The 55,550-nt window shown below is 58.6% G+C and carries 59 protein-coding genes (2 of these 59 cut by a window edge); 32 read left to right on the plus strand and 27 right to left on the minus strand.

Going from position 1 to position 55,550, the window contains the following annotated elements:
* The 6 genes from livJ to ftsY all read right to left on the minus strand — a co-directional run.
* On the minus strand, nt 1–536 hold the 5' end (the start) of the coding sequence (gene livJ / locus HV355_RS09775; protein ID WP_139157911.1) for a branched chain amino acid ABC transporter substrate-binding protein LivJ. 565 nt of this gene lie to the left of the window's left edge; only the first 536 of its 1,101 coding nucleotides appear in the window; its start codon is at nt 534–536; the stop codon falls past the left edge of the window.
* 197 nt (nt 537–733) lie between these two features.
* On the minus strand, nt 734–1,999 hold the full coding sequence (locus HV355_RS09780) for a 4-aminobutyrate--2-oxoglutarate transaminase (RefSeq protein ID WP_182401714.1): 1,266 nt from the start codon (nt 1,997–1,999) through the stop codon (nt 734–736).
* Nucleotides 2,000–2,135: 136 nt separating this feature from the next.
* The gene (rpoH, locus tag HV355_RS09785; protein ID WP_010436497.1) at nt 2,136–2,993 is read right to left on the minus strand and encodes an RNA polymerase sigma factor RpoH; all 858 of its coding nucleotides are present in this window, start codon (nt 2,991–2,993) and stop codon (nt 2,136–2,138) included.
* Nucleotides 2,994–3,244: 251 nt separating this feature from the next.
* Nucleotides 3,245–4,300, minus strand: coding sequence for a permease-like cell division protein FtsX (gene ftsX, locus HV355_RS09790; protein WP_108417694.1), 1,056 nt, complete (start codon nt 4,298–4,300; stop codon nt 3,245–3,247).
* Entirely contained in the window at nt 4,287–4,958 is a 672-nt protein-coding gene (gene ftsE, locus HV355_RS09795) for a cell division ATP-binding protein FtsE (protein ID WP_008500091.1), read from the minus strand. The genes ftsX and ftsE overlap by 14 nt, the downstream gene beginning before the upstream one ends.
* Before the next feature lie 2 nt (nt 4,959–4,960).
* Nucleotides 4,961–6,421 carry a signal recognition particle-docking protein FtsY gene (ftsY, locus tag HV355_RS09800; RefSeq protein WP_182401716.1) on the minus strand — a complete coding sequence of 487 codons (1,461 nt, stop codon included), beginning with the start codon at nt 6,419–6,421 and terminating at the stop codon, nt 4,961–4,963.
* Between the two features lie 127 nt (nt 6,422–6,548).
* Here ftsY and rsmD point away from each other — a divergent pair, with 127 nt between their 5' ends.
* Both rsmD and HV355_RS09810 read left to right on the plus strand, forming a co-directional pair.
* Entirely contained in the window at nt 6,549–7,151 is a 603-nt protein-coding gene (rsmD, locus tag HV355_RS09805) for a 16S rRNA (guanine(966)-N(2))-methyltransferase (RefSeq protein ID WP_182401718.1), read from the plus strand.
* Nucleotides 7,135–7,416: a DUF1145 family protein gene (locus tag HV355_RS09810; protein WP_010436509.1), complete on the plus strand. Its 282-nt coding sequence runs from the start codon at nt 7,135–7,137 to the stop codon at nt 7,414–7,416. Before rsmD ends, HV355_RS09810 begins: the two co-directional genes overlap by 17 nt.
* Nucleotides 7,417–7,498: 82 nt before the next feature.
* On the opposite strand, the gene HV355_RS09815 is transcribed toward HV355_RS09810, so the two are convergent.
* On the minus strand, nt 7,499–7,858 hold the full coding sequence (locus HV355_RS09815; RefSeq protein WP_182401720.1) for a DUF2500 domain-containing protein: 360 nt from the start codon (nt 7,856–7,858) through the stop codon (nt 7,499–7,501).
* Nucleotides 7,859–7,987: 129 nt separating this feature from the next.
* On the opposite strand from HV355_RS09815, the gene HV355_RS09820 reads away from it, so the two are divergent.
* Nucleotides 7,988–8,614, plus strand: coding sequence for a lysoplasmalogenase (locus HV355_RS09820; protein WP_120159425.1), 627 nt, complete (start codon nt 7,988–7,990; stop codon nt 8,612–8,614).
* A 76-nt stretch (nt 8,615–8,690) separates the two neighbouring features.
* Nucleotides 8,691–10,862: a Zn(II)/Cd(II)/Pb(II) translocating P-type ATPase ZntA gene (gene zntA, locus HV355_RS09825; protein WP_182401721.1), complete on the plus strand. Its 2,172-nt coding sequence runs from the start codon at nt 8,691–8,693 to the stop codon at nt 10,860–10,862.
* A 93-nt stretch (nt 10,863–10,955) separates the two neighbouring features.
* On the opposite strand, the gene HV355_RS09830 is transcribed toward zntA, so the two are convergent.
* The 4 genes from HV355_RS09830 to tusA all read right to left on the minus strand — a co-directional run bounded on the left by HV355_RS09830 (nt 10,956) and on the right by tusA (nt 14,180).
* Nucleotides 10,956–12,242, minus strand: coding sequence for a TRAP transporter large permease (locus HV355_RS09830; protein WP_126816083.1), 1,287 nt, complete (start codon nt 12,240–12,242; stop codon nt 10,956–10,958).
* A 10-nt stretch (nt 12,243–12,252) separates the two neighbouring features.
* The gene (locus HV355_RS09835) at nt 12,253–12,762 is read right to left on the minus strand and encodes a TRAP transporter small permease (protein WP_089598663.1); all 510 of its coding nucleotides are present in this window, start codon (nt 12,760–12,762) and stop codon (nt 12,253–12,255) included.
* 12 nt (nt 12,763–12,774) lie between these two features.
* A complete protein-coding gene (locus tag HV355_RS09840; protein ID WP_148401169.1) occupies nt 12,775–13,746 on the minus strand; it encodes a TRAP transporter substrate-binding protein in 972 nt (323 codons plus the stop codon).
* A 191-nt stretch (nt 13,747–13,937) separates the two neighbouring features.
* Nucleotides 13,938–14,180: a sulfurtransferase TusA gene (tusA, locus tag HV355_RS09845; protein WP_108417690.1), complete on the minus strand. Its 243-nt coding sequence runs from the start codon at nt 14,178–14,180 to the stop codon at nt 13,938–13,940.
* Nucleotides 14,181–14,347: 167 nt separating this feature from the next.
* Here tusA and HV355_RS09850 point away from each other — a divergent pair, with 167 nt between their 5' ends.
* Nucleotides 14,348–15,013 carry a 7-cyano-7-deazaguanine/7-aminomethyl-7-deazaguanine transporter gene (locus HV355_RS09850; protein WP_042713321.1) on the plus strand — a complete coding sequence of 222 codons (666 nt, stop codon included), beginning with the start codon at nt 14,348–14,350 and terminating at the stop codon, nt 15,011–15,013.
* A gap of 72 nt (nt 15,014–15,085) precedes the next feature.
* Nucleotides 15,086–15,643: a DcrB family lipoprotein gene (locus HV355_RS09855; protein ID WP_120159422.1), complete on the plus strand. Its 558-nt coding sequence runs from the start codon at nt 15,086–15,088 to the stop codon at nt 15,641–15,643.
* A gap of 4 nt (nt 15,644–15,647) precedes the next feature.
* Here the strand turns inward: HV355_RS09855 and HV355_RS09860 are convergent, their stop codons facing one another.
* A complete protein-coding gene (locus tag HV355_RS09860) occupies nt 15,648–16,865 on the minus strand; it encodes an MFS transporter (protein WP_100167332.1) in 1,218 nt (405 codons plus the stop codon).
* A 142-nt stretch (nt 16,866–17,007) separates the two neighbouring features.
* On the opposite strand from HV355_RS09860, the gene HV355_RS09865 reads away from it, so the two are divergent.
* From HV355_RS09865 to acpT, 18 genes are all read left to right on the plus strand, one after another.
* On the plus strand, nt 17,008–18,057 hold the full coding sequence (locus tag HV355_RS09865; RefSeq protein WP_042717282.1) for an AI-2E family transporter: 1,050 nt from the start codon (nt 17,008–17,010) through the stop codon (nt 18,055–18,057).
* Between the two features lie 125 nt (nt 18,058–18,182).
* Nucleotides 18,183–18,905 carry a beta-ketoacyl synthase chain length factor gene (locus HV355_RS09870; protein ID WP_042717281.1) on the plus strand — a complete coding sequence of 241 codons (723 nt, stop codon included), beginning with the start codon at nt 18,183–18,185 and terminating at the stop codon, nt 18,903–18,905.
* Entirely contained in the window at nt 18,902–19,717 is an 816-nt protein-coding gene (locus HV355_RS09875; RefSeq protein ID WP_172701544.1) for a lysophospholipid acyltransferase family protein, read from the plus strand. Before HV355_RS09870 ends, HV355_RS09875 begins: the two co-directional genes overlap by 4 nt.
* On the plus strand, nt 19,698–19,955 hold the full coding sequence (locus HV355_RS09880; protein WP_182401723.1) for a phosphopantetheine-binding protein: 258 nt from the start codon (nt 19,698–19,700) through the stop codon (nt 19,953–19,955). The genes HV355_RS09875 and HV355_RS09880 overlap by 20 nt, the downstream gene beginning before the upstream one ends.
* A 13-nt stretch (nt 19,956–19,968) precedes the next feature.
* Nucleotides 19,969–20,220 carry an acyl carrier protein gene (locus HV355_RS09885; protein WP_010436547.1) on the plus strand — a complete coding sequence of 84 codons (252 nt, stop codon included), beginning with the start codon at nt 19,969–19,971 and terminating at the stop codon, nt 20,218–20,220.
* Complete coding sequence (locus HV355_RS09890) at nt 20,192–20,791, plus strand: hypothetical protein (protein ID WP_148401167.1); 600 nt, start codon at nt 20,192–20,194, stop codon at nt 20,789–20,791. The genes HV355_RS09885 and HV355_RS09890 overlap by 29 nt, the downstream gene beginning before the upstream one ends.
* The gene (locus HV355_RS09895; RefSeq protein WP_182401725.1) at nt 20,784–22,133 is read left to right on the plus strand and encodes an AMP-binding protein; all 1,350 of its coding nucleotides are present in this window, start codon (nt 20,784–20,786) and stop codon (nt 22,131–22,133) included. Before HV355_RS09890 ends, HV355_RS09895 begins: the two co-directional genes overlap by 8 nt.
* The gene (locus HV355_RS09900; RefSeq protein ID WP_182401727.1) at nt 22,120–22,473 is read left to right on the plus strand and encodes a hydroxymyristoyl-ACP dehydratase; all 354 of its coding nucleotides are present in this window, start codon (nt 22,120–22,122) and stop codon (nt 22,471–22,473) included. Before HV355_RS09895 ends, HV355_RS09900 begins: the two co-directional genes overlap by 14 nt.
* A complete protein-coding gene (locus tag HV355_RS09905) occupies nt 22,464–24,155 on the plus strand; it encodes a glycosyltransferase family 2 protein (protein ID WP_182401729.1) in 1,692 nt (563 codons plus the stop codon). Before HV355_RS09900 ends, HV355_RS09905 begins: the two co-directional genes overlap by 10 nt.
* Nucleotides 24,156–24,158: 3 nt before the next feature.
* Nucleotides 24,159–24,581: a thioesterase family protein gene (locus HV355_RS09910; RefSeq protein ID WP_010436558.1), complete on the plus strand. Its 423-nt coding sequence runs from the start codon at nt 24,159–24,161 to the stop codon at nt 24,579–24,581.
* On the plus strand, nt 24,578–25,183 hold the full coding sequence (locus HV355_RS09915) for an outer membrane lipoprotein carrier protein LolA (RefSeq protein ID WP_182401733.1): 606 nt from the start codon (nt 24,578–24,580) through the stop codon (nt 25,181–25,183). The genes HV355_RS09910 and HV355_RS09915 overlap by 4 nt, the downstream gene beginning before the upstream one ends.
* Nucleotides 25,152–27,473 carry an MMPL family transporter gene (locus tag HV355_RS09920; RefSeq protein ID WP_182401735.1) on the plus strand — a complete coding sequence of 774 codons (2,322 nt, stop codon included), beginning with the start codon at nt 25,152–25,154 and terminating at the stop codon, nt 27,471–27,473. Before HV355_RS09915 ends, HV355_RS09920 begins: the two co-directional genes overlap by 32 nt.
* Nucleotides 27,470–28,048 (plus strand): DUF3261 domain-containing protein, encoded by a 579-nt coding sequence (locus HV355_RS09925; protein ID WP_100167324.1) that lies wholly within the window; start codon nt 27,470–27,472, stop codon nt 28,046–28,048. Before HV355_RS09920 ends, HV355_RS09925 begins: the two co-directional genes overlap by 4 nt.
* Before the next feature lies 1 nt (nt 28,049).
* A complete protein-coding gene (locus tag HV355_RS09930; RefSeq protein WP_182401737.1) occupies nt 28,050–29,216 on the plus strand; it encodes a beta-ketoacyl-[acyl-carrier-protein] synthase family protein in 1,167 nt (388 codons plus the stop codon).
* A complete protein-coding gene (locus HV355_RS09935) occupies nt 29,216–29,689 on the plus strand; it encodes a 3-hydroxy-fatty acyl-ACP dehydratase (protein WP_120159411.1) in 474 nt (157 codons plus the stop codon). Before HV355_RS09930 ends, HV355_RS09935 begins: the two co-directional genes overlap by 1 nt.
* Nucleotides 29,683–30,414 (plus strand): 3-ketoacyl-ACP reductase FabG2, encoded by a 732-nt coding sequence (locus tag HV355_RS09940; protein WP_182401800.1) that lies wholly within the window; start codon nt 29,683–29,685, stop codon nt 30,412–30,414. Before HV355_RS09935 ends, HV355_RS09940 begins: the two co-directional genes overlap by 7 nt.
* Nucleotides 30,411–31,640, plus strand: coding sequence for a beta-ketoacyl-ACP synthase (locus HV355_RS09945; protein ID WP_182401739.1), 1,230 nt, complete (start codon nt 30,411–30,413; stop codon nt 31,638–31,640). The genes HV355_RS09940 and HV355_RS09945 overlap by 4 nt, the downstream gene beginning before the upstream one ends.
* Nucleotides 31,641–31,642: 2 nt before the next feature.
* Nucleotides 31,643–32,236 (plus strand): 4'-phosphopantetheinyl transferase AcpT, encoded by a 594-nt coding sequence (gene acpT / locus HV355_RS09950; RefSeq protein ID WP_010436580.1) that lies wholly within the window; start codon nt 31,643–31,645, stop codon nt 32,234–32,236.
* Here the strand turns inward: acpT and arnF are convergent.
* The 8 genes from arnF to HV355_RS09990 all read right to left on the minus strand — a co-directional run bounded on the left by arnF (nt 32,187) and on the right by HV355_RS09990 (nt 40,395).
* A complete protein-coding gene (arnF, locus tag HV355_RS09955) occupies nt 32,187–32,591 on the minus strand; it encodes a 4-amino-4-deoxy-L-arabinose-phosphoundecaprenol flippase subunit ArnF (RefSeq protein ID WP_182401741.1) in 405 nt (134 codons plus the stop codon). The genes acpT and arnF overlap by 50 nt on opposite strands.
* The gene (gene arnE, locus HV355_RS09960; RefSeq protein ID WP_108417676.1) at nt 32,588–32,914 is read right to left on the minus strand and encodes a 4-amino-4-deoxy-L-arabinose-phosphoundecaprenol flippase subunit ArnE; all 327 of its coding nucleotides are present in this window, start codon (nt 32,912–32,914) and stop codon (nt 32,588–32,590) included. The genes arnF and arnE overlap by 4 nt, the downstream gene beginning before the upstream one ends.
* Nucleotides 32,911–34,566, minus strand: coding sequence for a lipid IV(A) 4-amino-4-deoxy-L-arabinosyltransferase (gene arnT, locus HV355_RS09965; RefSeq protein ID WP_182401743.1), 1,656 nt, complete (start codon nt 34,564–34,566; stop codon nt 32,911–32,913). Before arnT ends, arnE begins: the two co-directional genes overlap by 4 nt.
* Nucleotides 34,563–35,465 carry a 4-deoxy-4-formamido-L-arabinose-phosphoundecaprenol deformylase gene (arnD, locus tag HV355_RS09970; RefSeq protein WP_182401744.1) on the minus strand — a complete coding sequence of 301 codons (903 nt, stop codon included), beginning with the start codon at nt 35,463–35,465 and terminating at the stop codon, nt 34,563–34,565. Before arnD ends, arnT begins: the two co-directional genes overlap by 4 nt.
* Entirely contained in the window at nt 35,462–37,444 is a 1,983-nt protein-coding gene (gene arnA / locus HV355_RS09975; RefSeq protein ID WP_010436592.1) for a bifunctional UDP-4-amino-4-deoxy-L-arabinose formyltransferase/UDP-glucuronic acid oxidase ArnA, read from the minus strand. Before arnA ends, arnD begins: the two co-directional genes overlap by 4 nt.
* Nucleotides 37,441–38,424, minus strand: a complete 984-nt coding sequence (gene arnC / locus HV355_RS09980) for an undecaprenyl-phosphate 4-deoxy-4-formamido-L-arabinose transferase (RefSeq protein WP_010436594.1) — start codon at nt 38,422–38,424, stop codon at nt 37,441–37,443. The genes arnA and arnC overlap by 4 nt, the downstream gene beginning before the upstream one ends.
* 1 nt (nt 38,425) lies before the next feature.
* Nucleotides 38,426–39,565 (minus strand): UDP-4-amino-4-deoxy-L-arabinose aminotransferase, encoded by a 1,140-nt coding sequence (gene arnB / locus HV355_RS09985; protein ID WP_182401746.1) that lies wholly within the window; start codon nt 39,563–39,565, stop codon nt 38,426–38,428.
* Nucleotides 39,566–39,888: 323 nt separating this feature from the next.
* A complete protein-coding gene (locus HV355_RS09990) occupies nt 39,889–40,395 on the minus strand; it encodes a phenolic acid decarboxylase (RefSeq protein WP_108417671.1) in 507 nt (168 codons plus the stop codon).
* A 99-nt stretch (nt 40,396–40,494) separates the two neighbouring features.
* Between HV355_RS09990 and HV355_RS09995 the strand changes: the two genes are divergently transcribed.
* A complete protein-coding gene (locus HV355_RS09995) occupies nt 40,495–41,376 on the plus strand; it encodes a LysR family transcriptional regulator (RefSeq protein ID WP_042717239.1) in 882 nt (293 codons plus the stop codon).
* 32 nt (nt 41,377–41,408) lie between these two features.
* The gene (locus HV355_RS10000) at nt 41,409–42,203 is read left to right on the plus strand and encodes an SDR family NAD(P)-dependent oxidoreductase (protein WP_182401748.1); all 795 of its coding nucleotides are present in this window, start codon (nt 41,409–41,411) and stop codon (nt 42,201–42,203) included.
* A 4-nt stretch (nt 42,204–42,207) separates the two neighbouring features.
* On the opposite strand, the gene HV355_RS10005 is transcribed toward HV355_RS10000, so the two are convergent.
* Nucleotides 42,208–42,735 carry an NlpC/P60 family protein gene (locus HV355_RS10005; RefSeq protein WP_182401750.1) on the minus strand — a complete coding sequence of 176 codons (528 nt, stop codon included), beginning with the start codon at nt 42,733–42,735 and terminating at the stop codon, nt 42,208–42,210.
* A gap of 237 nt (nt 42,736–42,972) precedes the next feature.
* On the opposite strand from HV355_RS10005, the gene HV355_RS10010 reads away from it, so the two are divergent.
* On the plus strand, nt 42,973–43,635 hold the full coding sequence (locus HV355_RS10010; RefSeq protein WP_089598690.1) for an HAD family hydrolase: 663 nt from the start codon (nt 42,973–42,975) through the stop codon (nt 43,633–43,635).
* 60 nt (nt 43,636–43,695) lie between these two features.
* Here the strand turns inward: HV355_RS10010 and HV355_RS10015 are convergent, their stop codons facing one another.
* Nucleotides 43,696–44,721 (minus strand): TerC/Alx family metal homeostasis membrane protein, encoded by a 1,026-nt coding sequence (locus HV355_RS10015; RefSeq protein WP_182401753.1) that lies wholly within the window; start codon nt 44,719–44,721, stop codon nt 43,696–43,698.
* A gap of 329 nt (nt 44,722–45,050) precedes the next feature.
* Between HV355_RS10015 and HV355_RS10020 the strand changes: the two genes are divergently transcribed.
* Nucleotides 45,051–46,385, plus strand: coding sequence for an MFS transporter (locus tag HV355_RS10020; RefSeq protein WP_148401146.1), 1,335 nt, complete (start codon nt 45,051–45,053; stop codon nt 46,383–46,385).
* 35 nt (nt 46,386–46,420) lie between these two features.
* Here HV355_RS10020 and HV355_RS10025 read toward each other — a convergent pair whose 3' ends face one another.
* Nucleotides 46,421–47,158 carry an IclR family transcriptional regulator gene (locus HV355_RS10025; protein ID WP_010436618.1) on the minus strand — a complete coding sequence of 246 codons (738 nt, stop codon included), beginning with the start codon at nt 47,156–47,158 and terminating at the stop codon, nt 46,421–46,423.
* Between the two features lie 169 nt (nt 47,159–47,327).
* Here HV355_RS10025 and HV355_RS10030 point away from each other — a divergent pair, with 169 nt between their 5' ends.
* A complete protein-coding gene (locus tag HV355_RS10030; protein WP_108417665.1) occupies nt 47,328–48,020 on the plus strand; it encodes a methyltransferase in 693 nt (230 codons plus the stop codon).
* On the plus strand, nt 48,020–48,973 hold the full coding sequence (locus tag HV355_RS10035) for an NAD(P)-dependent oxidoreductase (RefSeq protein ID WP_126816104.1): 954 nt from the start codon (nt 48,020–48,022) through the stop codon (nt 48,971–48,973). Before HV355_RS10030 ends, HV355_RS10035 begins: the two co-directional genes overlap by 1 nt.
* A gap of 32 nt (nt 48,974–49,005) precedes the next feature.
* Here HV355_RS10035 and HV355_RS10040 read toward each other — a convergent pair whose 3' ends face one another.
* Entirely contained in the window at nt 49,006–50,202 is a 1,197-nt protein-coding gene (locus HV355_RS10040; protein WP_120159399.1) for an NAD(P)/FAD-dependent oxidoreductase, read from the minus strand.
* A 228-nt stretch (nt 50,203–50,430) separates the two neighbouring features.
* Between HV355_RS10040 and pitA the strand changes: the two genes are divergently transcribed.
* Nucleotides 50,431–51,930 (plus strand): inorganic phosphate transporter PitA, encoded by a 1,500-nt coding sequence (gene pitA / locus HV355_RS10045; RefSeq protein WP_042717227.1) that lies wholly within the window; start codon nt 50,431–50,433, stop codon nt 51,928–51,930.
* A 54-nt stretch (nt 51,931–51,984) separates the two neighbouring features.
* On the opposite strand, the gene uspB is transcribed toward pitA, so the two are convergent.
* Nucleotides 51,985–52,320: a universal stress protein UspB gene (uspB, locus tag HV355_RS10050; RefSeq protein WP_003861224.1), complete on the minus strand. Its 336-nt coding sequence runs from the start codon at nt 52,318–52,320 to the stop codon at nt 51,985–51,987.
* 283 nt (nt 52,321–52,603) lie between these two features.
* On the opposite strand from uspB, the gene uspA reads away from it, so the two are divergent.
* On the plus strand, nt 52,604–53,041 hold the full coding sequence (gene uspA / locus HV355_RS10055; RefSeq protein WP_003861223.1) for a universal stress protein UspA: 438 nt from the start codon (nt 52,604–52,606) through the stop codon (nt 53,039–53,041).
* Nucleotides 53,042–53,137: 96 nt separating this feature from the next.
* Here the strand turns inward: uspA and rsmJ are convergent, their stop codons facing one another.
* Nucleotides 53,138–53,890 (minus strand): 16S rRNA (guanine(1516)-N(2))-methyltransferase RsmJ, encoded by a 753-nt coding sequence (gene rsmJ, locus HV355_RS10060; RefSeq protein WP_126816106.1) that lies wholly within the window; start codon nt 53,888–53,890, stop codon nt 53,138–53,140.
* Between the two features lie 7 nt (nt 53,891–53,897).
* Nucleotides 53,898–55,550 carry the 3' portion of an oligopeptidase A gene (prlC, locus tag HV355_RS10065; RefSeq protein ID WP_182401755.1) on the minus strand. The gene runs 390 nt beyond the window's last position, so the window shows 1,653 of its 2,043 coding nt (coding positions 391–2,043); its start codon lies off the right edge, out of view; its stop codon occupies nt 53,898–53,900.

Here is a 55,550-nt window from a genome sequence, read left to right on the forward strand (position 1 = left end):
GAACGCGCCAGACCTTCACCGTACTGCTGCTTGTCGTGAACGATAGCGATGCGCTTCGGCTTCACTTTTTCAACGATGTATTTCGCTGCGGTTGGGCCCTGGTCAGAGTCCAGGCCGGTGGTGCGCAGGGTCAGCTTGTAGCCGCGCGAGGTCAGTTCCGGCGCGGTTGCAGCCGGGGTGATCATCAGAATGCCTTCGTCTTCGTAGATGTCAGACGCTGGCTGAGTAGAGGAAGAGCACAGGTGACCGATAACGTATTTGATCCCGTCGTTCACCACTTTGTTCGCCACCGCGACCGCTTGTTTCGGGTCACAGGCATCATCATATTTTACGATCTGCAGTTTTTCGCCCTTGATGCCGCCCTTAGCATTAATGTCTGCAACCGCCTGTTCTGCGCCCGTAAATTCCTGGTCGCCGTACTGAGCTACCGGACCGGACATCGCGCCAACCACAGCAACTTTGATATCTGCCTGTGCCATGGTGCTGAATGCCAACGCGATACATCCTGCCAGTAACGCTTTACCCTTCATGTTCATCCTGAGATTCCCCATTATTATGGTTATTACGATTGTTGTGATGTTGTTGTGCAGCGCTTTATGTCAGTTATAGGTGTGCTGTTCGCGCTTTTTCAGCATACTCTGCTAAAACATACCCGATTTTTATGATTTTGGAATAGCTAATTTGAAATGTATCTATGCTATGCCCGGCACCGTTTTGCGCCGGGCATTTGGCTTTATCGTGTCAGCGAGGCGGAAATAATATCCAGCGCCTGTCGGAACTGCGCTTCGGGGATCGTGAGCGGATAGAGGAAGCGAATCACGTTGCCGTACACGCCGCAGCTCAGGAGCAGCAGCCCTTCGTTCAACGCGCGTTCTTGCACCTGTCGGGTGAATTCCGGCGAGGGTTGCCCGGATTGCGGATCGTTGAACTCCACCGCCACCATAGAGCCTTGCGCACGAATGTCGGCAATATACGGGCAGCCATCCTTCGCTTTATTTAGCACCTCTACCAGATGGTGGCCAAGGTGGGCCGCGCGGGTGCAGAGATCTTCATCGTCAATCACGTCCAGCACCGCATGGGCCGCGGCAATCGCCAGCGGGTTACCCGCGTAGGTGCCGCCCAGCCCGCCGGGCGCGGGGGCGTCCATCACCTCCGCCCGACCAGAGACCGCCGAAAGCGGCATCCCGCCCGCCAGGCTTTTTGCCATGGTGATAAGGTCCGGCTTCACACAGTGGTTTTCCATCGAGAACAGCTTGCCGGTGCGGGCGAAGCCAGTTTGGACTTCGTCGGCAATCAGCAAAATCCCGTGGGTATCGCACAGGGCACGCAGCGCCTGCATAAAATCGGCGGGCGCGACATTGAACCCGCCCTCACCCTGAACCGGTTCGAGGATAATGGCCGCCACCTGGTCTGGCGCGATATCCGCTTTGAAAATGCGCTCCAGGCTTTTTAACGCTTCCGCCGTGCTGATGCCGTGCAGATCGTTAGGGAACTGTGCGTGGTACACCGAGCCAGGGAACGGGCCGAAGCCCAGCTTGTAGGGTGCGACCTTGCCGGTCAGCGCCATGGTCATAAAGGTGCGGCCATGGAAGGCGCCGCCAAAGGTGATAAGGCCGGGGCGTTTGGTGTACGCGCGGGCAATTTTGACCGCGTTTTCAACCGCTTCTGCGCCCGTTGAGAAGAAGGCGGTTTTGGCGGGTCCGTCAATCGGCACGCGCTGGTTGATGCGTTCGGCAAGCGCCACATAGCCCTCATACGGCACAATCTGGTAGGCCGTGTGGGTGAAGGCGTGGAGTTGTTTTTCGATGGCGGCAATGACTTTTGGATGGCGATGGCCGGTATTCAGCACCGCGATCCCGGCGGCGAAGTCTATGTACTCATTGCCTTCCACGTCCCACACAGTGGCGTTTTCAGCTTTATCGGCATAGAAGTTACACATCACGCCGATGCCGCGCGGCGTCGCCTGTAAACGCCGGTCGTTGAGTTCGTTATTTTTCACCCTGTCCCCCTGAGAAAGTCGCCTGCTTAGCGCATCAGTAAGTGTTTGCCAGGGGGAGGGAATTCGCCAGAGCGGGCGCTAAAAAAACAAAACCCCCGGACTCGCATCCAGGGGTTATCGGTGTACTTCGCTTAGATTACGCTTCGATAGCAGCGCGAAGTTTTTTCATGGCGTTCTTTTCAAGCTGACGGACACGTTCCGCGGAAACGCCGTAGCGGTCGGCCAGCTCCTGCAGCGTGGACTTGTTGTCTTCGTCCAGCCAGCGGGCGCGGATGATATCCTGGCTACGCTCGTCGAGACCTTCCATCGCGAAGGTCAGCTTGTTCGCCGCCTGGTCTTCCCAGTTGTCCTCTTCAATGCCGTCGGCAAAGTTAGAAGTTTTATCCTGCAGATACAGGACCGGGGCCATCGGCTGGCTGTCAGAGGCGTCGTCGTCGGAGGACATGTCAAAGGTCATGTCCTGCGCGGCCATGCGGGATTCCATCTCACGGACGTCTTTGCTGGATACGCCCAGCTCGCGCGCCACCATTTCGACTTCATCCTGGTTGAACCAGCCCAGACGCTGCTTGGTTTTACGCAGGTTGAAGAACAGTTTGCGCTGCGCTTTTGTCGTGGCGACCTTCACAATACGCCAGTTACGCAGGACGTATTCGTGAATTTCTGCTTTGATCCAGTGCACGGCGAAGGAGACCAGTCGCACACCCACTTCCGGGTTGAAGCGACGTACAGCCTTCATCAGGCCGATGTTACCTTCCTGAATCAAGTCCGCCTGCGGCAGGCCGTAGCCCGAGTAGTTACGAGCAACGTGAACAACAAAGCGCAGGTGAGACAGGATCAGCGTCTTAGCTGCTTCCAGATCGCCCTGGTAATGCAGCTTTTCAGCAAGCTCCTTTTCTTCCTCGGCCGTTAACATCGGCCAGGTGTTCGCAGCCCGGATGTAAGATTCCAGGTTACCAACAGGGGCTAAAGCTAAAGTTTGCATTTCTTTGGTCATTCATTCCTCTCAATGTTTCTTCTGGTCCAGGCTGTCCCCATCAGGCAACAACCATGCCAAAGCGTTTGAGCAGCGAGATTAGCATTCACACTTTTATCAGACCGTGATTTTATCCACAAGTTCCAGGTGCAACAGTGAATAAATTACGCACAAAATGTGACATGAAGATGATAACAGGGGAAGAGACAACAGGGACGCTTTCCCTGCAGAGCGAACATCTCGGTGCAGGGAAAGATTATATCACGCTTTTATTAGTCGGGAGTAAAGTGGCGTAAATGTTGAACCGTCGCCAGCCATGCAGCTACCCAGCCGATCATGGAGCACACCAGCAGCAACAGCAGGCACTCATCGAACCCTAAGCCACTGATATCAAACTTGGTTCCGAAAACCTGCGCCACTTCAGTCACGGCAGACGAAAGCCGCATCACCAAAATTTCTGACAATATCAGTGAAAGAAATGCGCCGGAAAAACCGAGCAGCGCGCCGCCGTAGAGGAACGGACGGAGGATGAAACCATCCGTTGCGCCAATCAGTTTCTGCACGTTGATGGTATCACGGCGGGCGAAGATGCTCAGACGCACGCTGTTACCGATGACGAGGAACACCGCCGCCACCATCAGAACGCCTATCATCGCCGACACACGCCCCACCAGCCCGGTCAGGGCAGCAAGACGGGCGAACCAGCTGTCGTCCATGCGCACTTCATCAATCCCGTTGATACGGGTGATGCGGTCGCGCAGGGTGTTAAGCGAATCGGTACCCTGGAAATCGAGTTTCGGGATCACCACCGCCACGGCGGGCAGCGGGTTCTCTTCCAGCATATCCAGCGCGCCGCCAAAGCCTGACCAGTTGCGGAACTCGCCCAGCGCTTCATCGCGCGAGAGATAGTTAACCTTCTCCACGCCCTGTTCGGCCTGGATTTGCCCGACCACCTGCGCCGCCGCGTTATCGTCGAGCGCTTTATCCAGATAAACGGTGATCTGCGGCGACGGATAATACTGCGACGCTGCCTGGTTAACGTTCTTATAGACCATGTAGCAGACGCTTGGCAGCGTCAGGGAGATAGCGATCACCATCACCGTCAGGAACGTCGCCAGCGGCTTGCTTTTCAGATCCTGCAATGCCCCCTGGAAGGCATAACGCACCTGCTCGTTGAACACGTTGGTCTTGCGGGAAGCCGGTTTTGGCGCCGCTTTCTGGCGCTTTGGCGTATTACGATTGCCGTCACCGCCGCCCTGCGGCTTACGGAAACGGTCAAACCGGTTTCCGAACTGCCGAATCTGGTTCATTGCATCACGCTTGTTCACCGTGGCCTCCGTGCAAATGCCCGTCGCTCAGGGTCAGCATGCGGTACGAACGACGGGAAATGAGCCCAATGTCGTGCGTCGCCATCAATACCGTAACCCCTACGCGGTTGAATTCCTCAAACAGACGCAAAATCCCTTCGGACAGGGCATCGTCCAGGTTACCGGTTGGTTCATCCGCCAGCAGTACGGCAGGCTTGTTCACCACCGCACGGGCGATGCCCACGCGCTGCTGCTCACCGCCGGACAGCTGGATCGGGAAGTTCTTCGCTTTGTCCAGCAGCCCGACCTTATCCAGCGCCGCAGAGACGCGACGGCGGATATCGTCATAGCTGGCGCCGGCAATAATCAGCGGGATAGCGACGTTATCAAAAACGGTGCGATCCATCAGCAGGTGGTGATCCTGGAAAATCATGCCGATCTGACGACGCAGGAACGGCACTTCGCGGTTTTTCAGGCGGCTAATTTCGTGGCCGCTGAAAAAGATTTTCCCGGCGCTGGGCCGTTCGATCCCACAGATAAGCTTGAGCAGGGTACTTTTCCCCGCGCCGGAATGGCCGGTCAGGAATGCCATCTCGCCTGGCTGCAGATGGAACGTTACCCCCTGCAGCGCTTGTCTCCCACCGAGATAGGCCTTGCTGACGTGTTCAAAGCGAATCATTGTTAGTCCTCTCGGGCAAATAATGCCTCAATAAAGTCGTCCGCCTTAAACGGACGCAAATCCTCAATACGCTCGCCCACACCGATGTAACGGATAGGAATACCGAACTGGTCGGCCACGGAGAAGATCACCCCGCCTTTGGCGGTGCCGTCCAGCTTGGTCAGCGCGATCCCCGTCAGTCCTACCGCTTCATGGAACAGCTTCGCCTGACTGATGGCGTTCTGTCCGGTGCTGGCGTCAATGGTCAGCATAATTTCATGCGGTGCGTCTTCGTCCAGCTTCTTCATGACGCGGACGATTTTCTTCAACTCTTCCATCAGGTGCGATTTGTTCTGCAAACGCCCTGCGGTATCGGCAATCAGCACGTCCACGTTACGCGCCTTCGCCGCCTGGATGGCGTCGAAGATCACGGATGCGGAATCCGCGCCGGTATGCTGGGCAATCACCGGAATGTTGTTGCGCTGGCCCCAGACCTGCAGCTGCTCAACCGCCGCTGCACGGAAGGTATCGCCCGCCGCCAGCATCACCGATTTGCCCTGCTGCTCGAACTGACGCGCCAGCTTGCCGATGGTGGTGGTTTTACCTACGCCGTTCACGCCCACCATCAGAATAACAAATGGCGTTTTGCCTTCAATATTAAGCGGTTCGTCAACTTTTGCGAGAATTTCGCCCATCTCGTCTTTCAGCAGGCCGTACAGCGCTTCGGCATCACGCAGCTGTTTGCGGCTCGCCCCTTCGGTCAGGTTGGCGATGATCTTACGGGTGGTTTCCACGCCGACGTCCGCAATCAGCAGCTGTTCTTCCAGCTCCTCAAAGAGATCGTCGTCGATCTTCTTGCCGCGGAACAGACTGATAAATCCGGAACCTAAATTTTCTTTGGTTTTGAGCAGGCTGCGCTTCAGGCGCGCGAAGAAACCTTCTTTGGTCGGTTTTTCCTGCTCCTGAACGATCTCTTCTTCGGCTTGCTCTTCTACCGGCACAACGATGACCGCTTCTTCCGCGGCTTCCGCCGCCAGCGCCTGGGCTTCCAGCTCTTCGTCGGTCAGTTCTGGCTCGAGCGCCGCTTCTTCTTCCACCGCTTCAACAATTTCAACGGTTTCCGCTTCGGCCTGCCACTCTTCAGCAGATACCTCTTCGGCTTTTACCTCTTCCGGCAGCGGCAGCTCTTCGTGCTCAATAACGGCCTGCGGCGCGTGGGTAATGTCTTCGACGACAACCGGCTCTGGCTTCTCGCTTTCCTGAACCTGTTCAGTGACCTCAACCACCTCTTCAGCAAAGGATTCAATCTCTTCTTTGCTGTGCGCCGTTTCTTCCGCTTCGACAACCGCGGCGGTTTCTACAGGCGTTTCAGGCTGCGACTGCTCTTCAACTACCTGTTGTTCTTCGGTTTTCTGTTCTGTTTCTTGCTCTTTTTCACCGAAGCCCAGCCAGGAAAAGAAGCCACGTTTTTTTTGTTTTGCCATCTGCGACTACACTCCTCGCGGCGCTATATACATGTAAGCTAAAAAAATGATGAAATAGTCTAACACTTTACTTAATTGACATCACCGCCCGCAATCGCAGGCCAATTGTTAACAGAGCTTTCCTGAGATGAAGAAACCCAACCGCGCCCCGGCCGGTCAAATTCGTATTATCGGCGGTCAGTGGCGAGGCCGGAAATTACCGGTGCCGGACAGCCCCGGTTTACGCCCCACTACCGACCGCGTGCGCGAGACGCTGTTTAACTGGCTCGCCCCGTCAATGGTAGACGCCCGCTGCCTGGACTGCTTCGCCGGAAGCGGCGCATTAGGGCTGGAAGCGCTGTCGCGCTATGCCGCCAGCGCCACGCTGCTGGAGATGGAGCGCGGCGTGGCGCAGACGCTGCAGCAAAATCTGGCGACGCTGAAGGCGAGCAACGCCAAAGTGGTCAACACCAACACGCTGAGCTTCCTCGCGCAACAGGGCACACCGCATAACGTGGTGTTTGTCGACCCGCCGTTCCGCAAGGGGCTGCTGGAAGAGACGTTATCTTTGCTGGAGCAAAACGGCTGGCTGGCGGATGACGCGCTAATCTATATAGAAAGCGAAGTGGAGAACGGTTTGCCGCCGGTGCCCGCGCACTGGGATCTGCACCGCGAAAAGGTCGCCGGTCAGGTTGCTTATCGTCTGTATCACCGTCAGGCACAAGGAGGATCCGATGCCGGTACTGATTAACCTGGGACGTTTGCTGATGCTGGGCGTCTGGGCGTTTTTGATTCTGAATCTGGTGCATCCTTTCCCGCGCCCGATGAACATTTTCGTTAACGTGGCGCTGATTTTCACGTCGTTTATGCACGCCCTGCAGATGGTAATGCTGAAAAACGGTCTGCCGAAAGACGGCCCGCAGATGACCGGATGGCAGCAGCTGCGCGTGTTTATTTTCGGCGTGTTTGAGCTGCTGGTGTGGATGAAGAAGTTTAAGGCGCAGGTGAAGAAGTAAGGTGCGTTTAGTCGCCCGGTGGCGCTTCGCTTACCGGACCTACCAAACCCCGTAGGCCGGGCAAACGCCGTGCCGCCCGGCATTACCGCTCCGATTCAAACCCTTCAAACCGCGATCCTTTATAACTCAACGTCCCTTTCTCCCCCACCGTCAGCTGATGGTACTGCTGCGCCTCCAGGCGGAAGGTCACCTCCAGCCCGCCCGTTTCCGGCTTAAAGCTCGCTTCATAGCGCATGCTGGTTCCAGCTGGCGTCACCTGCTGCTGGCGCGAGCGGCGGTCGTTGAGCGGTTTCTCACGCTTGTTCGTCACCACCACACGCTTTTGCATCAGCGGCGCGGCGTCGTTATCCGCCTTCTCGCGGCGCTGCTGCACGAAACGGAACGAGGCTGCAATGACGATAATCGCCACCACGATAATGAAAAAAAGCGGCATCTTGCTCATTGATAAATCCCATCAGATTTTGCGGAATTCAGGATACCTTGCCTTCCCCGTCATTGCCAAACGCCCGCCCGCGTCACTACACTGGATCAGAAACTGATTATTCAGCCTCAACAGATACAGGGAGTTAATATGCTTTGGTCATTTATCGCCGTCTGTTTGTCCGCATGGCTTTTTGTCGATGCGTCGTATCGTGGCCCTGCCTGGCAGCGCTGGCTGTTCAAACCCGTCACGCTGCTGCTCCTGCTGCTGCTGGCCTGGCAAGCGCCGATGTTTAACGCCGTCAGCTATCTGGTCCTCGCCGGGCTGTGTGCGTCCCTGATAGGCGATGCGCTGACTCTGCTCCCCCGTCAGCGCCTGCTCTATGCCGTCGGCGCGTTCTTCCTGTCGCATCTGCTTTACACCATCTACTTTGCCAGCCAGATGACGCTCTCCTTCTTCTGGCCGCTGCCGCTGGTGCTGCTGGTGATTGGCGCGCTGCTGATTGCGGTGATTTGGTCGCGTCTGGAAGAGATGCGTTTGCCGGTCTGTACCTTTATCGCCATGACGCTGGTGATGGTATGGCTTGCAGGCGAGCTGTGGTTCTTCCGTCCGACGTCTCAGGCAATGTCAGCGTTCTTCGGCGCGGCGCTGTTGCTGATCGGGAATGTCGTCTGGCTGGGCAGCCACTATCGCCGTCGCTTCCGCGCGGATAACGCGATTGCCGCCGCCTGCTACTTTGCCGGGCACTTCCTGATCGTGCGTTCGCTGTATATTTAAATAAGTCTTGACTCTGGAGTCGACTCCAGAGTGTATGCTGCGGTTAATGAGAAAATTATCATTACCGGAGACTGCCATGTCGACTCCAGAAACACCGAAAAAAGTTCCACAATTCTCGGCACTTAAGCTCAGCCCGGTTCCGCCGAAAGACGACTGCTGCTGCGAAGGCGCGTGCGAAACGCAAACTGAAATGCTGCCTGAAAGCGGCAACCGCTACAGCTGGGTCGTCAACGGCATGGACTGCGCGGCCTGCGCGCGCAAAGTGGAAAACGCGGTGATGCAAGTGCCGGGCGTGAGTCACGTTCAGGTGCTGTTCGCCACCGAAAAACTGCTGGTCAGCGCCGAAAGCGACGTCAGCAAACAGGTGGAAGCCGCCGTCAGCAAGGCGGGCTATACACTGCGTAGCGAAACGGCCCCCGTCGAAAAAACCTCCTCCCTAAAAGAAAACCTGCCGCTCATTACCCTCGTCATCATGATGGCCCTGAGCTGGGGGCTGGAGCAGATTAACCACCCGTTCGGCAATCTGGCGTTTATCGCCACCACGCTGGTCGGGCTGTTCCCGATTGCCCGCCAGGCGCTGCGCCTGATGAAAAGCGGCAGCTGGTTTGCCATCGAAACGCTGATGAGCGTGGCGGCCATCGGCGCGCTGTTCATCGGCGCGACGGCGGAAGCGGCGATGGTGCTGCTGCTGTTCTTAATCGGCGAACGGCTTGAAGGCTGGGCGGCGAGCCGGGCGCGTAAAGGGGTCAGCGCGCTGATGGCGCTGAAGCCTGAAACCGCCACACGGGTAAATAACGGCAATCGTGAAACGGCGGCGATTAATACCCTGCGTCCCGGAGACGTGATTGAAGTCGCCGCGGGCGGTCGTCTACCCGCCGATGGTGCGCTGGTTACCGCCACCGCCAGCTTCGACGAGAGCGCCCTGACCGGGGAATCCATTCCGGTAGAACGCGCGGCAGGTGAAAAAGTGCCTGCTGGCGCCACCAGCGTCGACCGTCTGGTGCAGCTGACGGTCCTTTCCGAACCGGGCGACAGCGCCATCGACCGCATCCTCAGGCTGATAGAAGAAGCCGAGGAGCGCCGCGCGCCCGTCGAGCGTTTCATCGACCGTTTTAGCCGGATTTATACCCCTGCCATCATGCTGGTTGCCCTGCTGGTGACTATCGTGCCGCCGCTGTTCTTCGGCGCACCGTGGGAGGGCTGGATCTATAAAGGGCTGACGCTGCTGCTGATCGGCTGCCCGTGCGCGCTGGTGATCTCCACGCCTGCGGCGATTACCTCCGGGCTGGCAGCGGCGGCACGTCGCGGGGCGCTGATTAAGGGCGGCGCGGCGCTGGAGCAGCTGAGCCAGGTTCAGCATATCGCGTTCGATAAAACCGGCACGCTGACCGTCGGCAAGCCGCAGGTCACCGGCGTGTATACGCAGGATATCGGTGAAGATGAACTGCTTACGCTGGCCGCCGCCGTTGAGCAGGGTTCCACTCACCCGCTGGCGCAGGCGATTGTGCGTGAAGCGCAGTCGCGCGGGCTGGCAATTCCGACGGCAACGGCACAGCGGGCGCTGGTCGGGTCGGGGATTGAGGCCACCGTTGACGGTAAAAAGGTGCTGATTGTCGCGGCGGGCAAGTCCTCTAACCCAGAGGCTGAGGCGTTAGAACAGACCGGACAAACTGTCGTGACCCTCATGCAGGACGGCGTCGCGAAAGGGATGCTGGCGCTGCGCGACACCCTGCGCGATGATGCCAAAGAGGCCGTGGCGGCGCTGCATCAGCTTGGCGTACAGGGCGTGATCCTGACCGGCGATAATCCGCGCGCGGCGGCGGCAATTGCCGGTGAGCTGGGGCTGGAATTCAAGGCCGGATTGCTGCCCGCGGATAAAGTCAGCGCGGTCACGGAACTGAACGCTCACGCGCCGCTGGCGATGGTCGGTGACGGCATTAACGATGCGCCTGCGATGAAGGCGGCAACCATCGGCATTGCGATGGGCAGCGGCACCGACGTGGCGCTGGAGACGGCGGATGCGGCGCTGACCCACAACCGCCTGACCGGGCTGGCGCAGATGATTAGCCTGGCGCGGGCGACGCGCGCCAACATCCGCCAGAACATTGGGATTGCGCTGGGGCTGAAGGGGATATTCCTCGTCACCACCCTGCTCGGTATGACCGGCCTGTGGCTGGCGGTGCTGGCGGATACGGGGGCTACGGTGCTGGTGACGGCAAACGCGCTGCGGCTTCTGCGCCGTCGGTAAAAACGCCCGGTGGCGGCTGCGCCTTACCGGGCCTACAACATCTCCGAACCATAGGCCGGGTAAGGCGCAGCCGCCACCCGGCAAAAAACGGCGTCACTGCATCCCTAACATCCTCGGCAGCCATAACGAAATCGCCGGGATGTACGTCACCATCCCCAGCACCACCAGCAGCATGCCGTAAAACGGCAGCATCGCCCGCACAACGTGCTCGATCTTCTGCTTGCTCACCGCGCTCGCCACGAACAGCACCGACCCAACCGGCGGGGTGATCAGCCCGATCCCCAGGTTCACCATCATGATCATCCCGAAATGCACCGGGTCGATCCCCAGCGAATTGGTCACCGGCAGCAGCACCGGGGTCAGGATCAGGATGATCGGCGCCATGTCCATCAGCGTGCCAATCAGCAGCAGCATGACGTTGAGGTACATCAGGATCACGTACTTGTTATCGGAGAGCGACGTAAAGAACTCGGTGATGCGGGTCGGGAGCTGCATGTAGGTCATCACCGCGCCAAAGGCCGCCGCAAAACCAATCAAAATCATCACGATGGTGACGGTTTTCACCGTCCGGCACAGCAGCTTCGGCAGTTCGCTCCACTTATAATCGCGGTAGATGAACATGGTGACGAAGAACGCCCACAGGCAGGCCACGGCGGCGGATTCGGTTGCCGTGAAGATCCCGGACAATATCCCGCCGAGGATGATCACGACCGTCATCAGCCCCCACAGGGCATCGAGCAATATCTTCAGCGCCTGCTTAAACGGGATTTTCTCGCCTTTCGGGTAGCCGCGCTTATGGGCGAAGCCGAGGCAGAGGATCATCAGACATAATCCTAACAGCAGCCCCGGCAGCACGCCCGCGATAAACAGCGTGGCAATAGAAACCGTCCCGCCCGCGGCCAGCGAGTAAATGACCGAGTTGTGGCTGGGCGGGATCAGAATCGCCTGCACGGAACCGCTGGCCGTTACCGCCGCCGCATATTCCCGCGGGTAGCCCTTCTTCTCCATCTCCGGGATCATCACGCTGCCGATAGAGGCCGTATCCGCCACCGACGAGCCGGAAATCGCGCCGAAGAACGTTGAGGCGACAATGTTCACCAGCGACAGCCCGCCGCGAATAAAGCCGACAAACACGTAGGCGAAATTCACCAGCCGTCGGGCAATGCCCCCTTCCGCCATGATCGCCCCGGCAAGGATAAAGAACGGGATCGCCAGCAGGGTAAACTTGTTCACCCCGCTGGTGATCTGGATCATCAGCGCCTCCAGCGGCAGATCGATCCACAACGCCCCCGCCACGGCGCTTAAGCCCACGGCAAAGGCTACCGGCATCCCCAGCGCCAGCAGAATGGCGAGGGTGAATAACAAAACGAATGCATCCATTGTTCACCCCTTAACTGTGGTTGCCGATAAGCACGACGGGACGGTTTTCCTGCGAGCCAAACAGCAGGCGTTCAATCACAAACAGGATCAGAATGGCCGACCCGACCGGCAGCGGCAGATAGCTTTCGCCAGAGGTCAGGAGCGGGAACTCCGCGACGGGCTGTTCCCAGAGGTCGACGCACAGCCAGAGGCTGTACCAGAACATCAGGGCGGAGATCAGCAGCATCAGCAGGTCGACCACGCGGGCGCAGAGGTTTTTCAGCATGTCGGGCAGACGGTCGGTGAGCATGTTGACCGCGATGTGCGACCCAGCGCGATACCCTACCGCTGCGCCAATAAAGGTAAAGGTCACCATGCAGATAATGGCGATCGGCTCCGGCCAGGATTCTCCGCGGTTAAGCACGTAGCGCGAGAAGATGCCAATCGGGATCACGATCGTCATCACCAGCAGCGAGATGCCCGCCACGGTCATGGCGAGCAGGTACAGACGGTCCATCCACTTCAGGTAGAGTTCGGACATACGTACTCCGTTTTACTGGACGTCAGCGATGGCTTTCATCAGATCCTGATGCTTGTCGCCATACTGGGCGCGCACCGGCTCTGTGGCTTTGATAAACACCGTTTTGTCGATGTCGTGGAACTGCACCCCACCCGCCTTCATTTTCGCCAGCGCCTGGTCGTTATAGGCCTGCCAGAGCTTGCGCTGCTCGAACTGCGCTTCGCGGGCCAGCGTCAGGACCTTTTGCTGCTCGTCGGCGCTGAGCTTGTCCCATTTCACTTTTGAGTAGAGGAGCATTTCCGGGGTGATAAAGTGGCCGCTGAGGGTGTAGTTTTTGGCGACCGGCATGTAGTTGTGGGCGATAAAGGTTGGCGGGTTGTTCTCCGCGCCGTCGATCACCCCGGTCTGCATGCCGCTGTAGACTTCGCTCACGCCCATCGCGACCGAGTTTGCCCCCATATCCTTCAGCGTGGCGAGCGCCACCGGGCTACCCTGCACGCGGATTTTTTTCCCTTTCAGATCTTCCGGTTTAACGATCGGCTCTTTGGTGATCAGGTTACGGGTGCCGGAATCCATCCAGCCGAGGAACACCAGCTTCGATTTCGGGTTCGCGGTCAGCTTGTCGCCAATCTGCTTGCCGATATCGCCGTCGATCACCTTGTGCATGTGGTCCTCATCGCGGAAGACGTACGGCAGCGTGAAGACTTCGATATCCGGCAGGATGGCGGCAACCGGCGCCATCGAGACGCGGATCATGTCGATGGCCCCCATCTGCGCCTGCTCAATCATCTGCTTTTCATCCCCGAGCACGCCGCCGGGGAAGACTTTGATCTCCAGCTTGCCGTCGGTTTGCTGCTTGAGTTTTTCACCCATGTGCTGAACCGCCACCACGTTCGGGTAGCCTTCGGGGTGTACATCGGCAGCTTTGATGGTTTGAGCAGAAGCGGTGCAGGCAAAAGCAGACAGACACAGCGCGGCCAGTAACGGCTTGAGGGTCGTTTTCATCGGGTCAACTCCAGGGTAGTGAGATAAGCGTTAAAACGGCGTTTTATTTTTATACGCTTAAAAATTAGACTACGGCTGGAAAAGCGGAGGTGAAGCGCCTCACAAAAGCGCGAAAATTTGAAACGATGGTTTAGAAAGGTTTTCTCCCTCTCCCCGTGGGAGAGGGGCGGGGTGAGGGCATCTTGCCGCACTTACCCCTTACGAATCACATACCGATACGGCAGCGCGTCCGTTTCCTGCGCCACCAGCTCGTGCTCCATAAAGGTACAAAAGCCGGGGATGTCTCGGGTAGTGGCCGGATCGTCAGCGATGATCAGCAGCGTTTCGCCGGTCTGCATAGTGCGCACGGTTTTGCGCACCATCATTACCGGCTCCGGGCAGCGGAGGCCCTGGGCGTCAAGGGTGTGGTCTGGGCTGGAAAACAGGTCGGTCATGGTCTTCTCGATCAAAATAAAACGGCTGTAGTTTACGCCCAGTTGCCACCAATGCAAACCAGGTTAACGGTTGCGTGAAAATTAGCCATTGCAAAGTCCCGTCAAAGCAGTATCATGCGGCGGTTTTTATTGGGTTCCCTCACCCCAACGTATAAAAAGGTCACAATATGACGCCGTTTTCTCAATCACAGCGCGTAAAAGCGTTGTTCTGGCTTTCGCTTTTTCATCTGCTGGTGATCACCTCCAGCAACTATCTGGTGCAGCTCCCGATCTCCATTTTTGGTTTCCATACCACCTGGGGCGCGTTCAGTTTTCCGTTTATTTTCCTCGCCACCGATCTGACCGTGCGAATCTTTGGCGCACCGCTGGCGCGTCGCATTATTTTCGCGGTGATGCTCCCGGCGCTGTTCGTGTCGTATGTGATCTCTTCCCTGTTCTACATGGGAAGCTGGCAGGGCTTTGAGGCGCTGACGCACTTCAACCTCTTTGTCGCCCGTATCGCCGCCGCCAGCTTTATGGCCTACGCGCTGGGGCAGATCCTTGACGTTCACGTGTTTAACCGCCTGCGTCAAAATCACCGCTGGTGGATGGCTCCGACGGCCTCCACGCTGTTCGGAAACGTGAGCGATACGCTGGCCTTCTTCTTCATCGCCTTCTGGCGTAGCCCGGATGCGTTCATGGCCGAACACTGGATGGAAATCGCCCTGGTGGACTACTGCTTCAAGGTGCTTATCAGTATTGTATTCTTCCTGCCGATGTACGGCGTGCTGCTGAATATGCTGCTGAAAAGGCTGGCAGATAAATCTGAAATCACCGCATTACAGGCAGGTTAAAGGTTCGCTTTATCAGTTGTGATAAGATGAGCGAATGAGCCGCTATGGCCGTTTATCGAAAGGAAGAAGTCAATGCGCAATCTGGTTAAATATGTCGGGATTGGCCTGCTGGTTGTTGGCCTTGCAGCCTGTGATAACAGCGACACCAAAACGCCTGCACAGGGCGCGTCCGCAGAGAGTAACGCGACCGGGCAGCCGGTAAGCCTGCTGGACGGTAAACTCAGTTTCTCTCTGCCAGCGGATATGACCGATCAGAGCGGCAAGCTGGGTACCCAGGCGAACAACATGCACGTGTATTCCGACGCAACCGGTCAGAAAGCGGTCATTGTGATTGTGGGTGACGACACTACTGAAGCGCTGAGCGTGTTGTCCAAACGTCTGGAAGATCAGCAGCGCAGCCGCGACCCGCAGCTGCAGGTGGTGACCAATAAGTCTATCGAACTCAAAGGCCACACGCTGCAACAGCTGGACAGCATTATCTCTGCGAAAGGCCAGACCGCTTACTCTTCCGTGGTACTGGGTAAAGTTGATAACAAACTGCTGACCCTGCAAATCACGCTGCCTGCGGAAGACCAGCAGAAAGCGCAGACTACCGCAGAAAACATCATTAACACCCTCGTGATTCAGTAATCTTTCACGAGGATGACGTGGCCTCCGGTGCGTGCACCGGGGGCCATTTTTTTAGCCGCCACGTCAGCATCAGCGCCAACACCACTAAACCTGCCGCCGCCAGATAGATAACAGGCACGCCAGCCCAGGCCATCACCAGCCCTGCCAGCGGCCCGGTGATCCCCAGCGACATATCCATAAATACCGTATAGGTGGCGAGCGCGGCCCCCTGATTTTGCTGCGGCACGGCCTTCACCGCCACCACGCCCAGCGCCGGGAAGACCAGCGAGAAGCCCGCCCCCGCAAGAAAGACGCCGATTTTCGCCATCCACGGCGCAGTGGCGATCCCGGTCAGCAGCAGCCCGACGATTTCGACCGCAAAGCAGATCATCGCCACGTTCAGCCCGCCCAGACGGTTAATGCCGTTCGGGAAGAGCAGACGCGCGCCGACAAACGCACAGCTAAACAGGGTTAAGGCAAAGGCCGCGCCGTCCCAGCCTTTGGCGTCGTAAAACAGGGTGATGAAGGTGGCGATCACCCCAAAGCCGGTGGTCGCCAGCGCCAGTGCCATCCCGTATGGCCAGACGCGCCCCAGCACCGCGCGAAACGGCAGCGGCTTGCCCTTGCTGGCCTTCACTTTCGGGCGCGGCAGCGCCAGCAGGATCGCCAGCAGCGCAACCGCCATAATGGTGAGGGACAGGCCGTACAGACCGCCCCAGGCGTAACACACCACCCCAAGCGGCGCGCCAATCGCCATGGCGCCGTAGGTGACAATCCCGTTCCAGGAGATCACCCGCCCGATGTGCGATGCGCCGACGACGCCCACGCCCCAGAGCGTGGAACCCGTACCTGCCAGGCTTTGCCCGATACCCAGAATCACGCGGCCCAGACACAGCAGCACCAGACTGACCAGCGGCCACTGGCTGGCGGTGGCCGCCAGAAAGTACCCCAGCCCGCTCAGAAAGCAGCCACACAGCCCCACGACAACAATGCTCTTCGGTCCAAACAGATCGGCGTAACGTCCCGCATGGGGGCGGCTTATCAACGTCGCAAAGTATTGCAGGCTAATGACCAGCCCCGCCCAGAAGGCGCTAAAGCCCATCACGTCGTGAACGTAGCCCGGCAGGATCGCCAGCGGCAGGCCAATCGTCAGATAGCTGGCGAAGTTAAAAATCACAACAGAAACAATGCGCAGATTGAGGCGCACTCCGCTCAGTGCCGGTTCGGCGGAAGGTTCGGGCATGGGTTTAACCTGGATTTTTGCAACAGTGTTTCACTATTACCATGAAGAGAGATGAAAATCAGCAGTGACTTTCAGAGTAACACCCCAGACGAAGGGGATCCGGCGCACTACAATAAACAAGCCCCCCGAAAAAGGAATTCGTATGACAGCCAGCCCGCCCGATAAAGCAGGACTTCACATTTTGTTAAAACTCGCCTGTCTGGTCGTGATCCTGGCAGGTATCCATGCTGCGGCTGATATCATCGTTCAGCTGTTACTGGCGCTCTTTTTTGCCATTGTGCTCAACCCGCTGGTGACCTGGTTTTTACGCCGCGGCGTCAGCCGCCCGGTGGCGATTACTATCGTCGTCATCGTCATGCTGATCGTTCTGACGGCGCTGTTTGGCGTGCTGGCTGCCTCCCTGAGTGAATTCTCCACCATGCTGCCGCAATACAACAAAGCCCTCACCCGCAAGCTGGTTGATTTGCAGGAGATGATGCCGTTTATCAACCTGCATATTTCGCCAGAACGGATGCTGCGCCGGATGGATTCAGAGAAGGTGATGACCTACGCCACCACGCTGATGACCGGCCTTTCCGGTGCGATGGCCAGCATTCTGCTGCTGGTGATGACGGTGGTGTTTATGCTGTTCGAAGTCCGCCACGTGCCCTATAAACTGCGCTTTGCGCTGAACAATCCGCAAATTCACATTGCCGGTTTGCACCGCGCATTAAAGGGCGTCACCAAATATCTGGCGCTGAAAACGTTATTAAGCCTGTGGACCGGGATCATCGTCTGGCTGGGGCTGATGCTAATGGGCGTGCAGTTCGCGCTGATGTGGGGCGTGCTGGCGTTTCTGTTAAACTACGTGCCCAACATTGGCGCGGTGCTCTCCGCCGTGCCGCCCATGATCCAGGCCTTCCTGTTTAATGGGTTTTACGAATGCATGCTGGTCGGGGCGCTTTTCCTTGTCGTGCATATGGTGCTGGGGAATATTCTCGAGCCGCGCATGATGGGCCACCGCCTGGGCATGTCGACGCTGGTGGTGTTTTTATCGTTACTGATCTGGGGCTGGCTGCTGGGTCCCGTCGGGATGTTGCTGTCGGTACCGCTCACCAGCGTCTGTAAAATTTGGATGGAGACCACCAAAGGCGGCAGTAAACTCGCCATTCTGCTGGGTCCAGGTCGTCCAAAAAGCCGGTTGCCGGGCTAATCGCAGGGAAAGGGCTAAAAGAGACGTTTATTCGCATGCGCGCCAACAACATTGTACGATGTGCGCAGCTCATCGCGCTTGCGAAGAATAAGTCACAGAAACAGGTTTATCGCGGACGCGCGTAGATGAAATTTACACTCTCGATTATCGACTGGCAGGCACGAGCGCCAGGACTGGGCGATGCCGCTGCGTGGCAGGACTGGTCACGCCAGTCTGACGCTATCGACCCCGCCGCGCCGCTGGCAAAACTGACCGACTTGCCGATGATGACCGCGCGCCGCCTCAACTCTGGCAGCAGGCTGGCCGTGGATATCGGCCTCGCGATGCTGCGAAAGCACCAGATTGACGCCGTCGTCTACAGCAGTCGCCATGGTGAACTGGAGCGCAATTACCGCATTCTGCAGGCGCTGGCGGCGGAAGAACCTGTTTCTCCCACAGATTTTGCCATGTCGGTCCACAATGCTGCCGTCGGGAATCTCACAATCGCCGCGCGTCAGCCGATTGTCTCCTCGTCGGTCTCCGCCGGTATGGATACCTTCCAGCAAGGTTTGTGTGAAGTATTAAGCCTGCTCCATGCGGGCTATTCCCGCGTGCTGCTGGTCGATTTTGACGGCGTCCTGCCTGCGTTTTATCACGCCGGGCTGCCGCCGCAGATGCCCGTCTGGCCGTATGCCCTGGCGCTGGTGATTGAAGCCGGCGATCTGCTCTGCTGCGAAACGCGTGGCGGAAGTGAAGGTGAAGAGCCCGCGCTGCCGCAAAGCCTCCAGTTCCTGCGCCATTACCTGAACGACGCGCCGCAATTTACCCTCTCTGGTGAACGTCTCCAGTGGCAATGGACGCGCAAATGAGCGGACTGACTTCGCGTCTCGACAGGTTATGGCGCATGACGATGACCGGATTCTGCTTCGCGCTGTTCGGCCTCGGCGGGCTGCTGCTGTCGCTGGTGTGGTTTAACCTGCTGCTGGTTATTCAGCGCGATCGCGCGAAGCGCCGCCAGCTGGCCCGCCGCAGCATTTCCGCCAGTTTTCGCCTGTTTCTCGCGGTGGTACGGGGGGTGGGTGTACTGGATTACCGCTTCAACAACCTCGACGTGCTGCGCGCGGAGCGCGGCTGTCTGGTGATAGCCAACCACCCTTCGCTACTGGACTACGTGTTCCTGGCGTCGGTCATGAACGAAACCGACTGCCTGGTGAAAAGCGCCCTACTGCGTAACCCGTTTGTCAGCGGGGTGATCCGCGCCGCGGATTATCTGATCAACAGCGAAGCTGAAACCCTGCTCTCCGCCAGCCAGCAGCGTCTGGCACAGGGCGATACGCTGCTCATCTTCCCGGAAGGGACCCGCACGCGCGTTGGCGAAGCCATAACGCTGCAGCGCGGGGCGGCTAACATCGCCGTTCGCTGCAATAGCGCTGTGCGTGTGGTGGTGATCCACTGCAGCGAACGCATGCTGGATAAGCAAAGCAGCTGGTACAACGTTCCGCCCAAAAAACCTTTTTTTACCGTGGATGTTCGCGAACGCATCAACATTCATGATTTTTACGATGCGAGCCAGCACGAACCTGCGCTGGCGGCAAGGCAGTTAAACCGGCATATGCAGCATCAGTTAACAACCGGTCTTCAATCTTTGTCAGGAACGAAAGATGCAAGCGCTCTATCTTGAAATTAAGAATCTCATTATCTCTACGCTGAATCTGGAAGAACTTATGCCAGAGGATATCGATACTGACGCCCCGCTGTTTGGCGACGGGCTGGGTCTGGACTCGATAGATGCCCTGGAGCTGGGGCTGGCTGTGAAAAATCAGTATGGCGTAGTGCTTTCTGCCGAAAGCGACGAGATGCGTCAGCACTTCTATTCCGTTGCCACGCTCGCGGCTTTTATCCATCAACAACGCGCCTGAGAATTTACCCGCTATGACTAACCAGGAAACGATTTATCAGGAAGTCTCTGCGCTTCTTATTACGCTGTTTGAAGTCGCCCCCGAGGACATCACCCCGGAAGCGCGCCTGTACGACGATCTGGATCTCGACAGCATTGATGCCGTTGACATGGTGGTTCACCTGCAGAAGAAGACCGGCCATAAAATCAAGCCTGACACCTTCAAAGCGGTGCGTACCGTCCAGGACGTGGTCGACGTTGTGGAACAGCTTCAGCGCGAAGCGTAACGTGCCTGCGATTCCATTCATCCCGATACTGACGGGGTTGATGCTGCTGGCATGGCCTTTTTTGATTGGCTTTGGGCTGGCAAACAACAATTTGCACGGGATACTGCCCGTGATGGCGCTTGTGCTGCTGTTGCGGGTCTGGCAGGTGCGCCGTGAGAGCGGCCCTCTGCGCAACATGATCCTGGGCGTTGCCCTCACAGGCGTGGCGCTGTGCGCCGCGAGCTATGTGCTGCACGCTCACCAGTGGGTGTTGTTTTATCCGGTCGTCGTTAATCTGGTGATGCTGATGGTGTTTGGCGGATCGCTGTGGACAACCATGCCGATGGTAGAACGATTTGCGCGGCTGCGTGAGCCCACTCTCTCGCCCACCGGCGTCCGCTACACTCGCATCGTTACCCGGGTGTGGTGCGGCTTTTTTATCGGCAACGGCGCGATGGCGCTGTTTACCGTGTTGCACGCCGACATACGCCTGTGGACGCTGTGGAACGGCATGATTGCCTACTTCCTGATGGGCACGCTGATGGCCTGCGAGTGGCTGGTGCGACAACGGGTAATGAAAAAAGATGCATAAACCGCTTCCGCTCAGCCAGTGGCTCAGTGCGCCCCGCCCTGACGATACGCCAATAGCCTGGCGCGACGATGGCGTCTGGACGCTCGGCGATCTGCGTCACGACGTGACGCAGCTGGTTAACACGCTGCGTCAGGAAGAGGGCGAGCGCTGGGCGCTGTGCGTTGAAAACGGCTATCTGTTTACGGTCGCCCTGCTGGCGACGCTGCACGCGGGTAAAACGCCCGTGCTACCCGGGCACAGCCGGGCCGCGCAGCTTAACGAACAGCGGGATTTGTTCAGCGGCGTCCTGAGTGACACAGCGCTTGCCTTTGCAGGGCGACAGCGGTTGGTGGCCTCTACCCCGCGCACAGACAACGGCTTTTCCCCGCTGCCAGCCATAGACGATACGCGCGCCATCGAGCTTTTCACCTCCGGCTCCACCGGCGCGCCGCAGCGGGTGGTTAAGCCGATTATCAGTCTGGATCGTGAAGCCCGCTTGCTGGCGGAACAGTTTGGCGATCGTCTTGCGGGCTGCCATGTTGTCGCCTCCGTGGTGCTGCACCATCTGTATGGCCTGACGTTTCGTGTCGTCTTGCCCATGGCGCTCGGCCTGCCGTCACGGACCAACCTGCTCAACTATGCCGAGCAGCTCTCAGCCCTGCCCCACGACAAACGCTATCTTTTTATCAGCAGCCCGGCCTTCCTCAAGCGGCTGGATACGGCCCTGACGCCGCCCCCCGTTGCCCTGCTCATTTCCGCAGGGGGCGTATTGCCCTGGCGGGATATCACCGCGTTTCAGGGTTGGCTCGACCTCTGGCCCGATGAAATCTACGGCAGTACCGAAACGGGGGTCATGGCCTGGCGTCACCGTCAGGATGAGACAACGCGCTGGCAGCCGTTACCCGGCGTGACGTTTCACGACGGTCGCGTCACGTCGCCGCTGATCCACGAGCCGGAAGGCGTCGTGCTGGATGATAATTTACACTTCACGGCCGACGGGCAGTTCAGCATTGTTGGCCGCCGTGGGCGGGTGGTCAAAATCGAAGACAAACGCATTTCGCTCGATGAAATTGAGCAGCGGCTGCTGGCGCTGGACGGCATCTGCGACGCCGCCGCGCTGGCGGTGACGCGCGGGGGACGTCAGGGCATTGGCGTGCTGCTGGTGCTCAGTGACGACGCGCGAATGCACAGAGAAAGCGTGGGGAAAAATGCCCAGGAATCCGCCTGGCGCCGCGCCCTTCGCCCCTGCCTTGAACCGGTTGCCGTGCCCCGCTACTGGCGGATCGTCGATGAAATCCCGGTCAACAGCATGAACAAGCGTGTGACTGCGCAGCTACAGGAGTTATTTCATGAAAATCCATGAAATCGAACGCCGCCAGCCCGATGCGACGCATCTGGAGATCGACCTCTATCTGGATCCGGCCCTGCTCTGGTTTAAGGGGCATTTCGCCGTACAGCCCTTGCTCCCCGGCGTGGCGCAGCTCGACTGGGTCATGGACTACGCCACCACGCTGCTGGCACCGGGCTACCGTTTTCACAGCATTCAGAACGTGAAGTTCGCGGCCCCGCTGCTGCCGGAGAACAGGGTGACGCTGCTCCTGGCCTGGCAGCCCGAACGCCAGATGCTGAGCTTCAGCTACCAGCGCCATGCCGGTGACGAACGCCCTACCGCCAGCAGCGGGAAGATTCGCCTATGTCAGTAACCTTCCGCCCCTGCGTGCTGATCCCGTGCTACAACCACGGGGCGATGATGGCCTCGGTGCTGGCGCGCCTCGCGCCCTTCGATCTCCCCTGTCTGGTGGTGGACGACGGCAGCGATGACGCCACACGCCGCACGCTTGAAGCGCTGGCGGCAAGCCATCCGCAGGTCACGCTGCTGCGGCTGGCAGAAAACAGCGGGAAAGGGGCGGCGGTCATGCAGGGTCTGCAGGCCTGCGCTGAGCGCGGCTTCACCCACGCGATTCAGGTAGACGCCGACGGCCAGCACGCTATCGAAGACATTCCCAAACTGCTGGCGCTGGCGGAGCGCCACCCTGAGGCGTTAATTTCCGGCAGGCCCGTTTACGATGACTCCATTCCCCGTTCGCGCCTGTACGGACGCTGGATAACGCACGTCTGGGTGTGGATTGAAACCCTGTCGCTGGAGCTAAAAGACAGCATGTGCGGTTTTCGGGTCTACCCCATCGCGCCGGTGCTGCGGCTTGCCGCGCGCACGCCGCTCGGTAAACGGATGGATTTTGATACCGAAGTGATGGTGCGGCTCTACTGGCAGGGCAACACCAGCTATTTTCTGCCCACCCGCGTGACCTATCCGCCGGACGGGCTATCCCATTTCGATGCGCTAAAAGACAACCTGCGCATCTCGCTGATGCATACCCGCCTGTTCTTCGGCATGCTGCCGCGCATTCCCGCTCTGCTAATGCGCCGCCGCACGCGGCACTGGGCGCAGCGGCAGGAGGTGAAAGGGCTGTGGGGAATGCGTCTGATGCTGCGCGTCTGGCAGCTGCTGGGGCGTAACGCCTTTACCGTCCTGCTGTGGCCGGTCACCGCCGTATACTGGCTGACCGCCCGCTCTGCGCGCCAGGCGTCACGGCAATGGCTGACGCGCGTAAAGCAGGTGATGGCGCAGCGGCAGATGCCTCAGCCTCCCCGCCTGCACAGCTTTTTCCACTTCCTGCGTTTTGGTCAGGCCATGCTCAACAAAGTGGCCAGCTGGCGCGGCGAAATGAAGCTCCATCGCGATCTGGTCTTTGCACCGGGTGCGCAGGCGGCACTGGGTCTGAACGATCCGCAGGGCAAACTGCTGCTCGCCTCGCATCTTGGCGACGTGGAAGCCTGCCGGGCGCTGGCGCAGCGCGAAGGCGGGAAAACCATCAACGCGCTGGTCTTCAGCGATAACGCCAAACGCTTTAAGCAGGTGATGGAGGAGATGGCCCCGCAGGCGGGCATTCACCTGATGCCCGTGACCGACATCGGCCCGGATACCGCCATCCTCATCAAAGAGAAGCTGGATCGCGGCGAATGGGTCGCCATTGTGGGCGACCGCATCGCCGTCACGCCGCAGCGCGGCGGCAGCTGGCGCGTGATATGGAGCGACTTTATGGGCCAGCCCGCACCGTTCCCGCAGGGGCCGTTTATCCTGGCGTCTATTTTGCGCTGCCCGGTGGTGCTGATTTTTGCCCTCTGCCAGCAGGGGAAACTGACCCTGCACTGCGAGCCCTTTGCCGACCCGCTGCTGCTGCCGCGCGGCGAACGCCAGCAGGCGCTGCAGCAGACCGTCGATCGCTATGCGCAGCGGCTGGAACATTACGCCCTCATGTCGCCGCTCGACTGGTTTAATTTTTTCGATTTCTGGCAGCTGCCAGAGGTCAACGAGAAGGAGTAAAGGGTGCTGACCGATCCCCGCTTTACGGCTGAAGTCGAGATCACCGTTCCGTTCCACGACGTCGATATGATGGGCGTGGTCTGGCACGGTAACTATTTCCGCTACTTTGAGATCGCCCGCGAGGCGCTGCTCAACCAGTTTAATTACGGCTACCGCCAGATGAAGGCCTCCGGCTACGTCTGGCCGGTGGTGGATACCCGCGTGAAATACCGCGACGCGGTGACCTTCGAGCAGCGCATTCGCGTGCGCGCCCACATTGAAGAATATGAAAACCGCCTGCGCATCGCCTATCAAATCTTCGACGCGCAAACCGGAAAACGCACCACCACCGGCTACACCATTCAGGTGGCGGTGGATGAAACCAGCCGGGAGATGTGCTTTGTCAGCCCGGCTATTCTGTTTGAACGTATGGGGATCGCGCCATGAAATGGATACCGCTTCTCGCCCTGCTGATGAGCCCGCTGGTCAGCGCGATCACGCTGGACGAACTGCAGCAGCGCTTTGCGGAACAGCCGGTGGTGCGCGCGCACTTCGAGCAAACCCGCACCATCAAGGACATGCCACAGCCGCTGCGCTCGCAGGGGGAGATGCTGATCGCCCGCGACAGCGGCCTGCTGTGGGATCAAAAAGCGCCGTTTCCGATGACGCTGCTGCTGGACGACAAGCGGATGGTGCAGATCGTTAACGGCCAACCGCCGCAGACCATTACCGCCGACACTAACCCGCAGATGTTCCAGTTCAACCACCTGCTGCGGGCGCTGTTTCAGGCCGACCGCAAGGTGCTCGAAGAGAACTTCCGCATCGATTTTAAAGACCAGGGGGAAGGCCGCTGGTCGCTGGTGCTGACGCCTGTGACCACGCCGCTGGACAAGATTTTCGCCACCCTCGATTTGCGCGGTGCCGCGTACCTGGAATCGATTCAACTGAACGATAAGCAGGGCGACACAACCGATATCGCCCTGTCCCGCCACCAACTGACGCCCGCCAGCCTGACCGATGCCGAACGCCAACGCTTTGCCGCACCGTAAATCCCTGCGCCCGGCGCTGCTGTGGGCCACGGTATGCCTGATCCTGTTGGGCGTACTGCTCACGCTGCTGCCCGGCGCGCGGCTGAACAGCAGCGTGCTGGCGATGTTGCCGAAACAGACGCTCGGGGCGATCCCCCCGGCGCTCAATGACGGATTTATGCAGCGTCTCGACCGCCAGCTCGTCTGGCTGGTCAGCCCCGGCAAAAAGCCAGACCCGCGCGTGGCGCAGCAATGGCTGGAACTGCTGCAGCGCAGTCAGGCGCTGAATGTGGTCAAAGGGCCAATGGACGCCGCCGGGCAAAAAGCCTGGGGTGACTTCTTCTGGCAGCACCGTAACGGCCTGATCGATCCCGCCACCCGGGCGCGCCTGCAACACGGCGGGGAAATGCAGGCCCGGTGGATCCTGTCCCAGCTCTATTCCGCCTTTTCCGGCGTGAGCGGCAAGGAGCTGCAAAACGATCCGCTGATGCTGATGCGCGGCTCACAGCTCGCCCTCGCTCAAAACGGCCAGAAAATGCAGCTGATGGACGGCTGGCTGGTCACCAAAGATGACGCCGGAAACTACTGGTATCTGCTGCACGGCGAACTGGCGGGGTCGTCGTTCGATATGCAGCAAACCCACCGGCTGGTCACCACCCTTAAGGCGCTGGAAGAGACGCTGAAAATGCACTCCCCGCAGGCGCAGCTGCTCTCTCGCGGCACGGTGTTTTACAGCGATTACGCCAGCCAGCAGGCCAGGCGGGATATTTCCACGCTCGGCGTCGCCACGGTGCTCGGGGTGATCCTGCTGATTGTGGCGGTGTTCCGTTCCGTGCGCCCGCTGCTGTTGAGCATGCTCTCCATTGCCATCGGCGCGCTGGCGGGCACGGTGTTTACGCTGCTGCTGTTTGGCGAGCTGCACCTGATGACGCTGGTGATGAGCATGAGCATCATCGGTATTTCGGCAGACTATACGCTTTACTACCTCACGGAGCGGATGGTGCACGGCGCTGACGACTCGCCCTGGCAAAGCCTGTCGAAAGTACGTAACGCGCTGCTGCTGGCGCTGCTGACCACCGTCGTCGCCTACCTGATGATGATGCTGGCCCCCTTCCCCGGCATCCGCCAGATGGCGGTGTTTGCCGCGGCGGGGCTGAGCGCCTCGTGCCTGACGGTGATTTTCTGGCATCCGTGGTTGTGCCACAGAATGCCGGTTCGCCCGATTCCCGCGAAAGGTTTTATGCTGCGCTGGCTGAACGCCTGGCGTAGCAGCAAAACCCTGTCCGTGGGGCTGCCGCTGGCGCTGGCGCTGATTTCCGCCATCGGGATAGGCAGCTTACGGGTCGACGACGATATCGCCCAGCTTCAGGCGCTGCCGAAAGACATTCTGGCACAGGAAAAAACCATTACCGCCCTGACCGGGCAGAGCGTCGACCAAAAGTGGTTTGTGGTGTACGGCGCGTCGGCTCAGCAAACGCTGGAGCGGCTGGAGGCCTTTACCCCGGCGCTGGCGCAGGCGCAAAAAGTGGGCGATATGGCCCACTGGCGCACCCTGCCGCTGAACTCGCTGGCGCGTCAGAAAAGCGATCTGCAGCTGCTGCACAACGCCGCGCCAGCGGTAATGAAAATGCTACAAAGCGCGGGGCTGAACAGCGTCACACCCAATCTGGACGCGATGCCGGTTAGCGTTGAGGCCTGGCTCGCCAGCCCGGTCAGCGAAGGCTGGCGGCTGCTGTGGCTGACGTTGCCCAACGGCGAAAGTGGCGTACTGGTCCCGGTGGATGGCGTGAAAAACAGCGCGGCGCTCGGCAAACTGGCGGCCAGCCATGAGGGCGTTGCCTGGGTCGACCGCAAAGCCAGCTTCGACAGCCTGTTTGCGCTCTACCGTTCGCTGCTGACGGGCTTACTGTTCGTGGCGCTGGCGGTGATTGCCTGCGGCGCGATGGTGCGCCTCGGCTGGCGCAAAGGGGCGATCAGCCTGGTTCCCTCCCTGCTCTCGCTCAGCTGCGGGCTGGCGGCGCTGGCCGTCGCGGGCCATCCGGTGAACCTGTTTTCGCTGCTGGCGCTGGTGCTGGTGCTCGGGATTGGCATCAACTACACGCTGTTTTTCAGCAACCCGCGCGGAACGCCCCTGACCGCGATGCTGGCGATTACGCTTGCCATGATGACCACGCTGCTGACGCTGGGCATGCTGGTGTTCAGCACCACCCAGGCCATCAGCAGCTTTGGCATTGTGCTGGTGAGCGGTATTTTCACCGCCTTCCTGCTCGCCCCGCTGGCGATGCCGACGACGAAAGAGAGAATACGATGATCCGATTTTACCGCCTGGCGATATGTCTTCTGGCGCTGCTGCTGGCAGGGTGTAGCCATTCGCCGAACCGCGATGACGCGCGGCCCGAGGCCTGGCTCCAGCCGGGCACCCGCGTGACGCTGCCGCCGCCGGGTATCACCCCGGCAATTAGCTCGCAACAGCTGCTGACCGGCAGGTTCAACGGACACACCCAGTCGCTGCTGGTGATGCTGAATGCTGACGAGCATAAGGTGACGCTGGCCGGCCTCTCCTCCGTGGGGATCCGTCTGTTCCTCGCGACGTATGACAATACCGGTATCCATACCGAACAGTCGGTTGTGGCACCGGAGCTGCCGCCCGCCAGCCAGGTACTGGCGGACGTGATGCTCAGCCATTGGCCGCTCAGCGCCTGGCAGCCGCAGTTGCCGAAAGGCTGGACGCTGAACGATACTGACAGCAGACGCGAGCTGCGCAACCCCGACGGCAAGCTGGTCACGGAGATTGTCTACCTGCAACGCAAAGGCAAACGTGAGCCGATTAGCATCGAGCAGCATGTTTTTAACTACCACATCACCATTCAATATCTGGGTGACTGAGATGATCTACCTTTCTGCCGTTGGCCTGGTCAACGCCCTGGGCAACTCGGCTGATGAGATTGCGGCAAACCTGGCCGCAGGCGTTGCGCCGGGGATGCGTCACCGCGCAGGCTGGCTGCAGGGCGTGCCGAATGCGGTGCTGGGCGGCGTAGAGGGCGAGCTGCCGTCAATACCGGACCACCTGTCGGCGCATCGCAGCCGTAACAACCAGCTGCTGCTGGCGGCGCTGGCACAGATCCAGCCTGCCGTCGATGCGGCCATCGCGCGCGTGGGACGCGACCGCGTGGCGGTGGTGCTTGGCACCAGCACGTCCGGGCTGGACGAAGGTGACGCGTACGTGCGCCTAGCTCAGAGCGGCGAGGAGAGCCCGCAGTGGCAATACCCGCAGCAGGAGCTGGGCGATCCGTCGCGCTTTCTCGCCAGCTGGCTTGAGCTGGACGGCCCGGCGTATACCATTTCGACCGCCTGCTCCTCCAGCGCGCGGGCAATCATCAGCGGTTGTCGTTTGATCAACGCCGGGCTGGTGGATGTCGCCATTGTGGGCGGTGCCGACAGCCTGAGCCGCATGCCGGTTAACGGGTTTAACAGCCTGGAGTCCCTCTCGCCAACCCAGTGCGAACCCTTTGGCCGTGACCGCCGGGGGATCACCATTGGTGAAGCGGCGGCGCTGATGGTGCTAACCCGCGAGCCGGGAGAGATCGCGCTGCTGGGCGCGGGTGAATCCAGCGATGCGTATCATATTTCCGCGCCGCACCCGCAGGGTGAAGGGGCCATCCGCGCCATCACGCAGGCGCTGAACGAGGCGGGCATGACGGCGGATGATATCGGCTATATCAACCTGCACGGCACCGCCACGCCGCTTAACGATCGCATTGAGGCGCAGGTTATCCACGATCTGTTTGGCGAACGCGTGCCGTGCAGTTCCACCAAACATCTGACCGGCCACACGCTGGGCGCCGCCGGGATCACCGAGGCCGCGCTAAGCTGGCTGATCCTGACCCGAAACCTGCCGCTGCCGCCGCAGGATTTTTCCCGCTACGCGCAGGACGACACGCTGCCCGCCTGCGGACTGCTGCACGCGCCTGCCCCGCTGAAAAAACCGGTCATCCTGTCGAACTCGTTCGCGTTTGGCGGCAACAACGCCAGCCTTCTGCTGGGGAGAGTGTGATGAAATATTTATCCCCCGCCGAGTACCTTCCTCACGACGCGCCCATGATGCTGCTGGAGACCGTCGAGAGCGTCACCGACAATGGCGCAGCGTGCAGCGTCACGGTGAGCGGGCACGGCGTGCTCGCCCCGTTTCTGAACGCCGACGGCGACCTGCCGGGCTGGTTTGCGCTGGAGCTGATGGCGCAGACCGTCGGCGTCTGGTCTGAGTGGCATCGCCTGCAAAAAGGGCTGCCGCACAGCCCGCTGGGCATGGTACTGGGCGCGCGTGAACTGGTATGCGCTGCAGGGCTGTTTACCGCAGGCACCACGCTGACTATCACCATCGAACGGCTGATGCAGGATGAACGCTTTGGCAGCTTCGAGTGCGTCATCCACGCGGATAACGCCTCCCTCGCCACGGGCCGGGTGAACACCTTCCAGCCGAGCGAAGAAGAATTAACATCACTTTTCAATCAGGGAACGCCATCATGAGATCCGTACTGGTCACCGGTGCCAGCAAAGGCATTGGCCGCGCTATTGCCCTTCAGCTTGCGGCTGACGGTTTCACCGTGGGCGTGCATTACCACCGCGATGCCGCTGGCGCACAGGAGACACTCGACGCGATTGTTCAGGCGGGCGGCACGGGCCGTTTACTTGCCTTCGACGTGGGCAACCGCGAGCAGTGCCGCGCGGTGCTGGAACAGGAAATGGCTGACCACGGCGCATGGTATGGCGTGGTCAGTAACGCAGGCATCACCCGCGACGGCGCGTTTCCGGCGCTCAGCGAGGATGACTGGGACAGCGTGATCCACACCAATCTCGACAGTTTCTATAACGTTATCCATCCCTGCATTATGCCGATGATCGGCACCCGCAAGGGCGGGCGGATTATCACCCTGTCGTCGGTTTCTGGCCTGATGGGCAACCGCGGGCAGGTGAACTACAGCGCCGCCAAAGCCGGGATTATCGGGGCCACCAAGGCGCTGGCCGTTGAGCTGGCGAAGCGCAAAATCACCGTGAACTGCATCGCGCCGGGGCTGATTGATACCGGTATGATCGAGATGGACGAGGCCGCGCTGAACGCGACAATGTCGATGATCCCGATGCAGCGTATGGGCCACGCTGACGAAGTGGCCGGGCTGGCGAGCTACCTGATGTCAGACAAGGCGGGCTATGTGACGCGCCAGGTGATCTCGATTAACGGAGGTATGCTATGACGCGCCGCGTCGTGATTACCGGCATGGGTGGCATCACCGCGTTTGGCGAAGCGTGGCCGACCATTTCACGCCGCCTGCGCGGGTATGAAAATGCGGTGCGCACCATGTCTGAATGGCAGGCGTATGACGGTCTGCAAACCCTGCTGGCCGCGCCCATTGAGGACTTCACCCTGCCGGATCACTACACCCGCAAGCGGATTCGGGCCATGGGTCGCGTGTCGCTGCTCTCTACCCGCGCCACCGAGCTGGCGCTGGAGCAGGCGGGCCTGATCGACGACGCCGTGCTGACCAGCGGCCAAACCGGCATCGCCTACGGCTCGTCGACGGGCAGCACCGGGCCGGTGAGCGAATTCGCGTCCATGCTTATGGAAAAGCACACCCATAACATCACCGGCACGACCTATGTGCAGATGATGCCGCACACCACCGCCGTCAACACCGGACTGTTCTTTGGCCTGCGCGGACGGGTGATCCCCACCTCGAGCGCCTGTACCTCCGGGAGCCAGGCGATTGGCTATGCGTGGGAGGCCATTCGTCATGGTTATCAAACCGTGATGGTGGCGGGCGGTGCGGAAGAGCTTTGCCCCTCGGAAGCCGCCGTTTTTGATACCCTCTTCGCCACCAGCCAGCGTAACGACGCGCCCAAAACCACGCCGTCGCCTTTCGACAGCCAGCGCGACGGCCTGGTGATTGGCGAAGGTGCAGGCACCGTCATTCTGGAAGAGCTGGAGCACGCCAGAGCGCGCGGTGCGACAATTTACGGCGAGATTGTGGGCTTTGCCACCAACTGCGATGCGGCCCATATCACCCAGCCCCAGCGTGAAACCATGCAGATTTGTATGGAACAGTCGCTGGCGATGGCGGGCCTGAGCCCTCAGGATATTGGCTACATTTCCGCCCACGGCACGGCGACCGATCGCGGGGACATCGCCGAGAGTCAGGCCACCGCCGCCATTTTCGGCGACAGTGTGCCCATTTCATCCCTGAAAAGCTATTTTGGCCACACGCTGGGCGCGTGCGGGGCGCTGGAAGCCTGGCTGAGCCTGGAGATGATGCGCGAAGGCTGGTTCATTCGAACGCTCAATTTAAGACAACCGGATGAGCAATGCGGCGCTTTAGATTATATTATGGGGGAAGCCCGTCAGATTGACTGTGAGTATCTGCAAAGCAATAACTTCGCATTCGGCGGCATCAATACTTCGATAATCATTAAACGCTGGGCGTAACTATGTACCAGTTTGTACTGGGAAAAATCTCCACCCTTAGCGCGGACCCGCTGGCGTCAACGCTCGCAGACAGGGCACCTCAGGGTGCGCGAAACGCCTCCTGGCTTGCAGGCCGGACGCTGCTCGCCAGAACATTATCCCCCTCGCCGCTGCCCGACATCATTTACGGTGAACAGGGAAAACCGGCTTTTGCGAAGGGGCACCCGCTGTGGTTCAACCTGAGCCATAGCGGCGACGACATTGCCTTATTGATGAGCGACGAAGGTGAAGTCGGCTGCGATATCGAAGTGATCCGCCCGCGGCAGAACTGGCAGGCGCTGGCGAATGCCGTCTTTAGCATCACCGAGCATGAAGAGCTTGAGCGCGAAGCGCCCGAGGAACAGCTTTCTGCCTTCTGGCGTATCTGGACGCGGAAAGAGGCGATTGTAAAACAGCGCGGCGGCAGCGCCTGGCAGATTGTCAGCATCGACAGCACCGCGCAGACGCATTCGGTGAGCCAACTGCGCTTCGGCACGCTGAGCCTGGCGGTGTGTACCCCTACGCCCTTTACCTTGACCGCCGAGTCGATTTCTTACCCCAATACCTCTGCGGCATAAAGATCGTCAGCACGCCGAGAATAATCAGGCCAACGCCCGCCAGCCCGCGCCAGGAAAAGTGTTCTCCCCAGCCGGGCAGCACAATGGCGGCACCCCACACCAGAATGTAGCTGAGGCTCAGCAGGGCATAGGCTCGACTGAGCGCCATGCGCTGCAGGGCCAGATACCAGCAGCCCATCGAGGCAACATAGCCAGTTAGACCCAGCATCAAGGTTCCCGTGCCGGGCGCGGCGTGCCGGAGGGCAGCAAAAAAGGCGTCACTCACCGGCGGCAGCGTCACCATGGCGTGGCGCAGCACCAGCTGCGCCACGCTGACCAACACCACGCTGCATAACGCCCAACATGCCCCTTTCACAGGCTTCCTCCCAGCAGGATAATCCCGACGATAATCAACCCGACGCCCAGCCAGTGGCGTGACGGGACGGACTCATGCCAGACGATTTTCGCCGCCAGCGTGACCCAGACAACGTTCAGGCTCAGCATGGGGTAAGCCACGCCGACGGGTAGAAGCTGCAACACCACCAGCCAGGCAAGCATCCCGCAGCCAAGCGTCAGCAAGGCCAGCCCAAGCCACAGGGCAGTTCGCTGACCGCCCTTCGCCCGGGTTGCCTGTTTCTGACACAGCTGCCCTGCGCAGCTCAGCAGGCTTGCCAGTACCAGCCAGATCCAGGCCATCATTGCGGCAGATATTGCAGGTAGGCCAGACGCCCCTGAATCGTCAGGCTGTCCGGTTTCGGCAGCCCGGCGCGGGCAATGTCATCGTTTTTTGAAAGCAGGATCACCAGTGATACCGGCCCCTGCTGACGATGCGTTTCGAGCCATTGTGCGATGTCACCGTTGCTCACAAACCGTCCTTTCACATCCGGGTAACCGAGGCCATATTTCAGCTCCCCGGTCTGGCCAAAAAGAATGATGTCATGACGATTCAGTTCCCACGCCAGCCCCGACGCCACGCCAACGTTGTTTGCCAGCACAAACCGGCTCTCCTCCAGCGGCATACGCACGGTATCCACCAGCGACTGCGGCTGTTTGGAATCCACCACCAGGTTAGGGATGGCAAACCCAATGAGCAGCGCAAGACCGGCAGGACAGAGTGCCGCGAGCCACCAGCGCCGCGCGCTCTGCTTCAGCGTAAACCAGCCCACCGCGGCCCAGATAAGAAAAGCGATCGCGGCACAGAAGACTTTGTACAGTTCAACCGATGTCCAGACCGGATGTTTAGCGAGTCCCCACGGCGACACCACCAGCGCCGCCACCACGCCGATAACGCCAAACGCGAGGTTGATGCCGCCGTTGACGCGCAGCACGCGCGCCCCCTTTTCCGCCATCGTGCAGGCGTAGCGCGCCATCAGGATAGCCAGCGGCGCGAAGCACGGCAGGATATAGGTGGGCAGCTTGCCTTTGGCGATGCTGAAGAACAGCAGCGGCATCACCACCCAGCCCAGCAGATAGAGCCCCGCCCCCTCATTTTGCCTCTCACGCCAGCCGAGGCGCAGCGCGCCCGGCAGCAGCGCCAGCCACGGCAGGCTCCCCGCGACGAGGAACGGCAGGTAGTACCAGAACGGCGCTTTATGCTGGGCATCGCTCTGTGCAAAACGCTGGATATGCTCCACCCAGAAGAAGTAACGCCAGAAATCCGGTTCGCGCTGGGCGATCGCCAGCCCCCAGGGCAGGACGATAAGCACGCAGCTCAGGATCGCCAGCCAGCCGAAAACAAGCACCTCTTTCCAGCGTTTCTGCGCAATCACCCAGGGCAGCACGCCTATCACCGGAACCGCCAGCGCCAGGAAGCCTTTGGTCATGACGCCCATGCCGCAGGCCAGCCCCAGCAGAATGTAGCCCCCCGCTTTTCCGGCCACGGTTTTCGATTGGGCAGCCAGCCAGAAGCTGCACATCGCCACCGCCAGCCACAGGGCGATAATCGGATCCAGCACGGCGTAAGTGCCGATGCCGTAGACCAGGAACAGCGTTAAGAAGATAAGACCGGAGAAAATCGCCACCCGCTTATCCTGCCAGAGGCGCCAGGCGAGCCAGATGACCAGCAGCGCCGTCAACCCGGTGGAGAAGATCGCCCCGGCGCGCACGGCAAAGTTGGAGTGACCAAAGATCAGCTGCCCGATGCTGTTAACCCAGTAACCGGCAATCGGCTTTTCAAAGTAACGCAGGCCGAGAAAATGCGGCACAATCCAGTCGCCTGAGGCGAGCATTTCACGGCTGATTTCCGCGTAGCGCGTCTCGTCCGGCTGCCACAACAGGCGGAGATCGACTGGGATAACGTAGTAAACAATAAACAGTGCGAGAAGCGCTACGCCATAACGGGCTGCTTTCATGATACCGGGCTCACGGTTTGTTGATAGCCAAGCCAGCCTTCCCGACCGGCCATTTCATTGCGCACAATTTTGCCGACCGGCAAGGTGCTGAGATCGTCTGGCAGCAGGTCGCCGAGCGGGCAGAAGTGAATGCCCTCGGCGGCAGCCATCGTCAACAGCGCATCAAAATCATGCTGATACGCGATCCCTTCCACCTCGGCGTGAATTGTGTAGACCGGCGTACCCTCGTCGCGATGCATGCAGTCCAGTATGTAGCGGTTAAACCCTTCAGCGCTGACGTCGCGCCCGACCACTTCATCCCAGGTCGGGAGCGTGACAGGAATTTGAACCGTACCGGTGCGATCGTTCCCTAACAGCGGTAAAAACGGGGTGGTACCGCGGCAATCGCTGTTATAGCGAAACGCAAAGGTCTCCTTGGCTTTCACCACGCGCTGGTCGGCACGCCATCCCGCCGCGGCGGAACAGCGCACGGGCTGGCCGGTAATCGCCTCCAGCTCCTGCACGCCGAGCTCGACGTCTTGTTCCAGGCGCGGAATATCCCAGACGCCCGCCCAGGCCTGCCAGGCATGGTGATCCCAGGCGTGAAGCCCCACTTCGTGCTGATGCGCCGCTTCGCAGATAATCGCCTCATTCCCCGCCCCGATGCGCCTGCCGGGCCAGGCGGTCCCCGCCAGCAAAATATCCCAGCCGTAGAGGGATGCCGCGCGCGAGCGCAGCATTTTGAACAGAAATGCCGGTTTAACCAGGCGCCACAGATGACGCCCCATGTTGTCTGGCCCGACACTGAAGAAAATGCTGGCACGCACGTCGTGCTTGCTCAGCAGTTCCAGCAGCCGCGGGACGCCGTCGCGGGTGCCGCGAAATGTGTCGACATCAATGCGTAAACCGACCTTTTTCATGATGCCTGTTCCGACAGCTCCACGGTGCGCAGGAAGAAGTCGAGCGTTTCATCAATGGTCTGCTCCATCTTCACGGTTGGCGTCCAGTTCAGGCAGCGCTTCGCGTTGCGGATGCTCGGCTTGCGGTGCTCTACGTCCTGATAGCCTTTGCCGTAGTAGCTGCTGCTCTCCACTTCGCGGAACCCGGCAAACGGCGGGAACTGGCTGCGCAGCGGATGGCGCTCAAAGCTTGCCAGCAGCATTTCAGCCAGCTCGCGGATGCTCGCTTCGTTGTCCGGGTTGCCGATGTTGATGATCTCCCCGTTGCAGCGGCCGTCTTTGTTTTCGATGATGCGGAACAGCGCTTCAATGCCGTCGCTGATATCGGTGAAGCAGCGTTTCTGTTTGCCGCCTTCGATAAGCTTAATGGGCGACCCTTCCACCAGGTTCAGGATCAACTGGGTGATGGCGCGGGAGCTGCCGATACGCGCGGCGTTCAGGTTATCCAGACGCGGCCCCATCCAGTTAAACGGACGGAACAGGGTAAAACGTAGCCCCTCTTTCTCGCCGTAGGCCCAAATCACGCGGTCCAGCAGCTGCTTGGAGACGGAGTAGATCCAGCGCTGCTTGTTGATCGGCCCGACCACCAGGCTGGAGGTGTCCTCGTCGAAGTTCTTATCGGTACACATGCCGTACACCTCAGAAGTGGACGGGAAGATGATGCGCTTATCGTATTTCACGCAGTCGCGGATAATCTTCAGGTTCTCTTCGAAATCCAGCTCGAACACGCGCAGCGGGTTACGGGTGTACTCAATCGGTGTGGCAATCGCCACCAGCGGCAGCACCACGTCGCATTTCTTGATGTGGTACTCGATCCATTCGGAGTGGATGCTGATGTCCCCTTCAACGAAGTGGAAGCGCGGATTACCGAGGAAACGGCCGATCGCATCGGATCCAATGTCCAGACCGTAGATCTCGTAGTTGTCGTCTTTCAGCAGGCGCTCGGTGAGGTGGTTACCGATAAACCCGTTCACCCCGAGGATCAACACGCGCGTGCGCCGTTTGAGCGCCACCACCGGCGCGCTGGTGATCAGCGCCCCCGCCACCAGCCCCAGAGACTGCGCCAGCTGCGCCCCCTGAACGTACAAGCCGCTGTCGGTTTGTCCGGTGACGATCTCCAGCGCCTGCTCGCCGCAGCTCACAATCAGCGGGGAGACCGAGACGACGGTGCCCGGTTTGGCGGCAGGAATGTCGTCACGCACGCGGGATTTCCAGACGATAAATTTACTTACACCCGCAAAGCTGTATGCGCCCGGCCACGGGTCGGTCACGGCGCGTACCAGGTTGTGCAGCTGACGCGCCGGTTGGTTCCAGTCCAGACGGCCATCTTCCGGCGTGCGGCGACCGAAGCAGCTGGCCTTGCTTTCATCCTGCGCGGTTTCGGTAAAGGTTCCCTGAAGGATCGTCGGCAGCGCGTCGCGCAGCAGGCTTTGCGCGGCGGTGCAGAGCTTGCGGTGCAGCTCCAGCGCCGTCTCATCGGCGTCAATGCTCACTTTCTGCTGCGCCACGATGCCGCCCGCATCGGCACGTCGCACCATTTTGTGCAGCGTTACACCGGTTTCCGTTTCACCGTTAACCAGCGCCCAGTTCAGCGGGGCACGGCCACGGTAGGCTGGCAGCAGGGAGCCGTGCAGGTTGAACGCCCCTTTGTCTGCCACGCTCAGGATCGCATCGCAGAGCAGGTTGCGGTAATAGAACGAGAAAATCACGTCCGGCGCGAGTTTCTGAATGCGATCCACCCACAGCGGGTGGTTCACGTCGTCCGGGGCGTACACCGGGATCCCGTGTTCAGCCGCAATACGCGCCACCGAGCCAAAGAAATGGTTTTCTCCGGCAACGTCCGGATGCGTGAAGATGGCCGTAATGTCGAAGCCCGCGTCCAGCAAGGCTTGCGTGCCCGAGCACCCCATATCGTGATAGGCGAAGACGACAGCTTTCATGGGTGTTTTTCCTCTTGAGATGCGGTGTGTTCCTGACGGACAACCCGTTGAATAAAGTAGCGCGGACGCGCGCGAACATCGTTGTAAATACGGCCGATGTATTCACCGAGCAGGCCCATACCAATGAACTGGGCGCCGATGAACATGAACAGCACGGCAAAAAGCATAAAGACCCCTTCCGCCGCCCACTGTGGGCCAAAGGCCAGCCGCAGCACGACCAGCAGAACGGAAAGCGCAAACCCGGCCAGCGCGATAACGCTGCCGAAAACGCTCAGCAGGCGCAGCGGCGTGGTGGTCAGGCAGGTGATGAGGTCGTACATCAGGTTGATCAGACGCATAAAGCTGTACTTTGACTCCCCGTGCTCGCGCTCGGCGTGCAGCACCGGGATCTCCGTCGCTTTGCGGGCAAAGGTGTTCGCCAGAATCGGAATGAAGGTACTGCGTTCGTGGCAGTGCAGCATGGCGTCGATGATGTGGCGGCGATAGGCGCGCAGCATGCAGCCGTAATCGCCCATCGCTTTGCCGGTGGTGCGCTGGATCAGCCGGTTAATGGTGCGTGACGCCAGCTTGCGGAACAGGCTGTCCTGACGGTTTTGTCGCACGGTGCCGACCACGTCGTAGCCCTCGTCGGCTTTGGCAACCAGGCGTGGGATCTCTTCCGGCGGGTTTTGCAGATCAGCGTCCAGCGTTATCACCAGATCGCCCGTCACGTGGCTGAACCCGGCCATGATCGCCGAGTGCTGGCCATAGTTACGGTTAAGCAGCACGGCAACAATATGGCTGCCCTCCGCCTGCGCGGCGTCGGTCAGCATCATCGCGGAGTCATCGCTGCTGCCATCATCCACCAACAGAATTTCGTAAGCCTTGCCCAGGGTGTCACAGGCAGCGGTTGTGCGGCGGATCAGCTCCGGCAGGCTCTCCTGCTCGTTGTAGACCGGGATCACCACGGAGACTTTTTGAACGGGCGGCGCGCTGAACATATCAATGTCCTGCAAGCTGATGGAGCGCGGTAATGACGCGGGTTGTGTCGTCATGGGTCATGTCCGGGAAAAGGGGGAGAGAACAAATGCGCGCGCTGTTCCATTCGGTGTTCGGCAGGGACACCTCCGGGAAATGCTCGCGATAGTATTTTTGCGTGTGGGCTGCGCGGAAATGCAGACCCGTACCAATGCCCTGCTCTTTCAGCGCGGCCATCAGGGCATCGCGCGAGATGCCGCACCGGGCTTCATCCACGCGAATAATAAACAGGTGCCAGGCGTGCAGATGTGGCCAGGCCGGGGTGCGCAGCGGCTGGAAAGGGGTATCCGCGAGTTCAAGCCCGTAGCGGTCGGCAATGTCGCGACGGCGCTTATTGGCCTCGCCCAGCTTGCCGAGCTGCACCAGCGCCAGCGCGGCGTTGATATCCGCAAGGTTGTATTTGAAGCCGGGGGTGATGACCTCCGCCTGCGGCGCGCGGCCGTGGGTCTGGCGGTCATAGGCATCTACGCCCAGACCGTGGAACTTCAGGCTGCGGATTTTTTGCGCCAGCTGTGCGTCATCCGTCACCACCAGGCCCCCTTCGGCGCAGGTCATGTTTTTGATGGCGTGAAAGGAGAAGATGGCCGTGCCCTGCCAGCCCACGTGACGGTTTTTGTAGTAGGTTCCGGCGGCATGGGCGGCATCTTCAATGACGGGAATACCGTGGCGTTCACCGACAGCGCGAATGGCGTCGATATCGCACGGCGCGCCCGCATAATGCACCGGCACAATGGCTTTCGTGCGGGGCGTAATGGCGGTCTCGACCGCCTCAGGCGTCACCATCAGCGTCTCTTTGTCGACGTCGATCATCACCGGCGTGGCGCCCAGCAGCACGATCATATTCAGCGTCGACACCCAGGTGAGGGAGGGGGTAATCACCTCATCGCCGGGACCGATATCCATCGCCATCAGGGTAACGTGCATCCCCGCCGTAGCAGAGGAGACGGCAATCGCATGACGGTTTCCGGTAAGCGTACAAAACGCGTCTTCCAGCGCCTGATTTTTCGGCCCGGTGGTGATCCAGCCGGAGGTTAATACCTCCTGCACTGCGGCGATTTCCTCAGCGCCCATTGAAGGACGAGAAAACGGCAAAAAATCACGCATTATTAATTTCCTTGAGATGTTTAAGGCAACTTTTTGATATTAACCAAATGCCGACGCGTTTATTTCAACGAACCATAAACTCATCTCAAGGTAACGTTCATTTCTTAGGGAAAAATTAAGATAGAGAAAAAGAGGAATAGACAAACAACTAAAATCAATTGATAAACAAAGAGTTATTAAATTATGAATTATTTATTTTGTGATTACGCTCACCGTTAACGCGCTTTTTATCTAAACCAAACATCAACAAACAAAAAATTCCCGACCATTTCGAATAAATATGAAATGAGCCGGGAACTTTTCTTTTTAGTTAATTGTCGCGCTTATTTTAAATTATCAGGAAAGTTTTTTGGAAGTTCACTGGCAGCGCACGCAATAACGCTTTCATCGTTAGCACCGCAGTCGCGAACAAAAGTAATAGTGGCAAATTCATCAATCACTTCGGTTGGATATGCCGGGCCCGCATCGCGATAGCTATTCATCAGCGGAATGTGATCGTTCTGGAAGCAGACGGTTTTTTCCGGATTGTTCATCACCCAGCGCGGGAAGAAGATCGTGCCGTGGAACAGGCTGTCGCCCAGGTTCACAATCAGGCTCACGTCGGTGCCGGTGGGCTCAGTCCAGGAGATTTTATAGATGCTCTCCCCAACGCGGACGATGTACGCCTGCTGGTCTTTCACCCAGCGGTTGCCGACCAGGCCGCTGTGAATACGGTAGTCGAGGGTGTTTTCGTTTTTGACGTAAATTTCATAGTTCCAGCCATTATCGTAGGTATAAACCAGATGTTTGCCGACGAAGCCGCTTAAATCATGTTTGTCGAAGGTGTTCATAAGATGTCTCCTTTGTTTTGATGAGACGATCTTATTCCTTCAAAAAACGAATGAATAACGCTATGTTTGAATCAAATTCATCCAAATTTTAGATTAATTATGCACAAGACGACGCTCGAACAATGGGCCTTGCTGGAGAGAGTGGTGGAGGCTGGCAGCTTCGCTAAAGCAGCGGAAGAGACCCACCGCAGCCAGTCTTCGGTCAGCTATAACCTGTCGCTGCTGCAGGAGCGGCTGGGCGTGGCGCTGCTGATGGCGGAGGGAAGACGGGCCGTGCTCACTCCCGCAGGGGAATTATTACTGAATCAGGTTAAACCGCTGCTGAAGGCGTTCTCTTACGTCGAGACGCGCGCCGCGACGCTGCAGAGCGGCATGCGGACCCGGCTCGACCTCATGGTTGACAGTATCTTCCCGCGTCGCCGCCTGTTCGCCATTTTGCGGCAGTTCCAGCAGCGCTATCCGCAAACGCAGGTGCGGCTTACCGAAGTGCTGGAAAACAGCCGCGACGATGCGCTGAATGATGAAGCCGACGTGATGATCCTCACCCGCCGCCAGGACATTACCGGACTGGGCGAATGGCTGATGAATATCGACTTTGTCGCCGTTGCCCATCACGAGCACCCTCTGTTTGCACTTGATGCCCCGCTGAACGATGAACTGCTGCGCCCGTGGCCGCTGATCCAAATTGCGGACAGCCAGCCTGCTGCCCGCCCTGCTGGCGGATCCTGGACATTTTCCACCATTGATGCCGCCATCGAAGCGGTGATGAACCAGGTTGGATACGGCTGGCTGCCGGAAGAGCGTATTCAAACGCAGCTGGAACAAGGCGTTCTGAAAGCGCTGCCGCTCAGCCACGGCGTGCGCCGCGCGACGCCGCTGCACCTCATCGTTAAGCGCTCGCTCAGCCCGCTGGATGAACAGGTGGACACCCTGCTGCACCTTTTTAAACAGGAGCCGTCATCCTCACCTGCTACGCTTTAAGGTCTGAACGTTAAAACCACAAGGAGCGGAGCATGAAAATCGATTTTACGGGGAAAGTGGCGCTGGTGACCGCCTCAACCGGCGGGATTGGGTTCGCTATCGCCCGAGGGCTGGCTGAAAGTGGTGCGGAAGTGATTGTGAATGGCCGCAGCACGGACTCGGTGAACAAGGGTATTCAGCAACTCCAGCAGGTCGTGCCCGGCGTGCAGGTGCGGGCGGCCATTGCCGATCTCAGTACACCGGAAGGGGTGGACGCGCTGCTGAACGTGGCACCGAACGTCGACATTCTGGTCAACAACGCGGGGATTTACGGCCCGCAGGATTTCTACTCCACCGACGATGACACCTGGGAGCGTTACTGGCAGACCAACGTCATGTCCGGCGTGCGCCTCTCCCGCGCCCTGCTACCCGGCATGGTGCAGAAAGGCTGGGGGCGCGTGGTGTTTATTTCGTCCGAATCGGCCTGCAATATTCCAGCGGATATGATCCACTATGGCGTGACCAAAACGGCGCAGCTCTCGCTGGCGCGCGGGCTGGCGAAATTTGTAGCCGGAAGCGGCGTCACGGTTAACAGCGTCCTGCCAGGACCGACGATGTCTGACGGTTTTGCCGAGATGATGAAGGACGAGATCGAGAAAACAGGGAAATCACTGGAGCAACTGGCGAAAGAGTTTGTGATGGCTAATCGCCCCAGCTCGGTGATTCAGCGCGCCGCGACGGTGGAAGAAGTGGCGAATATGGTGGTGTATGTCTGTTCGACGCAGGCCTCCGCCACCTCCGGTGCGGCACTGCGCGTCGATGGTGGCGTAGTGGATGACATCATCTGAGCCGTCAGGCTGCAGCGCCCGCCACCCGGCGGGCGGTGATGAAATGTTCCTGCCAGTAGTTGTCCGTCAGGGTTGAAACCGTTACGCCCTGGCTGCTCGAAGCGTGAATGAACTGGCTATCACCAATGTAAACGCCCACATGCTTTCGGTTCGGGCCCATCTGGAAAAACACCAAATCTCCGGCCTTCAAACGGTATTGTGCCACCTGCACACCGCGATGGATTTGCTCGCTCGTGGTGCGCGGCAGTTTCAGGTGTGCGGCATCACTGAAGAGGTGCTGCATCAGCGCAGAGCAATCTACCCCGCGGTGCGTGGTTCCTCCCCACCGGTAGTGGGTCCCTTTCCATTTCTGGTATTGATCGAGAATGCGGGAACGTAGCGGACCCGTTTGCTGATGCATCAGCCCGGCCTTTGCCGGGGATGCCGACAGCTCGCTGTTCATTGACAACATGGAAGCAGGCAGTTGAAAACTAAATGCTGAAAACGAGGCAAAACTTAACGAGAGTATTGAAATAAGCGATCTAAGAGTCATATCAAAAAGAAGCAGTGAGTGAGTTTTTCCTTACGGGTGGGGCCAATGTTTCCCCAAAAATCGTGCAATGTGGCGATAATATAGACTGTTCGTTTTTCATCCAATTTTTATCGGGTCTGATTTTGGACTCTTCGGCCCTGTCGCAAGAATGAGAAAAAAACGCGCGTGGTATAAGGACTGTGGAGCTAAAGCAGGTAAACTAATGAGCAGAATGTGTATTTCAGCTAAGACGTATTTATGACCAATATGATTGCCGACGACGCCGTGGCCAAATCCCACGTGCTCTCTGTCTTTGACTTTGATGGAACATTGACGCATCACGACAGCTTTATCCCTTTCCTGCGCTTTGCCTTTGGCAAGCGTTACTTTGCGGGACGGCTGGTGCGGATGGCGTTACCGACGCTCCACTGCGTGCGCCGCAAGCTAACGCGTGATGAGCTGAAAGAGGTGTTGATCAAAACGTTCCTGACAGGGGTGGACGAGCACTGGTTACGTCAGCAGGCGGAAGCCTTTTGTGAAAAATACTGGAACAAGCTGATGCGCCCTGAAGGGGTTTTAGCCGTGGCGGCGGAGGTGAATTCCGGTGCGGAAGTGACTATCTGCTCCGCCTCCCCGGCACTGGTGCTTCAGCCGTGGGCGGATAAGCTCGGCATTAAGCTGATTGGTACGCAGCTGGAAGTGAAAAACGGCAAGCTGACCGGGCGTATCACCGGCAATAACTGCCGCTGTGCACAGAAAGTCGCGAGGCTGGAAAAGGTCTACGGCGATCTCAACACCTACCACCTGCGCGCCTGGGGTGACACCCGTGGTGACCACGAACTGCTGGCGGCAGCGCAGGATCCACACTGGCGGCACTTCCATCATCCGCGCAAGCGTCGGAATTCACCGATTAAGGGTTAGGTGCGGTCTGGTGCCCTCACCCCGGCCCTCTCCCACAGGGAGAGGGAGAAAAACGGTACATCAGGCCTCACGTTTCCCCGGGAACATCACGCTCGCAATAATCCCCAGCGCCAGCACGCCCAATACCACAAACAGACTGGCCGTCGCGCCAATGCTGTAACCGTGATGCCAGAAGTGATCGGTGGCATTCAGACCCAGCTTGAATGCCACAAAGAACAGCAGCAGCACCACGGCTTTCTCGAGGTGTACCAGGTACTGCTTCAGCGCTTCCAGCACGAAGTAAAGGGTACGCAGGCCAAGGATAGCGAACATCATGGCGCTGTAGATAATCAGCGGTTCGCGGCTCACCGCGATAATGGCCGGTACGGAGTCAAACGCGAACATTACGTCAGAGAGCTCCACCACCGCCACACAGAGCAGTAACGGCGTCGTGTAGCGCTTCGCTTTCTTCACGCGGCCAACCATGACGTCCTGGTTTTCTGGCTTCTCCAGCTCAGCATCCACCTCTTTTTGCGTCAGGATAAACGCGTGGCTGCTGATTTTCGGCCAGACCGGGTAAAAGCGTTTTACCAGACGATAAGCCAGATGACCGGAGTAATCTTCGACTTCATCGCTCTCTTCATTGCGCTTGAGCATCATCACCGCCGTCCAGCCGACGACCAGCGCGAAAACCACCTCAACGTACGGTCCCAGACTTAACAAGCTGGTGCCGATAGCCACAAAGATACCGCGGAAAACAATCGCCCCCAGCACGCCCCAGTAGAGCACACGGTGACGGTATTTATCCGGCACGCCAAACCAGGCGAAGATGGCCATCATCACGAACAGGTTATCAATGGAGAGAACTTCCTCCAGCGCGTAGCCGGTCAGGAACAGGCTCGCCATTTCGGCACCGTGGTGGATATACAGGAACCCGGCAAACGCCATCGCCATCGAGAACCAGAAAACGGACCACATCGCCGCGCTTTTCAGCGAGACAGGTTTATCGTGACGGTGCATGAAGAGATCGATAAACATCGCCCCAACGGCCATTACGACAAAGACAACAACGGTTTCCGTCGGGAAACCGAGATGAGCAGCAGACATACACAACCCTTTTATAGAGGCAAAACACAGCACCATGCAGACTGGCGTAAACCAGCCGAGAAAAAGGGTGGACTGTTGATCAACGTCTCCACCCTCAAAACCGCAGCTCTGTGGCTGCGCAAGGTGTGTACTTTACCTCACAACGTAGGGTGGCGCATCTGCCGTTTAGACGCATTACGTTAAGAACTTTATATGTGAGTCACCTCTTATTTACATAATTTAAACCTTCCATTCACTGGATAAAAATAACGCATCGTCGCTATAGTGGTTTTGTTTAATAAAACCGAGTTGTACCTGATAAAACAAAGAATAAACCCTGCGAGGACACAATGACAGAACAAACATGTTATGGCGCAACCGCCACTGAGGAGATAGAAAAAGAGACGATGCGGAAAGTGATCTGGCGTATCCTGCCGTTTCTCATCGTCAGCTATCTGATCTCCATTATCGATCGCGGTAATATCGGCATGGCTTCGCTGCAGATGAATGAGGATCTTGGCCTCAGCAAAGCGGCATTTGGCTTCGCCAGCAGCCTTTACTTTGTGGCCTATTTTTTGTTTGAAGTGCCAAGCAACCTGGCGATGCAAAAAGTCGGCGCGCGGCTGTGGATCCCGCGCATTATGATTAGCTGGGGCATTGTGTCCATGTGTATGTCGCTGGTCCAGAACACCACGTCGCTCTATATCGTCCGTTTCCTTCTCGGCGCCGCAGAGGCGGGCTTCTTCCCGGGCGTCGTGCTTTATCTGACCTGGTGGATCCCTTCCCGTTACCGCGCACGCATTATTGCCTCCTTTATGGTCGCCATCCCACTCGCCAACTTCATCGGCTCCCCGCTTTCCGGGTTGATACTGTCCATGGACGGCTGGCTGGGTCTGCGTGGCTGGCATCTGCTGTTTATCATTGAAGGTTTGCCCGCCGTGCTGCTCGGCATTGCCGCCTGGTTTATTCTCCGCGATCGCCCTCATCAGGCGAACTGGCTCAGCAGTGAGCAGAAGCAATGGCTGGAAACCACGCTGGAGAGCGAGCGCAATCAGCAAAAGAATATTGGACATCAAACGACGTGGCAGTTATTGAAACATCGCCAAATCTGGCTGCTGGCGCTGATTTACGCTGGCGCATCGTCTGCCGGCACGACCATCAGCGTATGGTCTCCTCAACTGCTGAAATCCTTCCATCTCAATAATCTTGAGACAGGCCTGTTCAACGCCATCCCGTACGGTCTGGCATCCGTACTCATGATTGTATGGGGACGAAGTTCTGACCGAACCAACGAACGCCGCTGGCATACCGCGCTGACGCTTTTCATGATTGCCGCAGGCGTATTTGCCGCATTTGTCAGCGCCTCCCTTGCTGCCACCATTGTTATTCTCAGCATCATGCTCATCGGCGCTTATTCAATGAAAGGGCCTTTCTGGGCGCTGGCGTCCGGCTGGATGAGCAGTACCTCGGCGGCAGCAGGACTCGCCGCGATTGGCGCCATCGCTAACCTGATTGGCGGAGCAGTTATGGTAAATGCGTACGGCATTATCAATGAGCGGACGGGCAGTTATACGCTGGCTATGCTTCCGCTGGCCGCGCTGTGTGTGGCGGGGGGGATCGCGGTGCTGATGATGGGCCGACAGACCCGCAATACTCAGCTACACGAGAAGCAGGTCACAAATTAACGATAACAAAAGCGGGACGCGTGTCCCGCTTTTCGTTAACGGTTTTCTTCTGCTGTATCGCTCGTTTCACCGTAAAACTGCTGGCAGAAGGGCTTACTCGCCCCCATTTTCTGTGACAGGCGGCTGGCAGTGTCATGCATCAACTGGCTGATACCTTGCTCCCTGCGGTCTTCTGTCAATCTTGATATGGGCCCGGTCAACGCCAGCACCGCAATCAACTTGTCGTGAACACCGAAGACCGGCATTGCAAACGCAGCAGTATGGGGATCGCGGGCACCTGCAGTGTAGAGCGGAACGGCAGGCTCACCGTCCGGCAGGCGTTCATTGAGACCCCAATGGCGCAGAACCTGACTGATGGCAGAATCGTCCAGCGGGAACTGTGTACCGGGAAGATTGCTGTGACGAAGCCCATGTGAGGCTTCAGCACGAAACAGGCACAGACGTTGCCCGCCCTCTAACACATACCAGCTGGCACTCTCCTGAGACGCCAGGGATAAAGCCTGTAGCTCAGGTTGAACTACCCTGGAAAGATGGAAAGACTGTTCATACAGCTTACCGAGGTAAAGCAGACGAGGGCCAAGCGCATAATTGCCGTCATCATGCCTGACGACATAGTTCATCCGTTCAAGAGAATTCATCAAGCGGTAAACCGTGGTTTTATGATAACCCGATAGCTGAGCCAGCGCGGTCAGCGTCAGGCTTTCATCGCCAGGACGGAAGCAATCCAGTAAAGCCAGCGCTTTTTCAACCGCTACAACGCCTTCATTCCCCATCATTATCTCCTTTTCAGCCCGGCAGTGAGTGTACCTCAAATTTTGTGAGTCACTTCGTGTTTACATCACAAACCCCCTCTCGGGTCTGGCTAAAAGGAAAGCAACACCGCTATAGTTGTTTCATATTGTACACCTGAATTGTACACAGTAAAACAATATGGAGGCATTCATGTCCGTTTCTGAAAAACCAACGATCAATCGCCACTTCGAACGCGTTCCTGCTGAAGAGGTGCGCCAGGCCGCAGAGTATCAGGCAGCTATCCTCGCGGATGTTGCCGGACGCCGCGGCACGCTCCATGGCCGCATCAAGCCGCTGGCACCGCATATGGCCGTTGCGGGTCCGGCCGTCACCGTTGAGGTACGGCCAGGAGATAATCTGGCCATTCACGCCGCGATGGCGGTTGCCCAACCCGGGGATGTTCTGGTCGTCGATGGAAAAGGCGATCTGAGCTGTGCGCTACTGGGTGAAATTATGGCAACCCAGGCCCAGGCGAGCGGGATTGCTGGGATCATCATCGACGGAGCAGTACGTGACGCTGACACGCTGAGCAAGGGTAACTATCCCGTTTTCTCTGCCGGTCTGAATCCCTGCGGCCCGACAAAGTCTATTCCTGGCCGGGTTAACCATCCGATTTCCGTTGCCGGCGCGACGGTACAGGCCGGAGATTTAGTGGTAGCCGATATCGATGGCGTGGTGGTGATCCCGCGCGATGAGGTTCAGCAGATTATCGCCCTGGCAAAAGGAAAGCTGGAGATGGAGACTAAACGTCTTGCCGCCATCCGCGAGGGAGATTTACGTCCACACTGGCTTAACGACGCGCTGCGCAAGGCGGGCATGTTGGCGGACGGGGAGACGCTGTAATGGCAAACAAAAAGGTAGTCATTGTTACCGGAAGCGACCTGGCGGAGCAGGCCATGGAAATGTTGCAGGGTTTTGAGGTGGTGTTTGCGGGTCGCCAGCCCACGGAGGATGGGCTTATTGCGCTGTGCGAGCAGCATAACCCGGTGGCAATACTGGTACGTTACGGCAAGATAACCGCGAAAATCATGGATGCTGCGCCTGCCCTGAAGGTTATTTCCAAACACGGAAGCGGGATCGATGTGATAGACCAGGCGGCGGCGGCCGAGCGTAACATTGCCGTCCGATCCGCGCCGGGGGCAAACGCAGCGGCGGTGGCCGAACACACCTGGGCGTTGATTCTCGCCTGCGCCAAATCCGTGGTGTCCCTGGACACGCGACTGCGCGAAGGGCACTGGGACAAGGCCACGCATAAATCCATCGAACTGGAAGGGCTAACGCTGGGGCTGATCGGGCTGGGGGCGATTGGCTCGCGAGTGGCGAATATGGGTCACGTCTTTGGTATGCGGGTTCTGGCTTACGATCCCTACGCTAAATCAATGCCTTCCGTCTGCGAGCGCACTGATACCTTGACTGACCTTCTTTCCCGCTCCGATGTGATTTCTTTGCATTGTCCGCTCACCGACGAGAATCGGGGCATGATCAATACAGAGACGCTCGCGCACGTTAAGCGAAACGCTATCCTGGTGAACACGGCACGCGGCGGCTTGATTCACGACAGGTCATTGTTCGCAGCGTTAAAGGATGGAACACTGCACAGCGCGGGGCTGGACAGCTTTACCAGCGAACCGCTGACCGCGCCGCACATCTGGCAGGGCGTCGATAACATCATTATCTCCCCGCATATTGGCGGCGTCAGCGCAGCGTCATATATAAAAATGGGAACCGTTGCGGCCAGAAATATTGTAGACGTTATGAATACGGCTGATGAAAGAACGCTTACCGTCAGCCGCTAGCCCGAAAATGGACGACACGAAACGCCCTTCCGTCACGGTTTCTCTGCCAGCGCCTGCGCGCACGCCCAGGCGCTGGCCCACGCCCACTGGAAGTTATACCCGCCGAGCCAACCGGTGACGTCCATCACTTCACCTATGAAGTAGAGCCCTGGAACATTGCGTGCTTCCATGGTGCGCGAAGAAAGCTCGTGCGTATCGACACCGCCCAGCGTCACTTCCGCCGTGCGGTAGCCCTCGGTGCCGTTTGGCTGAACGCGCCAGGCTGTCAGCGTCTCGACCAGCGCGTCCTGCTCGCGGCTGTTTAGCTGCTTAAGCGACACATCGGGGATCTGCCCCAGCACCTGCAGGCACTCCACCAGACGCTTCGGCAGCTGCATCGCCAGGGTATTTTTCAGGCTCTGATTCGGGTGCGCGGTACGCTGCTCGTTGAGGAACGCGTCCAGATCGCAGTCCGGCACCAGATTTACCGTCACAAATTCCCCCGGCTGCCAGTAGCTGGAGATTTGCAGCACCGCCGGACCGGAGAGGCCGCGATGGGTAAAGAGCAGGTTTTCGCGGAACACCGTGCCGTCTTCGGCGGTAATGACCGAGGGAACGGACACGCCGGAAAGCGTCTGGAGCTGTTCCAGAAGCGGTTTATGCAGCGTGAACGGCACCAGACCGGCACGCGTCGGCAAGACTTTCAGGCCAAACTGTTCGGCAATTTTATAGCCGAACGGGGACGCGCCCAGGCCCGGCATCGACAGGCCGCCGCTGGCGATCACCAGGCTGTCGGCGCTGACGGTTTCACCGTTGAGCTGTAGCCTGTAACCCTGCTCGTCGCGGGCGACTTCCAGCACTTCGGTGCGCAGGCGCATCGTCACGCCACCCTTCTCGCACTCGGCCACCAGCATATCGACAATCTGCTGCGCGGAGTCGTCGCAGAACAGCTGGCCCAGCGTTTTCTCATGCCACGCGATGCCGTGCTTACCCACCAGATCGATAAAATCCCACTGGGTGTAACGCGCCAGCGCAGATTTGCAAAAATGACGGTTTTGGCTCAAATAGGCCGCGGGTTCAACATACAGATTAGTAAAGTTGCAGCGCCCGCCGCCGGACATCAGGATCTTACGGCCTGGCTTTTTACCGTTATCCAGCAGCAGCACGCGACGACCCGCCTGTCCGGCCATTGCCGCACAAAACATACCCGCCGCACCGGCGCCAATTACCACGGCATCAAACCTTTCCACGTCAAAATCCTCTTCGTTAACTGCCGCGGATTGTAAAGTTTCCTCTGTGGTCACACCAGCGTAAAAAGATATTACAAAGCCATTTCATTGATATTTAAAGATTATCCTTTCAGGCACTTTTCCCAAATCAGGTGGTATGTCAAAAAAAGTCTATATTTCACTTTGCCCGCCGTGCATTTGTCCTGGATAATGCGCCGCGTTCATGTCCTCAAAATGGCGTAACGTCCTATGCTACATTTGTTTGCCGGCCTGGATTTACATACCGGGCTTTTATTATTGCTTGCTCTGGTTTTTGTACTGTTTTACGAAGCGATCAACGGCTTCCACGACACTGCAAACGCAGTAGCAACGGTTATCTACACTCGCGCAATGCGATCGCAGCTTGCGGTTGTTATGGCGGCGGTATTTAACTTTTTTGGTGTCCTCCTGGGCGGACTGAGCGTTGCGTATGCGATCGTGCATATGTTGCCAACGGATCTGCTTCTCAACGTTAGTTCTGGCCATGGCCTTGCTATGGTGTTCTCAATGCTGCTTGCTGCAATTATCTGGAACCTCGGTACCTGGTATTTCGGCCTGCCTGCATCCAGTTCTCACACGCTCATCGGCGCGATTATCGGTATCGGGTTAACCAATGCCCTGATGACCGGGACGTCCGTTGTTGATGCGCTGAACATCCCGAAAGTGTTGGGGATTTTCGGCTCTTTGATCATCTCTCCTATCGTGGGTCTGGTGGTTGCGGGTGGATTAATTTTCATCCTGCGTCGCTACTGGAGCAACACGAAAAAACGTGCGCGTATCCACCTGACGCCAGCAGAGCGTGAGAAGAAAGACGGCAAGAAAAAGCCGCCATTCTGGACGCGTATTGCGCTGATCATTTCCGCTATTGGCGTGGCGTTCTCTCACGGCGCGAACGATGGTCAGAAAGGGATTGGTCTGGTGATGCTGGTACTGATTGGCGTCGCACCGGCTGGCTTCGTGGTCAACATGAACGCCTCCGGTTACGAAATCACCCGTACCCGTGATGCAATTAACAACGTCGAAGTGTACTTCCAGCAGCATCCTGCCCTGTTGAAGAAAGCGACCGGCGTTGACCAGTTGATTCCGTCTCCTGAAGCGGGTGCCACCACCGCGCCGGGCGAGTTCCACTGCCATCCGGCAAACGCGATTAACGCGCTGGAACGTGCCAAAGGCATGCTGGGCGACATCGAAAGCTACGACAAACTGGCTGTTGAACAGCGTGGTCAGCTGCGTCGCATCATGCTCTGCATCTCTGACGTGACGGATAAAGTCGCGAAGCTGCCAGAAGTGAATGCTGACGATAAACGTCTGCTGAAGAAACTGAAAAGCGATATGCTCAACACCATTGAGTACGCGCCAATCTGGATCATCATGGCCGTCGCGCTGGCACTGGGTATCGGTACAATGATTGGCTGGCGTCGTGTGGCGACCACCATCGGCGAGAAGATCGGTAAGAAAGGCATGACCTATGCGCAGGGTATGTCTGCGCAGATGACGGCGGCGGTTTCTATCGGTCTGGCGAGCTACACCGGTATGCCAGTATCCACCACCCACGTACTCTCCTCGTCCGTGGCAGGTACCATGATTGTTGACGGCGGCGGTCTGCAGCGTAAAACCGTGACCAACATTCTGATGGCCTGGGTGTTTACACTCCCGGCATCCATCCTGCTGTCTGGCGGTTTGTACTGGATTTCGCTGAAGCTGATTTAATCGGTTGAAGGCGACAAAAAAGCGGGTCAGGAAACTGACCCGCTTTTTTTATGCTCAGTGCCAAATCATCAATGCAATCATACTGACCACGACCAGCCCGCACAGGGCACTGGTCAAAATGAACTGACGACGCAGACGCTCGCAACGACGGATAAACTCTTCATCGTGATGATCGCGGTAACGCTGGTAGTAGATGTATCCCACCAGACGCATCTGTTTGCTGGGCTGTCCATGCGAGGTGAAGAATCCTCCACCGTCCACATACTGATAAAGCAACGGATCGCAACCACGAAGTACTACTAACAGCGCACGTAACGATGAGAAGTAGCGCGCCATATTCACTATGCAAACTACGCATAACGCCCAAAACAATGCGACGGTGCTAATCATACATCCTCCCCGGCGTCCGCCCACGAAGCAAGGCTTCTGAGCTACCGCACTCCAATGCCCTGACAGACAGTTCAGTGAAAGAATGACCAAAAGTCGATCCGGTTCGCGTTTTAATATCCGAACGGTTCATTAAATAGTGTAGGAGATCCGTTAATTTTTTTGCCACAAGGTTAATCGTTATCAACACCAAAGCTTGAAAAATATGTTTAACTGGGCCGTAATGAATGTATCAGACGACGGCATTCTCATTTAGTCATCGATAACTTAAGGAAGGAGTAACACTATGGCTTACAAACACATTCTCATCGCGGTAGACCTCTCCCCGGAGAGCAAAGTGCTGGTAGATAAAGCGGTATCCATGGCACGTCCCTACAACGCGAAAGTTTCGCTGATTCACGTTGATGTGAACTACTCCGACCTTTACACCGGTCTGATCGACGTAAATCTTGGCGATATGCAGAAACGCATCTCCGAAGAGACTCACCATGCCCTGAGCGAACTGTCCACCAACGCGGGCTATCCAATCACCGAAACCCTGAGCGGTAGCGGCGACCTGGGCCAGGTGCTGGTTGATGCGATCAAGAAATACGACATGGACCTGGTGGTTTGCGGTCACCATCAGGACTTCTGGAGCAAGCTGATGTCTTCAGCGCGCCAGCTGATTAACACCGTTCATGTGGATATGCTGATTGTTCCGCTGCGTGACGAAGAAGACGAGTAAGTGCGTTAAATTCCCCTCACCCTAACCCTCTCCCACAGGGAGAGGGGATAGATCGAGAACGTAGGCCGGGTAAGGCGAAGCCGCCACCCGGCTTTTTTATTCTGGCGTTCCCGAATAAATATCAAACCGGTGCCCTTTGGTGGTCACCGCATTGGTCGTGGCGACATCCGCCAGCGGCGGCGCATAGTCCGGGCGCTTCACCACCACCCGCTTCGTTGCAAGCTGACGGGCAGGCTCCAGCAGGCCATCTGCATCTAAATCCGGCCCCACCAGCGACTGAAACACCCGCATCTCTTTCTTCACCAGCGCGCTTTTCTGCTTATGCGGGAACATCGGGTCGAGATAGACCACCTGCGGGCGAGGGGTGATATCGGTCAGCGCCGTCAGACTGGAGGCGTGAATCAGCTGCAAACGCGCCTGCAGCCACGAGCCGATTTCCGGGTCCGCATAGCCTCGCGCCAGCCCGTCGTCGAGCAGCGCAGCGACCACCGGATTACGCTCCAGCATCCGCACGTGACAGCCGACAGACGCCAGCACAAAGGCATCACGCCCTAACCCCGCCGTGGCATCGACCACGTCCGGAAGATAGCTCCCTTTGATGCCGATCGCTTTAGCCACCGCCTCGCCGCGACCGCCGCCGAACTTGCGCCGGTGCGCCATCGCGCCGCCGACAAAGTCGACAAAAATCCCGCCGAGCTTCGGTTCATCGCGCTTGCGTAACTCCAGGTGTTCCGGCGTCATCACCAGCGCCATCAGGTTTTCTTCATCATGCTCCAGCCCCCATCGGGCCGCCAGAACAGATAAGGCGCCGTCTCCGGCGCCCGTTTCATCTACTAAGCAGATCTTCACGTAACAATCAGCCTTTGATCCCGTAATGCTCAAGCATCGCATCCAGCTGCGGCTCGCGGCCGCGGAAGCGTTTGAACAGCACCATTGGCTCTTCAGACCCGCCGCGGGTCAGGATGTTGTCGAGGAACGACTGGCCGGTTTCGCGGTTGAAGATCCCCTCCTCTTCGAAGCGAGAGAAGGCATCCGCCGCCAGCACGTCGGCCCACAGGTAGCTGTAGTAGCCCGCCGCGTAACCGCCAGCAAAGATGTGGCTGAAGGCATGCGGGAAGCGGCCCCAGGTTGGCCCTGGAATAACGGCAACCTGCTTTTTGATCTCGGCCAGGGTGTCGAGGATTCTCGCTCCCTGCTCCGGGCTGAACTCGGCGTGCAGGCGGAAATCGAACAGGCCGAACTCCAGCTGACGCAGGATGAACATCGCCGCCTGGTAGTTTTTCGCCGCCAGCATTTTATCCAGCAGCTCCTTCGGCAGCGGTTCGCCGGTTTCATAGTGGCCGGAGATAAACGCCAGCGCGTCCGGCTCCCAGCACCAGTTTTCCATAAACTGGCTTGGCAGCTCGACCGCATCCCACGGCACCCCGCTGATGCCCGCCACGCCTGCGGTTTCGATGCGGGTCAGCATGTGGTGCAGACCGTGACCGAACTCGTGGAACAGGGTAATCACTTCATCGTGGGTGAAGAGCGCAGGCTTGCCGCTCACCGGACGGTTGAAGTTACAGGTCAGGTAGGCGACCGGCTTCTGCAGGGAGCCGTCGGCTTTACGCATCTGGCCCACGCAGTCGTCCATCCACGCCCCGCCGCGCTTGTTCTCACGCGCGTACAGGTCAAGGTAGAAGCTGCCGCGCAGTTCGTTTTTCTCGTCATACAGTTCGAAGAAGCGCACGTCCGGATGCCAGACGTCGATATCGGTACGCTCTTTCGCGGTGATGCCATAGATGCGTTTCACCACTTCGAACAGGCCGTTAACGGCTTTGTTTTCCGGGAAGTACGGGCGCAGCTGCTCGTCGCTGATGCTGTAGAGGTGCTGTTTCTGTTTTTCGCTGTAGTAAGCGATGTCCCACGGCTGCAGCTCGTCCACGCCGAACTCCGCTTTCGCAAAGGCGCGCAGCTGGGCCAGCTCTTTCTCACCCTGAGGACGGGCGCGTTTCGCCAGATCGGTCAGGAAGTCGAGTACCTGCTGCGGGTTCTCCGCCATTTTGGTGGCGAGGGATTTATCGGCGTAGCTGTCGAAGCCCAGCAGCTGTGCCAGCTCGTGGCGCAACGCGAGGATTTCCGCCATCACCGGGCTGTTGTCCCATTTACCGGCATTCGGCCCCTGATCGGAGGCGCGAGTGCTGTAGGCGCGGTACATCTCTTCACGCAGGGCCTGGTTGTCGCAGTAGGTCATCACCGGCAGATAGCTTGGGATATCCAGCGTTAACAGGAAACCGTCCTGCTCTTTCGCTTCGGCCTGGGCTTTTGCCGCCGCCAGCACGCTTTCCGGCATACCCGCCAGCTCCGCTTCGTCGGTAATCAGCTTCGTCCAGCCCATGGTGGCGTCGAGCACGTTGTTGCTGTACTGGTTGCCCAGCTCGGACAGACGCGCGGCAATTTCACCGTAGCGAACCTGTTTATCTTTTGGCAGACCGATACCGGACAGCTCAAAGTCACGCAGCGCGTTATC

The sequence above is a fragment of the Enterobacter sp. RHBSTW-01064 genome (assembly GCF_014103035.1).
In the GTDB taxonomy this organism is placed as follows: Bacteria; Pseudomonadota; Gammaproteobacteria; order Enterobacterales; family Enterobacteriaceae; genus Enterobacter; species Enterobacter mori.

What these genes read in the sequence shown, in the direction of transcription:
- HV355_RS10025 (WP_010436618.1), bottom strand. Translation starts at nt 47,158, where the DNA reads ATGGGGAATGAAGGCGTTGTAGCGGTTGAAAAAGCGCTGGCTTTACTG.
- ftsY (WP_182401716.1), bottom strand. Translation starts at nt 6,421, where the DNA reads ATGGCAAAACAAAAAAAACGTGGCTTCTTTTCCTGGCTGGGCTTCGGT.
- HV355_RS09860 (WP_100167332.1), bottom strand. Translation starts at nt 16,865, where the DNA reads ATGCCCGAACCTTCCGCCGAACCGGCACTGAGCGGAGTGCGCCTCAAT.
- HV355_RS10020 (WP_148401146.1), top strand. Translation starts at nt 45,051, where the DNA reads ATGACAGAACAAACATGTTATGGCGCAACCGCCACTGAGGAGATAGAA.
- HV355_RS09900 (WP_182401727.1), top strand. Translation starts at nt 22,120, where the DNA reads ATGAAAATCCATGAAATCGAACGCCGCCAGCCCGATGCGACGCATCTG.
- HV355_RS10010 (WP_089598690.1), top strand. Translation starts at nt 42,973, where the DNA reads ATGACCAATATGATTGCCGACGACGCCGTGGCCAAATCCCACGTGCTC.
- HV355_RS10035 (WP_126816104.1), top strand. Translation starts at nt 48,020, where the DNA reads ATGGCAAACAAAAAGGTAGTCATTGTTACCGGAAGCGACCTGGCGGAG.
- tusA (WP_108417690.1), bottom strand. Translation starts at nt 14,180, where the DNA reads ATGACCGACCTGTTTTCCAGCCCAGACCACACCCTTGACGCCCAGGGC.
- rpoH (WP_010436497.1), bottom strand. Translation starts at nt 2,993, where the DNA reads ATGACCAAAGAAATGCAAACTTTAGCTTTAGCCCCTGTTGGTAACCTG.
- arnE (WP_108417676.1), bottom strand. Translation starts at nt 32,914, where the DNA reads ATGATGGCCTGGATCTGGCTGGTACTGGCAAGCCTGCTGAGCTGCGCA.
- rsmD (WP_182401718.1), top strand. Translation starts at nt 6,549, where the DNA reads ATGAAGAAACCCAACCGCGCCCCGGCCGGTCAAATTCGTATTATCGGC.
- HV355_RS10015 (WP_182401753.1), bottom strand. Translation starts at nt 44,721, where the DNA reads ATGTCTGCTGCTCATCTCGGTTTCCCGACGGAAACCGTTGTTGTCTTT.
- arnT (WP_182401743.1), bottom strand. Translation starts at nt 34,566, where the DNA reads ATGAAAGCAGCCCGTTATGGCGTAGCGCTTCTCGCACTGTTTATTGTT.
- HV355_RS09830 (WP_126816083.1), bottom strand. Translation starts at nt 12,242, where the DNA reads ATGGATGCATTCGTTTTGTTATTCACCCTCGCCATTCTGCTGGCGCTG.
- HV355_RS09855 (WP_120159422.1), top strand. Translation starts at nt 15,086, where the DNA reads ATGCGCAATCTGGTTAAATATGTCGGGATTGGCCTGCTGGTTGTTGGC.
- HV355_RS09865 (WP_042717282.1), top strand. Translation starts at nt 17,008, where the DNA reads ATGACAGCCAGCCCGCCCGATAAAGCAGGACTTCACATTTTGTTAAAA.
- HV355_RS09875 (WP_172701544.1), top strand. Translation starts at nt 18,902, where the DNA reads ATGAGCGGACTGACTTCGCGTCTCGACAGGTTATGGCGCATGACGATG.
- HV355_RS09995 (WP_042717239.1), top strand. Translation starts at nt 40,495, where the DNA reads ATGCACAAGACGACGCTCGAACAATGGGCCTTGCTGGAGAGAGTGGTG.
- acpT (WP_010436580.1), top strand. Translation starts at nt 31,643, where the DNA reads ATGTACCAGTTTGTACTGGGAAAAATCTCCACCCTTAGCGCGGACCCG.
- ftsE (WP_008500091.1), bottom strand. Translation starts at nt 4,958, where the DNA reads ATGATTCGCTTTGAACACGTCAGCAAGGCCTATCTCGGTGGGAGACAA.
- pitA (WP_042717227.1), top strand. Translation starts at nt 50,431, where the DNA reads ATGCTACATTTGTTTGCCGGCCTGGATTTACATACCGGGCTTTTATTA.
- HV355_RS09990 (WP_108417671.1), bottom strand. Translation starts at nt 40,395, where the DNA reads ATGAACACCTTCGACAAACATGATTTAAGCGGCTTCGTCGGCAAACAT.
- HV355_RS09920 (WP_182401735.1), top strand. Translation starts at nt 25,152, where the DNA reads ATGCCGAACGCCAACGCTTTGCCGCACCGTAAATCCCTGCGCCCGGCG.
- HV355_RS09835 (WP_089598663.1), bottom strand. Translation starts at nt 12,762, where the DNA reads ATGTCCGAACTCTACCTGAAGTGGATGGACCGTCTGTACCTGCTCGCC.
- HV355_RS09945 (WP_182401739.1), top strand. Translation starts at nt 30,411, where the DNA reads ATGACGCGCCGCGTCGTGATTACCGGCATGGGTGGCATCACCGCGTTT.
- HV355_RS09895 (WP_182401725.1), top strand. Translation starts at nt 20,784, where the DNA reads ATGCATAAACCGCTTCCGCTCAGCCAGTGGCTCAGTGCGCCCCGCCCT.
- HV355_RS09915 (WP_182401733.1), top strand. Translation starts at nt 24,578, where the DNA reads ATGAAATGGATACCGCTTCTCGCCCTGCTGATGAGCCCGCTGGTCAGC.
- HV355_RS10000 (WP_182401748.1), top strand. Translation starts at nt 41,409, where the DNA reads ATGAAAATCGATTTTACGGGGAAAGTGGCGCTGGTGACCGCCTCAACC.
- uspB (WP_003861224.1), bottom strand. Translation starts at nt 52,320, where the DNA reads ATGATTAGCACCGTCGCATTGTTTTGGGCGTTATGCGTAGTTTGCATA.
- HV355_RS09880 (WP_182401723.1), top strand. Translation starts at nt 19,698, where the DNA reads ATGCAAGCGCTCTATCTTGAAATTAAGAATCTCATTATCTCTACGCTG.
- HV355_RS09935 (WP_120159411.1), top strand. Translation starts at nt 29,216, where the DNA reads ATGAAATATTTATCCCCCGCCGAGTACCTTCCTCACGACGCGCCCATG.
- arnC (WP_010436594.1), bottom strand. Translation starts at nt 38,424, where the DNA reads ATGTTCAGCGCGCCGCCCGTTCAAAAAGTCTCCGTGGTGATCCCGGTC.
- HV355_RS09850 (WP_042713321.1), top strand. Translation starts at nt 14,348, where the DNA reads ATGACGCCGTTTTCTCAATCACAGCGCGTAAAAGCGTTGTTCTGGCTT.
- arnB (WP_182401746.1), bottom strand. Translation starts at nt 39,565, where the DNA reads ATGCGTGATTTTTTGCCGTTTTCTCGTCCTTCAATGGGCGCTGAGGAA.
- arnD (WP_182401744.1), bottom strand. Translation starts at nt 35,465, where the DNA reads ATGAAAAAGGTCGGTTTACGCATTGATGTCGACACATTTCGCGGCACC.
- HV355_RS09905 (WP_182401729.1), top strand. Translation starts at nt 22,464, where the DNA reads ATGTCAGTAACCTTCCGCCCCTGCGTGCTGATCCCGTGCTACAACCAC.
- HV355_RS09930 (WP_182401737.1), top strand. Translation starts at nt 28,050, where the DNA reads ATGATCTACCTTTCTGCCGTTGGCCTGGTCAACGCCCTGGGCAACTCG.
- HV355_RS09810 (WP_010436509.1), top strand. Translation starts at nt 7,135, where the DNA reads ATGCCGGTACTGATTAACCTGGGACGTTTGCTGATGCTGGGCGTCTGG.
- HV355_RS09925 (WP_100167324.1), top strand. Translation starts at nt 27,470, where the DNA reads ATGATCCGATTTTACCGCCTGGCGATATGTCTTCTGGCGCTGCTGCTG.
- HV355_RS09885 (WP_010436547.1), top strand. Translation starts at nt 19,969, where the DNA reads ATGACTAACCAGGAAACGATTTATCAGGAAGTCTCTGCGCTTCTTATT.
- HV355_RS09870 (WP_042717281.1), top strand. Translation starts at nt 18,183, where the DNA reads ATGAAATTTACACTCTCGATTATCGACTGGCAGGCACGAGCGCCAGGA.
- HV355_RS09840 (WP_148401169.1), bottom strand. Translation starts at nt 13,746, where the DNA reads ATGAAAACGACCCTCAAGCCGTTACTGGCCGCGCTGTGTCTGTCTGCT.
- uspA (WP_003861223.1), top strand. Translation starts at nt 52,604, where the DNA reads ATGGCTTACAAACACATTCTCATCGCGGTAGACCTCTCCCCGGAGAGC.
- zntA (WP_182401721.1), top strand. Translation starts at nt 8,691, where the DNA reads ATGTCGACTCCAGAAACACCGAAAAAAGTTCCACAATTCTCGGCACTT.
- HV355_RS10030 (WP_108417665.1), top strand. Translation starts at nt 47,328, where the DNA reads ATGTCCGTTTCTGAAAAACCAACGATCAATCGCCACTTCGAACGCGTT.
- HV355_RS09820 (WP_120159425.1), top strand. Translation starts at nt 7,988, where the DNA reads ATGCTTTGGTCATTTATCGCCGTCTGTTTGTCCGCATGGCTTTTTGTC.
- HV355_RS09815 (WP_182401720.1), bottom strand. Translation starts at nt 7,858, where the DNA reads ATGAGCAAGATGCCGCTTTTTTTCATTATCGTGGTGGCGATTATCGTC.
- HV355_RS10005 (WP_182401750.1), bottom strand. Translation starts at nt 42,735, where the DNA reads ATGACTCTTAGATCGCTTATTTCAATACTCTCGTTAAGTTTTGCCTCG.
- arnA (WP_010436592.1), bottom strand. Translation starts at nt 37,444, where the DNA reads ATGAAAGCTGTCGTCTTCGCCTATCACGATATGGGGTGCTCGGGCACG.